Below are 56,116 nucleotides of genomic sequence, written 5' to 3'. Positions count from 1 at the left end.
GGTGGCGGAGACGACCGCGCCGGTCATCGCCGGCTCCCCGTCCATCAGCGCGAACAGCTCCGACAGGCCGGCGCCCTCGGCGACCGCGGCGACGATCCTGCGGTGGCGGCCGAGGGCGGCGCGCAGCTCCCCGTGCCGGGGGGCGACCGTCTCGGCGACCGTCCGGAAGGAGATCTCGACCGGCACCTCCAGCAGCGGCAGGTCATGCGCCCGGCACGCCTGGACGAGGTCGTCGGGGACCGTGCCGAACCAGGCGCTGCCGGCGCCGAGCGCGGCCACCCCGGCCTCGACCAGGCGGCCCACGAACCGTTCGGAGTCCCCGGGCCCGTTGCGCCACATGAGCCCGGACAGCACCAGCTCCCCGCCGGACAGGTAACGCCCGGGGTCGGGCAGGTCGGTGATCTGCACGCCGGTGAAGCCTCGGTCCAGATGCTCCTCGCCCACCAGCAGGGTGAGCCCGAGCTCCGCCATCCCGACCAGGTCACGTATCCGCATAGTTGGATAAAACTACAAGAGCCGTCCACGGCCCCGTCCCACGTTTCGTCGTGTCCCCCATGTTCACCTCTGACCTGGGCTGATGTACTGCTGTGGTGAGCGGCATCGAGACTCGGCAGAGCCAGGTCCGGGGCCGGGGCGTCGGCGAGAGCGCGCCACGCCCCGACGGGACGCTGAAGGTGACGGGCGAGTTCGCCTACTCCTCCGACCTGTACCTCGCGGACATGGTCTGGGGGGTCACCCTGCGCAGCCCGCACCCGTCCGCCTGGATCCGCTCCGTCGACATCGGCCCCGCTCTGGCCATGCCGGGCGTGCTGGCGGTGCTCACCCACGAGGACGTGCCGGGCGAGAAGTTCCACGGCCTGGAGCACAAGGACCAGCCGGTGCTGGCCGTCGACCAGGTCCGCTACCAGGGGGAGCCGGTCGCGCTGGTGGCCGCCGACCATCCCGAGCGAGCCAGGCGGGCGGCCGAGGCGATCGTCGTGGAGTACGAGGTCCGCGAGGCGGTCACCGACCCGCGCCGGGCCGCCTTCGACCCCTCCTGCCCGACGGTCCACGACCACGGCAACGTGCTGCGCCACCAGCCGGTCCGGGTCGGCTCCGACTTCGAGGCCCCCGTGGTGGTCACCGGGGAGTACGAGGTGGGCATGCAGGACCAGGCCTTCCTCGGCCCGGAGTCCGGCCTGGCCGTACCCGCCGAGGACGGCGGGGTGGACCTGTACGTCGCCACCCAGTGGCTGCACGTGGACCGCGACCAGATCGCGCCGTGCCTGGGGCTCCCCCCCGAGCGGGTACGGCTGTCGCTGGCCGGGGTGGGCGGCGCGTTCGGCGCCCGCGAGGATCTGTCCATGCAGGTCCACGCGTGCATGCTGGCGCTGCGCACGGGCCGCCCCGTGAAGATCGTCTACAACCGCGAGGAGTCGTTCTTCGGCCACGTGCACCGGCATCCGGCCCGGATGCGCTACGAGCACGGCGCGACCCCCGACGGCAGGCTGCTCTACGTCAAGGCGGAGATCCTGCTCGACGGCGGCGCCTACTGCTCCTCCTCCCCCGCCGTGGTCGGCAACGCCGCCTCGCTCGGGGTGGGCCCGTACGAGGTGGACAACGTCTGGATCGACGCCTACGGCGTCTACACCAACAACCCGCCCTGCGGGGCCATGCGCGGCTTCGGCGCCGTGCAGGCCTGCTACGCCTACGAGTCGCAGATGGACAGGCTGGCCGAGGCGTGCGGCGTCTCCCCGGTCGAGATCCGCATCCGCAACGCGGTCTCCCAGGGGTCCGCGCTGGCCACCGGGCAGGTGATCGACAGCCCCGCGCCGCTGGCCGACATGCTCCGCGAGCTCGCGGCGATGCCGCTGCCCGAGGCCGCCGGCGCGGACCTGCTGGACATGCCCGGCGGTGTGTCGCAGACCACCCGCGGCGAGGGGGTGCGGCGGGGCGTCGGGTACGGCGTGGGCATCAAGAACATCTGCTTCTCCGAGGGCTTCGACGACTACTCCACCGCCCGGGTCAGGGTCGAGCTGCTCGGCGGCGAGCCGCACGTCCTGGTGCACACCGCCGCGGCCGAGGTCGGCCAGGGCCTGGTGACGATCCAGGAGCAGATCGCCCGCACCGAGCTGGGCGTCGACAGGGTGACGGTGGCCCAGGCCGACACCTCGGTGGGCTCGGCCGGCTCCTCGTCGGCCTCCCGCCAGTCGTACGTCACCGGCGGCGCGGTCAAGACCGCCTGCGAGGCCGTGCGGGAGCGGCTGGACAAGCTCCGGGCCGACGGGTCGACGCTGGTGGAGGCGCTGGAGCGGGTCGGAGCGGTCGAGGAGACCCGGGAGTACCGGCACCGGCCGACCTTCCCGATGGACCCGGTCACCGGGCAGGGCGACTCCCACACCCAGCTCGCGCTGTGCGTGCACCGCGCCGTGGTCGACGTGGACGTGGAGCTCGGCCTGATCAAGGTCGTGGAGCTGGCGGCCGTACAGGACGTAGGGAAGATCATGAACCTGACGGCGCTGGAGGGCCAGATCCACGGCGGGTCGGCGCAGGGACTGGGGCTGGCGCTGATGGAGGAGATCCAGGTCACGGACGGGCGGGTGCTCAACCCCTCCTTCACCGACTACCTGATCCCCACCATCCTGGACATGCCGCCCATGAGAGTGTCGATCCTGGAGAACCCCGACCCGCACGCCCCCTACGGCCTGCGCGGCGCGGGCGAGCCCCCCACGCTGTCGTCCACCCCCGCCGTGGCCGCCGCCGTACGGGCCGCCACCGGCCTGCCCCTGTCCCGGGTGCCCATCCGTCCCCATGACATCGCGCTGAACGGGTAGGAGACGGTCATCCCCCTGTTCGAGGGGGGAGTCATGGATCGGTTCTTCGAGCTGTCGGCGCGCGAGACGACCATCGGCAGGGAGGTCAGGGGCGGCCTCACCACGTTCATGGCCATGGCCTACATCATCCTGCTCAATCCGATCATCCTGGGCGGGGCCGTCGACGTCACCGGGGTGAAACTGTCGATCTCGCAGCTCACCGCCTCGACCATCATCGCGGCGGCGGTGAGCACGGTCCTGATAGGGCTGGTGGGCAACGCGCCGTTCGGCGTCGCGGCGGGGCTGGGGCTGAACGCGGTGGTCGCCTACCAGGCCGCGCCGCACATGACCTGGGCGCAGGCGATGGGGCTGGTCGTGCTGGAGGGCCTGGTGATCGTGGTGCTGGCGGTCTCCGGACTGCGCCGGCTCATCATGAACTCCATCCCGCTGGCCCTCAAGCACGCGATCAGCGTGGGGATCGGGATGTTCATCACGCTGATCGGGCTGGTGGACGCCGGGTTCGTCGCGAAGGGCACGGGCACTCCGGTGCAGCTCGGCTCCACCGGGCACCTGACGGGCTGGCCGGTGGCGGTGTTCTGCTTCGGCCTGCTGCTGGTGATCGTGCTGTTCGTGCGCAAGGTCCCGGGGGCCATCCTGATCGGCATCGTGGTCACCGCCGTGCTGGCGATCACGATCAACTCGGTCGTGAGGATCGACCCGGCGAGCTGGGGCGTCGTGGTGCCCCGGCTGCCGCAGGCGGTGGTGGCGGTGCCCGACACCGGGCTGGTCGGCCAGGTGGACCTGTTCGGCGGGTTCGCCCGCGCCGGGGCGCTGACCGCGCTGATCGTGCTGTTCACGCTGGTGCTGTCCGGGTTCTTCGACGCGATGGGCACGATCATCGGGGTGAGCGACGAGGCGGGCCTGGTGGACTCCGAGGGCCGGGTGCCCCGGCTGGGGCCCATCCTGACCGTCGACGGCGTGGCCGGGGCGATCGGCGGGTACTGCAGCGCCTCGGCCAACACGGTCTTCGTGGAGTCGGCGGCCGGCGTCGGCGAGGGGGCCAGGACCGGCCTGGCCGCCCTGGTCACCGGCGGCATGTTCGTGCTGACCCTGTTCGTCACCCCGCTGGCGACGGTCGTCCCGGCCGCCGCGGCGGCCCCCGCGCTGGTGCTGGTGGGCGCGCTGATGATGACCCAGGCCAGGAACGTGCCCTGGGAGGACCTCACCCTCGCCATCCCGGCCTTCCTGACGATCGCCCTGATGCCGTTCACCTACAGCATCACCAACGGCGTCGGCGCGGGCGTGGTCACCTACACGGTCATCCAGGCGGCGACCGGCCGGGCCCGGCGGATCCCGTGGCTGCTGTGGGTCGTCACGCTGGTCTTCGCGGCCTACTTCGCCATCGAGGGCATCCAGGGGCTGTTCGTCTAGGCCATGTCGTCGAGGTCACAGGCGACGCCGTCCCTGTCCTTGTCGACGTACCACCTGTACTCCTTGTGGCGCTCCTGGTAGTAGGGCCCGTAGCCCTCCTTGTAGGCGGCCTTGCAGTTGGGGAACCTGGGGTCGAGGTCGCCTCGCCCGGCCGCCGGGGCGGCGTTCCTGCTCCCCGCCGTGGCGCTGCTGCGGCTCCCCGTGGGAACGGGGGTCGCGGCCGTGGCGGTGCCGGTGGGGGCCGTCGTGGCGCGGCCGGCCCCCGGTTGGGCCGTCCCCGTGGGAGCCGTGCCGGTCGGGGCGGTGCCCGTGGGAGCCGTGCCGGTGGGAGCCGTCCCCGTGGGAGCCGTGCCGGTGGGAGCCGTCCCCGTGGGAGCCGTGCCGGTGGGAGCCGTCCCCGTCGGAGCCGTGCCGGTGGGAGCCGTGCCCGTCGGAGCCGTCCCCGTCGGGGCGGCCGGCGACTGCGGGGTCACGGGCTGGTCCGAGGACGGCTGGGGCTGCCCCGTGGACGGCGCCGTGCCGCGCAGCCGGGCGACCATGGCGTCCGCCTGCTCCTTGGTGAAGGAGCCCGCGATGCTGAGGCTGTCCTCGGTGATCACCTGGGCGACGCGGGGGGCGGCCACCACCTTCTCCCCCACGACGATCGCGATCTGCTGCTTGACCGCCTCCTGGGTCAGGTCGTTGATCTGGTCGCGGAAGGCGGGCGCGAACGCGATCCTGACCGAGTAGGCGCCGTTCTTCTCCTGGACCGTCTCGATCTTGTGCACGGCGGTCACGCTGACTCCCCCGGCGAGCGTGTAGCAGGTCTGCCCGGCGTCGTCGGGCATGCCGTCGGGGCTGGTGCAGGCGCCGGGCTGCGAGCCGGTCACCGGCGCGAAGTGGATGGGGACCGGCAGTCGCGCGGGAGGCGCCGCGCCGAGCGGCACGTCGGGATTCCTGGTCATGAGCACCGCGAGGGTGCCGAGCACGCCGGTGATCATCACGACGACGACCAGTGCGACGATCAGGACGACGGTGGTGACCCGGCTCGCCCTGGGGTCAACCGGCGCGCCGCCGCCCGGTCCGGCCCCGGGCCCGCGCGGGCCCCGCGGGCCCACCGGAGCACCGGGCCGCGCGGGACCGGGCGGACCGGGCAACCTGTGAGAGGCGTCCCGGGGCCCGCCCGCGGCTCCGGGCGCCCCCTCGGGACCCCGGGGCCCGGCAGGACCGGCCGCCGCCGCGACGCCGTACGGCTCCGCCGGGAGACCGGGCGCCTCCGGGACAGTGTGCGGCTCCGTCAGGGAGCCAGGTGCCCCGGCGACGCCGTACGGCTCCGTCAGGGAGTCCGGCGTCTCCGCGGCGTGGGCCTCGGCCGGGGATCCGAGCGCTCCCGGAGGACGCGCGTGACGCCCGGTTGGAGGTCCCTGCGGCACGGGTGAGTCGCCCGGCCCCGCGTGCAGCTCCATCGTCACATCCCCGTATTCCTCGCATTTGCTCGCGGTGAGCCTACCGATCAGCGAAAGGAGGAGGTAACCCGACAGTCAAGTCCGCACCGGAAACATGACAGGCGCATCGGCCGACAGGCCGTCATCATCGATGGCCGATTCCTTCCATCTTGCACATGGTGGTCCTTTTCCAGGGAACGCAGAGTGAAGAAGACACAGGCGCGAATACTGGAGGAGCCGTGAAGATCGCAGTTCCCCGCGAGGTCAAGAACCACGAATATCGCGTGGCCCTCACTCCCGCTGGAGCCCATGAGTTCGTCCGCCACGGCCATCGGGTCTTCGTCGAACGGGACGCCGGTGCCGGATCCTCGATCCCCGACTCGGACTTCCAGAGCGTGGGCGCGACGATGGTGGACTCCGCGGACGACGTGTGGGCCGAGGGCGACCTGGTCCTGAAGGTGAAGGAACCGGTCGCCGAGGAGTATCACCGGATGCGCAAGGGGCAGGTGCTCTTCACCTACCTGCATCTGGCCGCGTCCGAGAGCTGTACCCGGGCCATGCTCGAATCCGGCGTCACCGGCGTCGCCTACGAGACCGTGCAGACCGCCAACGGCTCCCTGCCGCTGCTGGCCCCGATGTCGGAGGTGGCCGGGCGGCTCGCCCCGCAGGTCGGGGCCTACCACCTGATGCGGCCGGAAGGCGGGCGCGGCGTGCTCATGGGAGGGGTCTCGGGCGTGCACGCGGCCAACGTGGTCGTGATAGGCGCCGGGGTGTCCGGCATGAACGCCGCGGTCATCGCGCTCGGCATGCAGGCCGAGGTGGTGCTGCTGGACAAGAACATCGACCGGCTCCGCCAGGCGGACATCATCTACCAGGGCCACTGCCAGACGGTCGCCTCCAACAGCTACGAGGTCGAGCGCGCGGTCCTGGCCGCCGACCTGGTCATCGGCGCGGTGCTGGTACCCGGCGCGAAGGCGCCCAAGCTGGTCAGCAACGAGCTGGTCTCGCGGATGAGGCCGGGCTCGGTCCTGGTCGACATCTCCATCGACCAGGGCGGCTGCTTCGAGGACTCCCGGCCGACCACGCACGCCGAGCCGACCTACCGGGTCCACAACTCGATCTTCTACTGCGTGGCCAACATGCCGGGCGCGGTCCCGCACACCTCGACCTACGCGCTGACCAACGTGACCCTCCCCTACGCCCTGGCGATCGCCGACCTGGGCTGGCGCCAGGCGCTGCGGGAGGACCACGCGCTGGCGCTGGGCCTGAACACACACGAGGGGCACCTGACCAACCTGCCCGTGGCCGAGGCGCACGGACTGGAGGCGATGCCCCTGGAGCGGGTGCTGGCCTAGACCGTTCCGGCCGGTACGGCCCACGCCGGGCGCGGGCCGTACCGGTGAGGTCAGGAGCTCGGCGTGGCGCTGGGCGACGGGGTCGCGTCCGGGACCACGGACTGCTCGGCGCTGGCGCTCGGGGCCGGCGTCGGCGCGGCGGTCGGGATCGGCGCCTGGTCGGTGGTGGTGTTCACGCCTCCGGCGCAGTCGGCGCCGAACTCGGGGGTCTCGGCGCTGTTGTTGCGGTATTTGGCGATGTATTTGGCCAGGCGCGGGTCGTCGGCGCTGTCCAGCTTGAGCTGCTTGTTCCAGGAACTGGCCACGATCTTGGAGGGCAGCCCCGGGTAGGGACTCATGAGCATGTAGTCCTTGCCGGAGACCATCGCCTTCAGCTTCTCCACCTGGTCCTTGGGCAGGTCCGGCTGGTAGGTGATCCACACGGCGCCGTGCTCCATCGAGTGGACGGCGTTCTCGTTGTTGACCGGCTTGTCGTAGACGGAGCAGGTCTGCCAGGCCGGGTTGTGCTCGCCGCCCAGCGGCGGGTTCTCCTTGTAGCTGACCTGGGTCTGGACGTGCGCGCCGCCCGGGTATTTGGCGCTGGTGACGGCGTCGAGCGAGCTCGCCGCCCGCTCGTTCACCAGGTAGAAGCCGACCACCCCGGCGAGCAGGACGATGACGGCGCCGCCGACGCCCCACATCAGGAACGCGGTCCGACGCTCCTTGCTCTTCTGCGCCTGACGCATCCGGGCGATGTGTTCCCGTCTCGCCTGCGCCTTTTCCTTCGTCATCGACCCTCCAGCCGGCAACCAATTTCGGGTCACACTATGCCCTACCGGCGTGTGTGGAGGATAAGCCAATCACAGCGCATGATAGAGCGACGGTTCTCCACAGTGGGTAGTCTGGGCACGCGATGGAGACCCTTGTTCGAGAAATCCCGAAAACCCGGCGCCGTACGGCGCTCGTCGTGCTGCTCGGCTGCCTGGCCGCGGCGGCCGTTGTGCTGTTGGTCGTCGGCAGGGGCGCGGCCCCGACCGACGCCTCGGCCGAGGCGGGGTTCGCCCGTGACATGTCCGTCCACCACGCCCAGGCCGTCGAGATGTCCTTCATCGCGAGAGACGGCAGTGAGGACGAGTCGCTGCGGCGGCTCGCCTACGACATCATCGTCACGCAGACCGCCCAGCGCGGCATGTTCAGCGGCTGGCTGCAGCAGTGGGGGCTGGAGCAGTCCACCGAGCGGCCGGCGATGGCGTGGATGGCCGGCCACGGCCACGGCGGAACGCCCCAGACATCTGCCACGATGCCCGGCATGGCCAGTCAGGAGGAGCTCAAAAGGCTCCGCGCGGCCACCGGCAAGGATCAGGAGATCCTCTTCCTGCAGCTCATGATCCGCCATCACGAGGGCGGCGTGCAGATGAGTCAGGCGCTGTTGAAACTGTCCGACCGCGACGAGGTGGCCACCATGGCCCAGCACATCGTCAACGGTCAGGCGGGTGAGATCGATCTGATGACCGACATGCTGAGGCAGCGCGGCGCCCAACCGCTGCCTTCCATCCTTAAATAGCGTCGGCGCGTCCTTGCACGGCCGGTTTCCGGCCAGGGCAGCATGGGGCCAACCTGGCCGGAGGAGACGAACATCATGGTGAACGACGAGCCGGAGAACCGCCTGGAGGTGAGCATCTCCGCCGAGGTCGAAGCGGGCCAGTACGCCAACTTCGCCTCCGTCTGGCACACCCAGGACGGCTTCGTCCTGGACTTCGCGGTGATCACCAGACCACCCCAGCTCGCCAACGACCCCTCTTCGGGGCAGCACTTCGTCAGCGTGCCGACCCGGATCGTCAGCCGGATCCGCATCCCCCCGAGCCAGGTGTTCGAGCTGATGAAGGCCCTCGAACAGCAGCTCACCGCCTACGAGAACGAGACGGGCCACAAAAACTGATCCGCGGGGACCGGCCGCCCCGGATGCGGCGCTCCCCCGCGGATCACCGGGTGCTCTTCAGGGCAGGCCGATCGCGCCGCGCGCCGAGGCCATCAGCGCGGCGGTGCGCTCGGTGGCCTGCGCGGCTCCGGCGGCCAGCAGCCGCGACAGCTCGGCCGGGTCGGCCGACAGCTCGGCGTGGCGCTCCTGGATCGGCCGCAGCGTCTCGACCACGGCCTCGGCCGTGTCCCGCTTGAGCGCGCCGTAACCCTCGTAGGCCAGCGACTCGACCGGCCGCCCCGAACAGACCGCGAGCAGGGTGAGCAGGTTGGAGACGCCGGGCTTGTCCTGAGGGTCGTAGCGCACCTCGGTGCCGGTGTCGGTCACCGCGCGCATGATCTTGCGACGGATGTCGGCGGGCGGGTCGAGCAGGTAGATCGTCCCGGCGGCCGAGCCGTCGGACTTGCCCATCTTCGAGGTGGGCGTGGCCAGGTCCATGACCCTGGCGGCGATCTGGGGGTGCACGGCCTCGGGCACGGTGAAGGTCTCGCCGTAGAGGCGGTTGAAGCGCAGGGCCAGGTCACGGGTGAGCTCGACGTGCTGGCGCTGGTCCTCTCCCACCGGCACGAGGTCCACCCGGTGCAGCAGGATGTCGGCGGCCATCAGCGCGGGATAGGTGAGCAGCGACAGCCGCACCTCCTCCTGCTGGGCCGACTTCTCCTTGAACTGGATCATCCGCCGCATCTCACCGAAGTAGGCGGTGCTCTCCAGCAGGTAGGCCAGCTCGGTGTGGGCGGGCACCTGGGACTGGATGTAGACCAGTGACCGGTCCAGGCCGCAGGCGAGCAGCAGGGTGGCCGCCTCGCGGGTGCGCGCCCGCAGGGCCTGCGGGTCGTGCTTGATGGTCAGGGCGTGCAGGTCGGCGACCGCGTAGACGCAGTCCGCCTCGTCCTGGAGCCGTACGGCGGGCATGATCGCGCCGAGGAGGTTGCCGAGTGTGAGGTGGCCGGTGGGTTTGAACGCCGAGAAGACGCGCTTGGTCATGGTCTCTCCTTGCTGGGAAGGGACCGCCGCGCGCCTGGCCGTGCACAACGCGGAACGGCCGCCGGTTCGCGGCGGCCGTCTGATGTGCGCAGTCTGGACTGGCTAGCGGGTCCGCCGATGGGCGGCCCGCCACAGACCCAGACTGTGCGTGTTCATGCGGAGGAGTCTATCTCCTCGGCCACCGCGGCGGCAAAGGCGTCGACGTCGGCCTCGGTGGTGTCGAAGGCCGTCATCCAGCGGACCTCGCCGGTGGCCGCGTTCCAGACGTAGAAGCGGAAGCGCTTCTGCAGGCGCTCGGTCACGTCCGGCGGCAGGATGGCGAAGACCGCGTTGGCCTGCACCGGGCGCGGGACCTCCACCCCGGGGATCTCCCGGACCGCGGCGGCCAGCCGCTGGGCCATGGCGTTGGCGTTGCGGGCGTTGCGCAGCCACAGGTCCCCGGCGAGCAGCGCCTCGAACTGGACCGAGACGAACCTCATCTTGGAGGGGAGCTGCATGGAGGTCTTGCGCAGGTAGCGCAGGCCGCGGACGGCGTCGGGGTTGAGCACCACGACGGCCTCGCCGAACATCATCCCCGCCTTGGTGCCGCCGAAGGACAGCACGTCCACGCCCGCGTCGGTGGTGAACGCGCGCAGCGGCACCTCCAGCGCGGCGGCCGCGTTGGTGGCGCGGGCGCCGTCGAGGTGGACGAGCATGCCGAGCTGGTGGGCGTGGTCGCAGACCGCCTTGATCTCGGCCGGGGTGTAGAGGGTGCCCAGCTCGGTGGTCTGCGTGATCGAGACGACCTTGGGCTGGGCGCGGTGCTCGTCGCCGAAGCCCCACGCCTGCCTGTCGATCAGGTCGGGGGTGAGCTTGCCGTCCGGGGTGGGCACGGTGAACAGCTTGAGCCCCGCCGACCGCTCCGGCGCCCCGCCCTCGTCGGTGTGGATGTGCGCCGACTCCGCGCAGACCACCGCCTCCCACTGCGCGGTCATCGCACGGAGCGCGACCACGTTGGCGCCCGTGCCGTTGAACACCGGCCAGGCCTCGGCCGTCGGCCCGAAGTGTCCCTTGAAGATCTCCTGCAGCGCACCGGTGTACGTGTCGTCGCCGTAGGCGATCTGGTGGCCCTCGTTGGCCAGGGCGATCGCCTGGAGGATCTCCGGGTGCACCCCGGCGTAGTTGTCGCTGGCGAAGCCCTTCACCAGCGGGTCGTGCCTGCGAATCGCGTCCGTCACTTCTTCCCCTTGAGCGGGGCGGCCGGTGGTCGGGGACCGGCCGCCGTGGTGCGTGTCACGCTCACTCGCGTGTGAGGTCCACCCGGGTGCCGTTGGCATCGGTGTCCCAGAGGCCGTCGATCGCCTCGGCGAGGTCGTCGACGTCGGTGAAGCCCGGGAACTTCCGCTCCGGGCTCGCCTCGCGCATCGCCTTGTTCACGAGCGCCTTGACGACCAGGATATTGGCCGTCGCGTCCGTGCCCTCCAGGGCATCGGCGAAGGCCAGCGTCCAGGCCTCGGCGGCGGCCTTGGCGGTGCCGTAAGCCGCGTTGCCCTGGGTGGGGCGCTCGGCCGCCTTGGCGGAGACGACGGCGAAGCGGCCGCGCTCGCTGGCCTTCAGCAGCGGCTCGAAGGCGAGCGTGACGTGCTGGAGGGTGCGGATCAGCAGGTCGTGCAGAAGATCCCAGTCTTCCAGCTTGGTCTCGGCGAAGGTCTTGGAGCCGCGCCAGCCGCCGACCAGGTGGACGATGCCGTCCACCCTGCCGTGCTCGGCCTCGATGTCGCGGGCGAGCTTCTTGACGGCGTCGAAGTCGAGCAGGTCGACCGCGAGCGTGCCGCCGGCGCCGGACTTGTCCACGCCGATGACCGTGTGCCCCTTGTCGGTGAAGCGGCGGACGGCGGCCTGGCCCGCGGGACCCGCCGCGCCGGCAACAAGAATGATCATGCTCGGATCCCCTTCGTGGATTCGACGACGTCGCCGAGCTTACGACGCAGGGCCTCGTAGAACATGCTCAGGGGGAACTCGTCGGGCAGCACCGCGTCGACCACGGCCTTGGGGAACCCCTCGACCGGCAGCGCCTCCACGCCGCGGTTCCAGACCGAGGCGGGGTGCGGCTCCACGTAGGCGGCCACGAGCTGGTGGGCGGCCAGCCAGTGGGCGAGCTTGGAGCGGTCGATGCCGTCGCGGTAGAGCTTCTCCACCTCGCTGCGCAGGTCGGCGACGCCGTCGGCGAGCCGGGCCCAGTCGACGCTCAGCCGGTTGTCGGTCCACCGGACGATGTCGTTGCGGTGCAGGTAGGCGAACAGGAGCTGGCCGCCGAGGCCGTCGTAGTTGCGGACCCGGTCACCGGTGATCGGGAAGCGGAAGAGCCGGTCGAACAGGATCGCGAGCTGGACGTAGCGGGCGTGCGGCACGCCCTCCTGCTCCAGCTTCACGGCCTCGCCGAACGCCGTGAGGTCGCAGCGGAGCTCCTCCAGCGAGTACAGCCAGTACGGCATGCGCTGTTTGATCATGAACGGGTCGAACGGCAGGTCGCCGTGGCTGTGGGTGCGGTCGTGGACCAGGTCCCAGAGCACGAAGGTGTCCTGGGCGAGCTCCTGCGACTCGATCAGCCGGGCGGCGTCCGGCGGCAGCGCCAGCTTGAGCGTCTCCGCGGCGGCCTTGCTGACCGCGCGGAACCGGGCGGCCTCGCGGTCGCAGAAGATGCCGCCCCAGGTGAAGCGGGACGGGGTCTCCCGGACGGCGACGGTCTCGGGGAAGAGCACCGCGGAGTTGGTGTCGTAGCCGGAGGTGAAGTCCTCGAAGGCGATCGGCACGAACATCGGGTTGTCGTAGCGGGTGTTCTCCAGCTCGGCCAGCCACTCGGGCCAGACGGTGCGGATCCAGACGGCCTCGATGTAGCGGAAGGTGGTGCCGTTCTGGGTGTACATCGGGAAGACGACCAGGTGCTCCAGGCCGTCCACCCGCTGGGTGTCGGGGTGGAAGGCGTTGAGGGAGTCCAGGAAGTCGGGCACGCCCAGGCCCTGCTCGACCCACTTGCGGAAGTCGGCGACGACCGCGGTGAGGTAGGCCTCGTCGTGCGGGAAGCGCGGGGTGAGGCCGTCGACATGGTCGACGATCTCGGAGATCAGCGCCACCGCCCGGTCACGGTCGCCCTCGATCGAGCCGTCCTTGGCCTGCAGGGGCTTGAGCGCCTCCACGGCGTCCTTGAGTCCCTGGAAGGCGGAGCGGGCCTCCGACTCCTTCGCGGCCGCCGGGGCGGGGACGCGCGCGGCCCAGGTGACGAGGTTGCCCCAGAGCGCGGCGTGGTCGTAGTCGCCGATGGAGTCGTCGCCGAACAGGTCGGAGTCGGCGAGGACCACGACGCGGCCCTTGCCGTGCCGTACGGCCACCGCCAGGGGCAGGCCGGCGGGGTCGGCGGTGGACGACGTCCGGAACAGCACGGCCGCGTCCTCGGGGGCGACGAGCACGCCGGCGCGGTAGAAGCAGGCGCGACGGGCGCCGGCGAGGAGGTCCTCGCCGGCGCTGTCACCGGGGGAACCCAGGACCCAGGAGGCCACGCCGTTGTGGGCGTTCCTGGGGTCCTGGACGGTGGTGTGCTCGACGCCGACGCCGAAGCGGGCGAGCAGCTCGTCGAGGTTGCTGCCGTACTTCTCCTGCTCGCACTCGGCCAGGACGACCAGGCCGCCGCCTTCGGCGACGTAGGCCTCGACCGCGTCGAGCTCCTCCACGGGGAAGACCGGGCTGCCCAGGCCGGTGGTGCGCTCCCAGCGGTCGGCCGAGGGGTGCGCGATCACGAAGACGTCGTTCGAGCCCAGCAGGGCGGGAGTGATCGGCCCCTCGGTGTGCGCGGCCACGGTGTGGCCGAGCCGGCGCAGGAGCTCGGCGGCCCGCGCGTAGCTGTTGTCGTCGGGGTGTCCCGGATTCATCGTCTCGGCCACGTCCCGCCGGATGGTCCAGGACTCGTTGTGCGCCTCGTCGAACAGCACACGCGGGAAAGCTCTCACGATAAATCCTCCCTCAGATGAGACCCAATGACGAAAAATATACACACTATGTCCCGATATGGACACATCCCTTATTGCTTGATCCGAACAAGTTGGAGATCTTCCACCCCGCTCGCGGCGGTCGGGACGTCCGCCACCCGGCGCCGTGCGGGTTGACACCCCGGACCCGGCCACGCATTATGAACACTCGTTCATGAACGTGCATTCATAACGCGGACCACCGGCCGTATGGAGCCGTCCGGCCGCACCACCGAGGAGAGAGCCGATGAGTTCCATCGTCAACACCCACCAGGCCGACGCCTGGAACGGCTACGAGGGCAACCACTGGGCCGATCACCAGGACCGCTACGACGCGGTGAACAGCGGGTTCAACGAGCCCCTGCTCGCCGCCGCCGCCATCGGCGAGCGGGACCGGGTGCTCGACGTCGGGTGCGGCAACGGGCAGCTGACGCGGCTGGCCGCCCGGCGGGCGCGGCACGGGCACGCCGCCGGCGTCGACCTGTCGGCGCCGATGCTCCAGCGGGCGCGGGCCACCGCGGCCGACGAGGGTGTCGCCAACGTGACCTTCGAGCAGGGGGACGCCCAGATCCACCCCTTCCCCGACGCGGGCTTCGACGTGGCCGTCAGCCGGTTCGGGATCATGTTCTTCGCCGACCCCGTCGCCGCGTTCGCCAACATCGGCCGCGCGCTGCGGCCGGGAGGACGGCTGGCCTTCCTGGCCCTGCGGGAGATGAGCCGCAACGACCTGGGCGCCGTCTTCGCGGCGATGGCCGAGCACCTCCCGCCGGGGCCCGGTCCCACCGGGCCGGAGAGGTCCGGGCCGGAGTCACTGGCCGACCCGGACCGCGTCCGGGAGGTGCTCACCGGCGCCGGCTTCGAAGGGGTGACCTCGGTGCCCGTCGAGGCGCCCCAGGTGTGGGGCCGGGACGCCGAGGACGCGGGCCGCTTCCTCGGCGCCTGGGGCCCCGTCCGCTTCCTGCTCGGCCAGGCCGACCAGGCCGCCGCCGCCCGCGCCCGCGCCGCGCTCACGGCGGCGCTGCGGCGCCATGAGGAGCCCGACGCCGTACGGCTGCGCGGCGCCGCCTGGCTGGTCACCGCCACCCGTCCCTGACCGCTCGCCCGGCCCCGTCCCCGGGCCGGCCGTCGCCGTCCGGCCCCGGTCACCTGGCCGCCGGGCGGCGCCCTGTCCGCACGGCGGCGGCCGGGCCACGACGCTCGCCTCCGAAGGCTCACTACTATGCGATGTGATGTCACCGAGAAAAGCGGCCGCGCTCCGTGACGGCGACGGCGGCCAGAGCCTGCGCGAGCACCTGATCGCCGCCGCCGAACGCCTCATCTCCCGGCGCGGCACCGCCGGGCTCACCGTGCGCGACATCGCCCGCGAGGCCCAGGTCGCCGACGGCGTGCTCTACAACCACTTCGCGGGCAAGGAGGAGCTCCTCGCGCTCGCCCTGCACGCCCACGTCGAGAACGTCGAACGCGAGCTGGGCGAGCTGCCCTCCCGGGCGGGCGCCGGCACCGTCGAGGACAACCTGCGCGCCTACATCGCCCACGGCGTGGCGCTGCACGCCGCGATCATGCCCGCCTTCGCGGGCCTGATCGCCCGGCCCGAGGTGCTCTCCCTGTTCGCCGGCCTGCCCAATCCCGTCGGGACCGGACTGGGGCTGCGGGTGGCCCTGGCCGGATATCTCCGCGCCGAGCAGGACCTCGGCCGGCTCAGGCGGGAGGTGAACGTCGAGGCGGCCGCCACAATGATCGTCGGTGCCTGCCACGAGCTGGTCCTGCCCGGCCTGCTGTTCCACGGCTCCGCCGCGCCCCCCGTCCAGGTCCCGCCGGGCTTCGTCGACGACCTGGTCACCACCGTCCTGAACGGCATCGGCCCGGCACGGACCCGCTGAGGACCGGCCCGGACCCGCTGAAGCCCGGCGCGGACCCGCCGGCGATCCCCGCATGCTCCTGCGCCTGCTCCTGCGCGCCCAGCACGGGTGATCGGGACGAGACCCGCGCGCACCGGCGGGCCTCCTCCGTAACGCCTCCGGCTGAGACCCGCTTACCCCGCGAAGGGGACGGCGGATCCGCCCCGCGGCGGACGACCTGACGGGAGAGGGGGGCCTACCTTCCTTGCGACAGTCCCGTACAGGCAAGGAAGCCCCCCATGTTCAAAGACTCCGCCGACTTCCGGCGCGTGGCCGCAGGCACGCTGCTGATCGTCGCCCCCCTCCTGCAGGCCGTCGCCGTCGTCCTCGACCCGGGCACCTGGGGCGACGACCGCGAGGCCGTCAGCTACGGCGTCAACCCCGCCCTCGCCCAGATCGAGTCGGCCATGTACCACTGGGCCTACCTGCTGATGGCCCTGGCCGCCCTCGGTCTGCTGCACGTGACGCGCCGCCGCTCGGTGGTCTTCGGCCACATCGTGGGCCCGCTGACCGTTCTCGGCTACATCAACCTGTCGGGCCTGCTCCTCAGCGACCCGGTGGAGTGGTGGCTCGGCCGGCATTACAGCCCCGAGGAGGCCACCCGCATCATGGAGGAGATGCTGAACCTGCCCGGCTTCGTCTTCGGCTTCCAGATGCCGTGGATCTTCTTCGCGATCCTCGGCCTGCCGATCCTGCTGATCGGCGTCTGGCGCGCCGGGTTCGCGCACTGGTGGGTCCCGCTCGTCGTCGGCGTCGGCTACGGCACCTCGCTGCTGATCCCCTACGGCCCGGTGACCGTCGTGATGTGGGTCGCCCCGGCGGTCGCGCTGGGCTCGCTCGGCGTCAAGATGCTCCGGATGGGCCGCGAGGAGTGGGTCTCCTTCTACCCGACCGCCGCCCCGGGCCGGACGACCCCCGACTCGTACGCGAACACCACCGCCTGAGCCCGGTCGCGCAGATGGAGCTTCATCAGCACCCGCGCCACGTGGGTCTTGACCGTGGCCTCACCGACGAACAGCTCGCCCGCGATCTCGGCGTTGGTCAGGCCACGGGCCAGGAACCGCAGCACCTCCAGCTCGCGCGGGGTGAGATCGGCGAGCTGGGGCGGGGGCGCGGGGTCGTGACGGCCGGCGAAGGAGGCGATGACCCGGGTGGTGACGGCCGGGTCGAGCAGCGCGTCGCCGCCGACGACGACGCGGACGGCCTCCACGAGCTGCTCGGGCGGCGACACCTTGAGCAGGAACCCGCTGGTCCCGGCGCGGAGCGCGGCGTAGAGGTTCTCGTCGGTGTCGAAGGTGGTGAGCATGACGACCTTCGGCGGGTCCGGCCAGTCGAGCAGCTGCCTGGCCGCGGTGAGCCCGTCCATCCGCGGCATGGAGATGTCCATCAGCACGATGTCCGGCCGGGTGCGGCGGGCCACGGTGACGGCCTCGATCCCGTCGGCCGCCTCCCCCACCACCTCCATCCCCGGCTCGCTCTCCACGACGAGCTTCAGCCCGGCACGGACCATCGCCTGGTCGTCGGCGATCACGATACGGATGCTCACTTCTTCTCCTCGCCCAGCGGGTCGTCGGCCCCTTCAACGGGCCGCCATGTCGTCAGCTCATCTGGTCCGCCCATCGGCGAGCACCTCCTGGGAGGTCGGCAGGGACGCGTGGACGCGGAAACCGCCCTCGGGGCGGGGGCCCGCCTCGAACACGCCGCCGAACAGCGCGGCACGCTCACGCATGCCGATCAGACCGTTGCCCGTCGACAGCCCGGGGGCGGCCGTGCCGCCGCCGTCGAGGACCTCCAGCTCCACCGAGCTCGCGCGGTAGGCGATCGAGATGCGGATCTCGGACTCGCCCGCGTGCTTGACCGCGTTGGTCAGCGCCTCCTGCACGATGCGGTAGGCGGACAGGTCCAGCCCCGGCGCGAGCCGTACCGGCTCGCCGGTGACCTCCAGCGTGATCCGCAGCCCGGAGGAGACGAGGGTGCTCACCGTGCCGGGCAGCAGGTCCAGGCCGGGCTGCGGGATGGCCTCGTCGAGCGGCATGCGCAGCGCGCCGAGCATGACGCGCAGCTCCTCCACGGCCTCGCGGCCCATCCGCTCGATGCCGAGGAGCACCTCGCTGTCCCCGCCCTGCGTACGGCGGAGCACCCCGGCCTGCATGACCATCATGCTGACGCTGTGGGCGACCACGTCGTGCAGCTCCCGGGCGATGCGGGCCCGCTCCTCGGCGACGGCCTCGGCCGCCTGCCGCTCCCTGTCGCGTTCCACCTGCGCGGCGTGGTCGGCCAGGCGGCGGATCCGGCCGACGTGGGCGTGCACGACGAGGCCGGTGAGATAGGCGGCGCCGAAGATGACGGTCAGGAAGACGACCTCGCCGAAGGGGAGCCAGCGGTGGTCGACGGCGCCCGAGTCGAAGACCAGCACGCCGGTCACGGCCCAGGCCAGGCCGGGCCGGAAGGGGAGTTCGGCGCCGATCGTGTGGAAGACGAGGAGCAGGGAGGCCAGCTGCCAGACCTGGCAGTGCTCGTAGCCCTGCCGGTGCCAGGCGTACTGGGCGAGGATCATCAGGATGTAGACCGCGACCGGCGCCTTGCGGCGGAACCACACCAGCACGCCGGTGACGAGCGCCTGGCCGATCCACCACAGCTCGGGGGTCTCGGCCGCGCCGTACTCGGTGGCGACGGTGAAGGCCTCCAGCGTGCCGAGAGCGATGATCCCGCATCCGACGAGCAGATCGATCTTCGACACCGTGCGGAGGTGCCGGGTGAGCGACACCGTGCGGAGGTGCCGAACAGAGGGGAGGGGAACCGCCATGCGGGGAGACTAAGCCCTCGCGTCCTCATTTCATATAGGACAAAACGCCCAGACAAGCCGGTTGCAAGTGGGTCACAAGTCACGACACCTGGAAGGACACGCTCCGCACGAGCCGGTTGGCCAGCCCGTCGTCACACCTGCCGGGCGCACAGAAGTAGATCATAAGCGCGGGTTCGTCCGGCCGCTCCACGGCCCATCCCAAGAACTCCAGCTTGCCACCGCGCTGCGGATCGGTGATCGACCCCTCCAGCCGTACGGCGGGCCTGCCACCCACCAGCACCTGGACCACCTCGGCGTAGACGTTGACCGTGCCGGGCAGCGAGGACTGCAGGGTCTCCTGGAGCTGCTGCGCGCCGCCGCGGGGGTCGAGGGTGTCGAGGGTCTGCGCGTAGAGGCCGGTGGCCTCCTCCGGCGTGTTCTTGATGATCTCGTTGACGGCCGCCCAGTCGGCGGTGACCGGCGTGGCGAACAGCGCGTCGAACTCCCCCGCCTTCGGCGAGGCCACCATGAACACGTCGGCGTGCGGGCGCGGGGTCCAGCCGCCGGGGTGCTCGAAGGAGATCGGCACCGCGGCCGAGCCCGCGTAGGGCACCCAGTCCTCACCACCCCGCAGGAACGTCGCCAGGACCCCCACCAGCGCGATGATCGCCACGATCGCGGCGGCCGCGCCGATCAGGATGCCCCGGCCGCCGGGCCCGGGCCGCTTCTTCTCCTCCGTCCCCTCGCGGGTGCCGCGACCCTTCCCCTCGCGGGCGCCGCGGCCAGCCCCGGTGTCGCGGACGAGCTGGTAGGACTGGCCGCTGATCGCGTCACGGAGCTCGGTGACGAACTGCGTGCAGGTGTCGTAGCGCTGCTCGGGCGACTTGGCCAGCGCCCGCGCCATGACGCCGTCGACCTCCAGCGGGAGCTCGGGCCGGAGCGTGCTGAGCGGGGTGGGCGACTCGGCCAGGTGCGCCCAGAGCAGCGCGATCTCGTTGTCGCGCTGGAACGGCAGCCGTCCGGCCAGCGCCTCGTAGACCACGCAGGCCAGGCCGTACTGGTCGCAGCGGCCGTCGATGTGCTCCTTGTTGATCTGCTCGGGAGACATGTAGCGGGGGGTGCCGATGAACTGGTCGGTCTGGGTCAGCCCGGAGATCGAGGTGCGGTGCTTGGTGATGCCGAAGTCGGTGAGGTAGGCGTGGTCCCCCTCGGTGTGGCCGGCGATCAGGATGTTGGCGGGCTTGACGTCGCGGTGGATCAGGTCGTGCGCGTGGGCGGTGTCGAGCGCGGCGGCCACCTGGGCGAAGATCCGGTTGACCTGGCTGATCGGCATCGGCCCCCGGTCGTAGAACAGGCGGCGCAGGTCGGGGCCGTCGACGTAGCGCATCGCGATGTAGAGCGTGCCGTCCGCGGCGGAGTCGGCCTCGTAGATCGGGATGATGTTGGGATGGTCCATGCTCGCGACCGTCCGCGACTCCAGGACGAAGCGCTGGCGGAAGCGGTCGTCCTCGCCCAGCAGCGGGTTGAGGATCTTCAGGGCCACCCGGCGGTTGAGCCGGGAGTCCACCGCGAGGTAGACCACGGCCATGCCGCCCTTGCCGATGACGTCCTCGACGTAGTATCCGGCCACCTCCTGGCCGATCAGCGCTCGCTCGTTCACGGCCGTCACGTCTCGGAGGGGTGGCCGCAGTAACCGCAGAAGCGGTGCGCGGGGCCCAGCCGCATCCCGCAGGCGGTGCAGTATTTCTGGCCGGCCGGGTCGGCGGCCCTGACGTCGGGCTGCCCGTGGGCGGCCGGGTCGGCGGGTCTGGCGCCGGGATCTCGCGCGACCAGCACGGGCCGGCCGGGCGAGGTGCCGGAGGTCTTGGGCAGGGCGGGGAAGGAGCGGCTGACCACGACCGTGGGGTCGGCCGTCTCGCCGGGCGCCGGACGGCGGAGCGCGGGCGGCGGCGGGCCGGCCTCCCCGGGCCGGGTGTCCCCGCCCCGGCTCGCTCCGGAGCCGCCCTCCACCGGCTCCGGCGGGGACCTGCGCCTCCACAGCAGCAGCGCGCCGGCCACCACGGCCGCCACCAGCACGCCGCCGGCGGCCAGCAACGGCCACAGCGGCGGCCCGGCGCCCTCGTCCTCGGTGGCGGCCGCCGCTCTCCTGGTCCCCTCGTCCTCGGCGGTGCCCCGCTTGAGCTGGGACGTCTTCAGGTGCGCCGCCGCCACGGTGTGCCCGGGATACAGCTCCAGGACGCGCTGGAAGGCGGGCACGGCGTCGCCGTAGTATTTGGTGTGGAAGCGGGTCAGCGCCTGCTCGAAGGCGGCGTCGATCGGGCCGCGCCGGGGTGTGATCCTGGCCTCGGCCAGCGCCTTGGCGATCTCCCGGACGCCGATCATCCGGCCGTCCCGGCCGCCGCCGATCAGCAGCCCGACGACCTCGCCCTTCTTGTCCTCGATCACCGGCCCGCCGAGCAGCCCCCTGTCGACGAGGGCGCCCAGCTTCCGCGGCTCGTCGACCTTGTTCTCGGGGTCCTTGAACCGCCGGCCGCCCTCACCGGCGCCCCCGGCGCGCAGGTGCGCGATGTCGACGGTCTCCGGCAGGTCGGCCGCGGGCCGCCCGGTGAATCCGGCGACCGCCACCGGCGAGCCCTCCTTGTCGGGGACCGCCGCCGCGAGCGGCGCCGTGGGCAGGCCCGCGCCGCCGTCGGCACGCCCGACGGGCATCAGCACGGCGGGGCCGTCGGGCCTGGGGTCGGCATGGACGATCTCGGCCTTGAACCCCTCCTTGTCCGCCGGGGAGATGTTGGGGAAGACGCGGATCTCGGTGGTGACGTCGACGATGCAGGTCGCCGTGGGCTGCTTGGGCGGGTAGCACTCCTGCAGATGGCGGTTGAGCTGGTCGTCCTTGACCGTGTGCCGCTCGAAGTCCAGGGGGATCTTGACCTTGTGGTGCTCGGCGAAGATCTTGTTGGCGGCGTAGACCGCGACGTCCTTGCCGGTCTTGACCACCCGGGTGAGGGTGACGACGCCGCCTTCGGGGTTGACGACGGTCCCGGTGCCGCTGCCGATGGGCACCTTGTAGCTCCGCTCCACGTGGACCAGCTCGCCGATGTGGTCCAGCAGGGTGATGTCGACGTGCGCCTCCGCCTCGATCCGGACGACCGCGGGGGTCACCAGATCGGTGATCCCGCTGGGATGCTCGTGGGCCAGCGCAGGGGCGGTCGCGGCGACCGCCAGCACCAGGCCGCCGAGGAGCGTCAGAGCAGATCCGGACCGCCGCATCGCCACTCCCAAAGGGGGATAAGGACAGCGTGGCAACCGTAGTGCAGAAGTCAATAGGATGACGGATAGACAAGCGCTTGCTAGGGGAAATAATCTGCGCTCCGTGAGTGAGCGGAGCGGGCGGACGGACCGGCGGGCGGGCGAGCACGGCGGCGGAGGCGGGTCCCGCCCCCGGGGCGGGGATCCCATGGGCGGGCGGACGGGCGGGCCCGGCGGCCCGCCGGACGGGGAGGGCCGGTGAGCCACTCGATCGGGGTCGACGTCGGCGGGACGTTCACGGACGCGGTGCTCAGCGGGCCGGACGGCGAGATGACCGTCGCCAAGTGCCTGAGCACCCACGACGATCCCGCCGACGGGATCGTCGCCGCGGTCACCGCGGTGCTGGGCCGTACCGACCCGTCGGCGGTGACCAGGGTCGTGCACGCCACCACGCTGGCCACCAACGCGGTCTTGGAGCGGCGCGGCGTCCGGGTCGCCTACGTCACGACCCTGGGCTTCCGCTCGGCGATCCCCCTCGGCCGGTACGCCCGGGTGGAGGAGGACCGCTACGACCTCCGGTTCGACCCGCCCGCGCCGCCGGTCGCGGCCGAGGACTGCTTCGAGGTGCCCGAGCGGATCGGCAGCCGCGGCCAGGTGCTGCGGCCGCTGGACGAGGCGGCCGTGGCCCGGGTCGGCGCGGAGATCGCCCGGCGGGGCGTCACGGCGGTCGCCGTCTGCCTGCTGCACTCCTACGCCAACCCGGCCCACGAGCGACGGGTCGCGGAGATCCTCGGGGCCGTGGTCCCGACCGTGGTGATCTCCTCGGAGGTCTGGCCGGAGCTGCGCGAGTACGAGCGGGCGACCACGACCATCATGTCCGCCTACGTCGGGCCGGTGATGACGGGATACCTGCGGCGGCTGAGCGCGCGGCTGGCCGGACTCGGGATCACCGCCCCGGTGCACGTCATGGACTCCGGCGGCGGCGTGATGTCGGCCGAGCTGGCCGCGCGCCGGGCGGTGGCCACGATCGAGTCCGGGCCCGCGGCCGGGGTGCTGGCCGCCGCGGCGTCCGGGTACCCGGACGTGATCTCCTTCGACATGGGAGGGACGACGGCCAAGACCTGCGTGATCAGGGACGGCAGGCCGGAGATCACCCACGAGTTCCACGTCGGCGGGAAGGGCAGCTTCGGCGGCCGCCGGGCCGGGACCGGGGTGCCGATCAAGACCCCCGCCGTCGACCTGGCGGAGGTGGGCGCCGGAGGGGGCAGCGTCGCCTGGCTGGACCCGGCCGGCGCCCTGCGGGTCGGGCCGAGGTCGGCGGGCTCCGAGCCCGGTCCGGCCTGTTACGGCCTGGGCGGCGGGGAGCCGACGGTGACCGACGCCAACCTGGTGCTCGGCTACCTCGATCCCGCCTCCTTCGCCGGGGGGACGGTGCCGCTGTCCCCGGAGCTCGCCGGCAAGGCCGTCGACCAGCACCTGGCCGGACCGCTGGGGGTGTCCAGAGCCGAGGCCGCGCACGCGGTCCACGAGATCGCCAACGCCTCGATGGGGTCGGCCGTGCACGTGGTCACCGTGCAGCGCGGCATCAACCCGGCGGGGTCCGTCATGGTCGCCTTCGGCGGCGCGGGCCCCATGCACGCGGCCCGGGTCGCCGCCCGCTTCGGCATCTCCACCGTGCACGTCCCGGCCCGCTGCGGCGTCGGCTCGGCGGCCGGCCTGCTGACCGGCGACCTGTCCACCGACCGCGTCCTGTCGGCCCTGGACGCCGACCCCGCGCAGGTCTTCGCCGACCTCGCCGCGGCCGCCGCCCTCGATCTCGGCCTCTCCCCGGACTCCCCCGGCGTGTCCGTCACGCGCTCGGCCGACCTCCGCTTCGTCGGCCAGGCCCACGAGCTGACCGTCCCCTGGTCCGACTCGCCCGCCGAGCTGGCCGGCCGTTTCTCCGCCCGCTACCGGCAGGTGTACGGCATCGCCCAGGAGGGCCCGACGGAGATCGTCAGCTACCGCGTCCGCCTCACCCAGGCCGCCCGCCACACGTCCGGCCCGCCCGTCCCCGCCGGCCGCCACGCCCCCCGGGCGGCCGGCGGGCCGGCGGGCGCAGGCCGCCCCGGCACGGGTCCCGTGACGAGCCGGCCGGCCTACTTCCCCGAGACGGACGGATACGTGGAGGTGCCGGTGTTCACCCGGGCCCGCCTGGAGGAGGTCTCCGGACCGGCGATCGTCGAGGACGCCGAGTCGACGATCGTGATCCCGCCGGGGTGGACGGCCCGGCTCGCCGAGGCCATGGCCGTGATCCTCACCAGGACGGGCCGATGAGCGGCGCCCCGGACGCGCTCACCGCCGAGGTGCTGCGGAACGCGCTGGTGGTGGCCGCCGAGGAGGCCGGCATCGTGGTGGTGCGCTCGGCCTACTCCACGTTCATCGTGGAGGGGTCGGACGCGTCGGCGGCGATCCTCGACGCCGGCGGGCGCCTGGTCGCGCAGTCGATGGCCACCACGCTCATGAACAGCATGGCGTTGAAGGTCGCGCTGCCGGAGCTGCTGGCGGACATCCCCGCCGGGACCATGCGCCCCGGCGAGGTGTTCGTGCTCAACGACGCCTACCGGGGCGGCGTGCACACCAACGACCTGCTCGTCTACCGGCCGGTCTTCGTCGAGGGCGTCCCCGCCTACTTCACCGCCACGATGATCCACGTCTCGGATCTCGGCGGCCTGTCGGCGGGCGGCATGGCACCGCTGGCCACCGACGTCTTCCTGGAGGGCCTGCAGCTGCCCCCCGTCAGGCTGGCCACCGCGCGGGGCGTCGAGCCCACCGTCGAGGCGATCCTGCGGGCCAACAGCCGGACCCCGGACAAGGTCATGGGCGACGTGCGGGCCCTCATCGCGGGCACCGCGGTCGCCGCCGCCAGGATGGAGGCACTGGTCGCCGAGTACGGCCCGGCCGGGCTCGCACGGGGGATCGACGACTACCTGGACCACACCGAGGCGAGGACCCGCGCCGCCCTGGCCACGCTCCCCGCCGGCCGCTACGAGGCCGACTACCTGATCGACGACGACGGCATCGACACCGGTGTCCCGCACACCGTCCGGGTCGCGGTCACCCTGGAGCCCGGCGCGGGGGCCGTGCTGGACTTCGCGGGCACCGGCCCGCAGGTCCCCGCGGCGATCAACTCCTCGGCCTCGCAGTCGCTGGCCGCGGCGGTGTTCGCGGTGCGGTGCTTCCTGGACCCGGCCATCGCGATGAACGACGGCTGCCTGCGGGCGATCGAGGTGCGGCTGCCGCCGGGCTCGCTGCTGAACGCCTGCTCCCCCTACCCCTGCGGCGGCCGGTTCGTGCCCATCTACGCGGCGATGGAGGCGATCTTCCAGGCGCTGTCGGAGGCGGTGCCGGAGCGGGCGATCGCGGCGAGCGGGATCCTGCAGCCCTTCTCCATCGCGGCCGTGCGGGCGCCGTACTGGATCCATCTGTCCTACGACTTCGGCGGGGTGGGCGCCCGTCAGGGCAAGGACGGCCCGGACGCGACGGGCGTCCACTTCGGCATCGGCCGCAACTCGGTCCCCCAGGCCGAGCCGGTCGAGACCCGCTGCCCGCTGGTCGTGGAGTCGGTGGAGACCGTCCCCGACTCGGGCGGGCCCGGCCGCCACCGCGGCGGGCTGGGCTCCCGGACGGTGATCCGTTTCCTGGCCGACGCCCACGTCACCACCCGGGGCGACCGGCTGCGCAACCCCCCGCCCGGCCGTTCGGGCGGCCTGCCGGGGCGGGTCGGCGGCTTCTACCGGCGGCGCCCGGACGGCTCGCTCGAACGCCTCGGCTCCAAGGTGAACAACGCCCTGTTCACCGCCGGGGAGGCGTTCGTGATCGAGACGACGGGAGGCGGGGGCATCGGCTCGCCGTACGACCGCCCGCTCGGCGAGATCGAGGCCGACCTCAGGGCGGGCCGGATCACCGCGCTGGGCGCGCTCACCGACTACGGCGTCACGGTCGCGGAGGACGGCTCGCTCCGGCGGACGCGGTGACGGCCCCGGTCAGCCGCGCGGGCGCAGGAGCGCGGCGGGGTCGAGGCTCGCCCCGAAGGGACCGGTGACGGTGGCGACCCGCCCCGCGCCGCACTTCTGGACGAGCCGGTAGCCGTCTCCGTCGAGCTCGTGGATGTAGATCGTCGGCCCTTCGGAGGGCTCCACCCGCCAGTAGAACGGGATGCGGGCGTCGGCGTAGGCGCTGGGCTTCATGGCCCGGTCGCGCCTGCGCGTGTGCGGGCTCACCACCTCGACGGCGAGCAGCACGTCCTGCGGGGAGAAGGCCGCCTCGGTGTCGTCGACCAGCCCGCTCGGCACGACGGCGACATCCGGGATGAGGAGGTCGCCCTTGTCGACACGCAGGTTGATCCGGGAGAGCGGCTGGAGCTCCGGCGGCGCCGCGTCCTCCAGGACGCAGAGCAGGCGCATGGTCACGAGCTGGTGGACGGGGGTGGGGGGCGGGCTCACGAGAAGGCAGCCGTCGAAGAGTTCGTACCGGTTGCCGTCATCGGGGAACCCGAGGAGATCGGCGACGGTGAACGGCGGCCTGCCCGGCAGAACCGTCTGCGCGGCAGATCGGTCGAGCTTCTTGGCGATCACCGCCCCAGTATCGGGACTCTCCGCCCCTCTCAGATGCCACTTTCCATAATTTCCTCACTCCATGTAGTTGAACTATCACGATTCGTCCAGTCATGTGCGCCCCGCCGTACCGCGTCATGGACCGCGCGGGCGACGCGGGCACCCCAGACGGACCGGGGCCCGCCGAACAGCTCCTCGGGGCCGTCGGCGCGCACGGCCACGCAGACCGCGTCGGAGGCGGTGCCCGTGCCGGGGAAGCCGGTCTCCAGCAGCGCCTGGGACTTGGCCTCGGTCACCGTCATGACCGTGTTGACCAGGGCGGCGTCGCTCATCGCGACCGGCACGGCGACGACGATGTTGACGGTGCCCGGCAGATACATCGGCGCCAGCTCGGGGTCCGCGGCGCCCTCGGGGGCGGCGGCCCAGGTGGGGACGCGCAGGCCGACGGTCGCCGCCGCCTCCACTCCCCCGTCGGCCGAGCGGGTGAACCGGTCGACCGCGGCCGCGGTCAGCATGCCGACGCCGGGCCCCGGCGGGGCCATCTCAAGGATGTGCTCCACCGGGTCCATCCGCGAGTAGCCGCCGACCACCTGGGCGTTGAGCACCCACTCCAGCGGGCCGATGCCGCCGCCGACCATCGCCGAGGAGATCGCCCGCCAGCCGGGGCCGAACTCCCACAGCAGCGAGGCCAGCCGGGCCCCGTCCTCCTCGCGATGGCTCAGCTTCACGGGCGCTCCAGGTGGACCTCGGGTCTGCCGCCGGCGCCGGTCCCGACGCGGACGCGGGCGTCGAAGTGCTCGCCGATCAGTCTCTCCGTCAGCACCTCGGCCGGGGCGCCGGAGGCCGCCACCCGGCCGCCGGCGATCAGCATCATCGAGTCGGCGTACTGGCCGGCGAGGCTCAGGTCGTGCAGGGTCGTGACCACCGTCAGCCCGTCGGCCAGGCGGAGGCGGTCGAGCAGCTCCAGGACCTGCTGCTGGTGTCCCAGGTCCAGCGCGGTGGTGGGCTCGTCGAGCAGGAGCACGGGGGCCTGCTGGGCCAGCGCCCTGGCCAGCACGACGCGCTGGCGCTCGCCGCCGGACAGGCGCCCGAGCGTGCGCGAGGCGAACGGCGACAGGTCGAGCCGCTCCAGCACCGACGCCGTCACCTCACGGTCGCGGCGGCTCTCCCGGCCCAGATAGGGGATGTACGGCGTGCGCCCCAGTAGGGCGTAGTCGAAGACGGTCATGTCGACCGGGAGCGCCGGGGCCTGGGGGGCGTAGGCGAGCAGCCGGGCCCGGTCCCTGGGGCCGAGCCGGCGGACGGGCCCGCCGTCGACGAGCACCTCCCCGGAGCACGGCAGCACCCCGGCGAGCGCCTTGAGCAGCGTGGACTTGCCGGCGCCGTTGGCCCCGATGACGGCCAGCCAGTCGCCGCCGCGCACCTCGAAGTCGACGCCGGACAGCACGCTGCGCCGGTCCAGGACGACGGTGAGGTCCCTCACCCTGACGTGGCTCATGTCTCCACCCGCCTGGTCATCCGCAGCACGGCGACGAAGAACGGCGCGCCGACGAAGGCGGTGACCACACCGATGGGCAGCTCGGCCGGGGCCAGCACGGTCCGGGCGATCAGGTCGGCGAGGACGAGGAAGGCGGCGCCGCCGATCAGCGAGAGCGGGAGCACGCTCCGGTAGGAGCCCCCGGCCAGCCGCCGGACCACGTGCGGGACCACGATGCCGACGAAACCGATCAGCCCGCTGACCGCGACGGCCGAGGCGGTGGCCAGGGAGGCGGCCAGCAGCACGACGAGCCGGACGCGGGCGACGTTGAGGCCGAGGCTGCCGGCCTCGTCGTCGCCGACCGAGAGCACGTCGAGCAGCCTGCCGTGGAGCAGCATGACCACCACCGAGGCGGCGGCGTACGGGGCGGCCAGCCCGATCTGGCTCCAGCCGCCGCCGACGTCGCCGAGGATCCAGGCGTAGATGCGCTGGAGCTCCTCCACCCTGAGCTGCTGCAGGAAGGTCTGGACGGCGGTGAGGAAGGAGGTGACGGCCACGCCGGCCAGGACCAGCGTGGCGGTGCCGCCGCCCCGGCCCGCGACGTTGCCCAGCGCGTAGGCGAGCAGGACACCGCCGACGGCCCCCGCGAACGCGGCGGCCGGGATGACGAGGGCCTGGTCGTCGCCTTTCATGAACACGATCGCCGCCGTGGTGGTGAGACCGGCTCCCGCGGCGGCCCCCAGCAGGTAGGGGTCGGCCAGCGGGTTGCGGAAGACGCCCTGGTAGGCGGCGCCCGCGACGGCCAGCAGCCCGCCGACGATCGCGGCCAGCAGGACCCTGGGCAGCCGGAGCTCCCACAGCAGGCCCTGCTCGACCGGCGCCAGCCCCGAGTCGGCCGAGACGATCGGCAGCCAGTCGAGCAGTTGCAGCGCCACCCTCTCCGGCGCGATGTCCGCCGCGCCGATCAGCAGGGCGGCGAGCATGCTCGCCAGCAGGAGGGCCGAGGCCGCCAGCGCCGCCGCCGGGCGGACCCCGGCGGCCCGCCGTACCGGGCGGCCGGCCCGCGCGCCGCGCCCCGCCGCACCGGTGTCCGGGAGAGCACCGGCGTCCGGGAGCGGGGTCCCCACCGGCGCGGCGTCCGCCCCCGCCGGGGGACCGTCCGCCGGGCCGGAACCGCCGGAACCGCCGAAACCGCCGGAGCCGCCGGAGGCCGAGGCCCCGGCCGGGGGACCGTCCGCCCGGCCGGGGCCGCCGGAGCGAGAGAGACCGGTCACTTATTCGGTCGCGGCCTTCTGCACGGCCTCGCCGACCTGCTTGGCCAGGTCCACCACACGCGGGCCCCAGCGGGAGGCGATGTCATCGTCGAGGGCGACGACCCGGTCGTTCTTGAGGGCCGACAGCTTGGACCAGCCGGGGCGCTTGGCGAGGGTGTCCTTGGACTGGGCGCAGCACTTGGTGTCGGCCAGGAAGATGAGGTCCGGGTCGGCCTGGGCGACGAACTCGGCGGAGAGCTTGGGATAGCCGCCGGCCGGGTCGGGGGCCTTGTCGGCGATGTTGGCCAGGCCGAACATGCCGTAGATCTGGCCGATGAAGGTGGTGGAGGTGACCGAGTAGGGCGTGGAGTCCAGCTCGTGGTAGAAGGTGAGCTTCTTGTCCGTGGGCACGGTCGCCATGAGCCGGCCCATCTCCTGCTTCATCCCGGCCACGACCTCCTCGGCCTTGGCCTTGTTGCCGGTGGCCGTGCCGAGGTCGGCGATCTGGTCGTAGGTCTCGTCGAGCTTGGCGGCCGAGGGCTCCAGCAGCACCGGGACGTTGACCTTGGTCAGCTTGGCCACGATGCCGTCGCTGTCGTTGGCGAGCACCACCAGGTCGGGCTTCTGGGCGATGATCGCCTCCGCGTTCGGCTTGAAGCCCGACAGGTCGGTCTTCGGCGCCTCGGCGGGGTGGTTCGACTGGTCGTCGACCGCGACGACCTGGGGTCCGGCCCCGACGGCGAACAGGGTCTCGGTGGCGGTGGGCGACAGCGAGACGATCCGCTCGGGCCGCTTGGCGATGGCGACCGGGCCGTTGCCCGCCTCCACCGTGACGGGGAAGTCAGCGGCGCCCGAGGACGCCGGGGACGCGCCGGGGGCGGACGCGTCCGAGGGGGCGGGGGCGGGGCTCTGACCGCATCCGGCCAGGGCCAGCACACCGAGCAGCGCGCCGGCGAAGGCGGTACGTACGGGCCTCAAAGCGAGGTCCTTTCAGTTACCGGAACCGAGAGACCCGAGACAAGGACGGATCACCCTTTTCCACGAGGGTTGACGGCGTCGGCGCAGCGGAAGGCGACCTGGCTCGGCCCGTGGGGACCATGACAGTTGCGGGACAGCGCCGGACTCACACCGGACTTCGCTACGCGCTGCGCGTCGGACAAACGTTATCAATCCTCCTGAACACTCCGGCGTCAAGGGTTCGCGCCGGCTGTGCTCGACCGCTGTGGCCGCTGTGGCCGGTGCGGCCGGCCGAGCTAGCCGAGCTGCTTCTCCGCGGCGGCGATGATCTCCTGGAGGCGCAGGCCGTGCGCGGCGTCGAGGGGGTGGCCCCCACCTCCGCGCACGGTCTCGGCGAACTCCGCGAGCATGACGGCGAAGACGTCCGGGCCGAGCTGGTCGCCGGTGATGGACTCCCGGCCCAGCCGGCCGTAGACGTCCACGGTGGAGGGCGGCGTCTGACCCGGCACGCTCATGCACAGCGAGGCCTCGCTCACCGCGCCCGTCTCGTGCTCCAGCAGCAGGCCGACCCAGCCCAGCGGGTTGCCGTGGGCGCGCACCCCGGTGACACGGCCGAGCGCGGCGTCCAGCATGTCGATCATGTGCGGGCCGACGTCGAGGATCGCGCCGCGCTCCAGCCGCCACGGGGTGGCGAAGTCGCCGCCGAGCAGCGCCCCGGAGATGTTGGCGGCGTGCCCGCCGAACGGCTCGATGGCCGAGACCCGCGCCAGGAAGGACCGGGTGGCGGCGGAGTAACGCCAGGTGAGGACCATCTGCGAGGCCACTCCCGCCTCGCCGACCGCCTCGGCCAGCCGCCGTGCCCCGTCGAGGTCGGCCGCGAGCGGCTTCTCCAGCAGCAGCGCCTTGCCCGCCTTGGCGGCGAGCACGCCCAGCTCGGCCTGTACGGCGGGCGGCACCGAGAAGGCGACCGCCTCGCAGTTGTCGAACAGCTCCTCGACGCGTTCGAAGACCGGGACGCCGAACCTCGCGGCCGCCTGGGGACGCCGCGCCCACACGCCCGCCAGGCGCGTGTCCGGTCCGGCCGCCAGCATCGGCGCGTGCACCATCTCCGCCCAGGGCCCCGCGCCCACCAACCCCACAGATATCGTCACAGGCCCAGCTTCTCACGCTCCCGTTCCTCGATCGCGTGCCCGGCGGGCCGCTCCGGGCGCGCCGCGCCGCCCCGGCGGCGGGACTTCCCCGGTGACCGGCGGGACCCTGCCGCCGGAGCGCGTCACCACTCCACGTGCAGCGCGCTCAGGCCCCGGCCGACGATCGAGGCGCGGTAGGCGATCGGCCCGCCCGGCGCCAGGCGCAGCCCCGGCAGGCGGCGGCCGAGCACCTCCAGGGCGGTGCGGAGCTGGAGGCGGGCGAGCGCGGCGCCGACACAGAAGTGGATGCCGTACCCCAGCGTCATGTGCGCGTCGGCGTTGCGGCGGTCGATCCGGAACCGCTCGGGCTCGGTGAAAACGGTCTCGTCGTGCGCCGCGGAGTCGGTGGACAGCAGGCAGAGCGAGCCGGCGGGGATGGTGACGCCGTGCATCTCGACGTCCGTCGTGGTGTGGCGGAAGGAGCCGAGGCTGGCCCCGTCGATGCGCATGCACTCCTCGACCGCGCTCTGGACCATGGCGGGCGGGACGGGCCAGGCCCCCTCGCGCAGCAGCCGCAGCACGCTGTTGCCGAGCTGGTTGGGCACGGTGTCGTTGCCGCCGAGCAGGATCGTGGAGATCAGCTCGACGACCTCGCGGTGCGACAGCTCGGTGCCGATCAGCGAGGCCATCAGCGACACGAAGTCGTCCCGCGGCTCGGCGGCGCGGGCGGCGACCAGCTTGTCGACGTAGTCCAGGTAGGTCAGGAAGCCCTCCGCCAGCACGGGCTGGCGCTCGGCCGGCTGCGGCGACAGGAAGAGCTGGAACCAGTCCTTCACCCGCTCCTGGACGAACGCCTCGTCCGCCTCGGGGACGCCGATGAAGCGGGCGGTGAGCTTGACCGACGGCGGGTGGGCGAGCTCGGCGACGAAGTCGCCCCCGCCCCGGGGGAGGGCCCGCTCCAGCAGCTCCTCGTTCAGGTCGCTGAAGCGCCGGCGCATCGCGGCGACCGCGCGGGGGGTGAAGGCCCGCGACACCGACCGGCGCAGCCGGGTGTGCGCGGGAGGGTCGATGTTGGCGACGAAGCTGGACAGGAACGAGCCGTGCTCGCCCAGCGTCCGCCTGGTCTCCTCGGAGAGGGTGCGGGAGATCGTCAACGATCCCTCGGAGGAGAATCGCCGCGGATCGCCGTAGGCGGCGCGCACGTCCTCGTACCGGGTGATGACGTAGGCGCCCAGATGCTCGCTGCGGAAGACCGGCCGCTCCCGGCGGAGCACGCGCAGGAAGTCGTACGGCGCGGCGACGTGCCAGGCCGCGCTGACGTCGAAGTCGTTAGCGGTGATCATGACATGCCTCACATGCCTCTCGGTGCGGCCGGCGCGGCGCTGCCGGCACGGTCAGTACGGCTCGCGCCGGGCGAAGATGTCGCGGGGGTTGCCGACGAGCATCTGGCGGATCTGCTCCTCGGTGACGCCCCGCCTGCGGAGCTCGGGCAGCACGTCCCGGGAGATGTGGAGCAGGTGGTAGTTGGGGTGGCGCCGCCGTACCACGTCGTGGTCGAAGCGGTCGTTGAAGCAGTAGGAGTCGTGCGACAGGACCATGCGGCCGGCGTGACCGCGCGCGGCGAGCTCGGCGACGACGGCCACCCGGTCCTCGAACGAGCTGATCGTCTCGATGCCGAAGCGGTCCATGCCCAGGTAGGAGCCGCCCGCGATGAGCTCCTCCAGGTAGGCGAGGTCGGTGGAGTCCCCGGCGTGCCCGATGATCACCCGGGTCAGGTCCACGCCCTCCTCCGCCAGCAGCCGCTGCTGCCGCAGGCCGCCGCCGGAGGCGCTGTGGGAGTGGGTGGAGATCGGCACCCCGGTCGCCCGGTGGGCCGCGGCGACCGCGCGGAAGACCCGCGCGCAGCCTTCCGTCATGCCCTGGTGGTCGGAGGCGCACTTGAGGATGCCCGCCTTCACGCCGGTGCGGCCGATGCCCTCGGTGATGTCCCTGACGAAGAACTCGGCCAGCCGGTCGGGCCCGCCGAACAGCGAGCCCGGCCCCCGGTTGCCGAAGTAGGGCGGGAGCGCGTCGTAGGTGTACAGGCCCGTGGCGACCACGATGTTGACCTCGGTCAGCTCCGCCACCCTCTGCACGGCGGGCACGTAGCGGCCGAGCCCGATCACCGTGAGGTCCACGATCGAGTCGATGCCGTGGCGCTTGAGCTCGGTCAGCTTCCCCGCCGCCTCACGGGCGCGCCGTTCGAGGTCCCAGCCCTCGGGGATGTCGGGCCAGTTCCACAGGATCTCCGGGCTGAGCCCGAAGACGTGCTCGTGCATGAGCGTCGCCCCGAGGTCGGCGACCGGGCCGTTGACCGTCTCGGTGCCCGCCACCGGCTCAGCGCCCATGGGGGACGACCGGGAACTTCGGGTGCTCGAAGGGCCGGTTGACGGTCAGGCCCAGACCGTCCGTCTGCTGGTACGGCATGCCGGTGTAGAGGGCGTCGGCGTCGAAGTAGGTGACGGTGAACGACAGCCGGGCGGTGTCGCGGCGGTTGGCGGCGGCGCCGTGGACGGTCAGCGCGTGGTGCGCGGTGGCGTCCCCTGCGGCCAGGTCCAGCGGGGGCGACAGTTCGAGCCCCCGCAGCCAGGAGTGCTGGCTGAGCTGGTCGTCGCCGTCGCGGGTGAAGGACCTGCCGAGCAGGCCGTGGCGGTGGGAACCGCCGTAGAACCGCAGCGAGCCCATGTCGGCGGGGACGTCCACCAGTGCCAGCCAGACGGTGAGCATGGCCGAGCGGTCCATCGGCATCCAGGGGAAGTCCTGGTGGAACTCGGTGGCCCCGTGCCCGGCCCGGTGCCCGCGGCCGTGCTCGCCGGGGCCGCCCCGCTCCGGCTCCTTGATCAGCAGGTTCGTCACCTGGACCCGGACCCCGGCGACCCCGTGGAGCAGCCGGGTGGCGCCGCGGCCGAGGGCCGGGGCGAGGGCCACCTCCCTGAAGTGCCGGTCGGTCTCCGCGATGTCCCTGGACTGGCCGAACGCCCGGTCCACCTTGGAGGTGACGGCCTGTGAGCGCTCCCGCAGGCGGCCCAGCGCCCGGTCGCGGAGGAGGGCCACGTGACCGGGGTCGACCAGGCGCGGCAGCCGTACCCAGCCGTTGTCCCTGAAGAAGGCGGCCTCGTCGTCGGTCACGTCACGGACCGGGGTGTCGTCAGCCATGGGCTCAGTGTCGGACCTCGCACCGCCATAAAGCAAGCGCTTGGTATGCATGGACCGACCCGGACGCGGCGCCCCGCCCGTGGGCGCCGGCCTCGCCGGGCGGTCGCGACCGCCCGGCGAGGCCGGCCCCCGCTCCCGGGTTCCCCCGGCCGCCCGGCGCACCTAAACTTAGCAAGCGCTTGTTGAGCTTAGGCAGAGGGGGTTCCGATGGACCGCCCGTTCCGGTTCGCCGCCGTGGTCCGGGAGGCCGGGTCGGCCAGGGCCTGGGCCGACAAGGCGCGCCGCCTGGAAGGCTCGGGGTTCGACGTGCTGCTCGTCCCTGACCACCTTGTCGGCCCCCGTTTCGCGCCGGTCGCGGCGATGACCGCGGCCGCCTGCGCGACCAACCGCCTGCGGGTCGGCACCCTGGTCTTCGCCAACGACTTCCGGCATCCGGCCGTGCTCGCCAAGGAGGCGGCGACCGTCGACCTGCTGTCGGAGGGCCGCCTGGAGCTGGGGCTGGGCACCGGCTGGATGGCCGCCGACTACACCTGCGCCGGGCTGCCGCTGGAGCCGCCCGGGGTCCGGGTGGACCGGCTGGCCGAGGCGGTCACCGTGCTCAAGGGGCTCTGGGCGGACGGCCCGTTCACCTTCCACGGCGAGCACTACCGGATCACCGATCTGGACCAGCACCCCAAGCCCGTCCGCCGGCCCCACCCCCGGCTGCTGCTCGGCGGCGGCGGCCCCCGCATGCTCGGGCTGGCCGCCCGCGAGGCCGACGTGATCAACCTCGGCATGCGGGTGCGGCCCGACGGCACCGGCCCCGACAGCATGGACGGCGGCCTGGAGGCGTTCCTCGCCAAGGTCGACGTGGTACGGCGGGCCGCCGCCGACCGCTACGACCGGATCGAGCTCGGCACGAGCATCCAGCAGCTCGGCGTCCGCCGGCCGGACGAGCCGTGGAGCGCCGCCGACTCCTCCCGGCAGGACGAGACCCCCCAGGTGCTGCTCGGCACCCGCCAGGACATCGTGGACAAGCTCCGCTACTGGCGCGACACCCATGACCTCTCCTACTTCGTGCTCCACCACGAGCGCGATCTGGACGCCTTCACCCCGGTCGCCGAGGAGCTCGCGGGGCGCTGACCGGTCACCGCATGCCGTACCGGCATGATGGGGTCATCATGAACGAGATGCTTCTGCTGCGGCACGGCGAGACCGAGTGGAGCCGGGACGGGCGCCACACCGGACGGACCGACCTGCCACTGACCGACAAGGGCGACAACCAGGCGCGGGCCCTCGCCCCGCTGGTCAAGGGCCGGACGTTCGACCTCGCCCTGGTCAGCCCCGCACTGCGGGCCCGCCGGACGGCCGAGCTGGCCGGCCTGACGGAATACGACACCGACCCCGACCTGTGGGAGTGGGACTACGGCGGCTACGAGGGCATCACCACCCCCGACATCCGCAAGACCCGCCCCGGCTGGTTCCTGTGGCGCGACGGGATCGTCCCCGGCGACGCCGAGCACCCCGGCGAGAGCGCGCAGGAGGTCGCCGCCCGCGCCGACCGGGTGATCGCCCGGGCCCGCGCGGTCGACGGCGAGGTGGCGCTGGTCGCCCACGGGCACTTCCTGCGGGTGCTGTGCGCCCGCTGGCTCGGCCTGCCGCCCGAGGACGGCCGCCTCTTCCGCCTGGACACCGGCACCTACTCCCGGCTCGGCCACGAGCGCGAGGAGCCGGTCATCCTCACCTGGAACGCTCCCGTCTGACCCGGTCGCGCGGCCCGGCCCCTCCCCGCCCCGAGGCGGCGGGACCCGGGCCGCGCGGGTCCGGGCCACGCGGGTCCGGGCCACGCGGGTCCGGGCCACGCGGGTCCGGAGACGGCGCGTGAGCCTAGACCGGTGAGAGCCGCGAGCCGGGGAACGGCGCGAGCAGGGTCTCCCGCCACGGACCGGCCAGGAATTCGCGGGAGCGTCTGCGCCAGTCGAGCAGCCGCGGGTCCGGCTCCACCTCGTCGTCCAGGCCGAGCGCGGCGTCCCTGGCCCGCTGCAACGCCAGATGGTCCTCCAGCGACGTGCCCCAGACGGTGACGACCTCGCTGTCGCAGAACAGCACCTCGTACAGGCCGATCGGCCGGTGGCCGTGGTCGGCCAGGACGGGCGCGCGCTCGCGCCGGACCGCGTCCAGGTAGTCCAGCGCCGCGCCGGGCCGCACCTGGGCGCTCTCGAACAGGTAGAACGGCGCCGCGTAACCCTCGGCGGTGATGTCGGCCAGTGCCGGGCTGCCGGCCACCGCGCCGAGCGGCCGGGAGAAGGCGGAGAAACGCAGGTCGTCGATGTCGGACAGGAAGAGCCTGTCGTCCACGCCGTCATAGATGTTCATCATCTGCCGCCAGCCGCCGTCCCAGCCGCCGTGGCAGTCCCAGAGGGTGACGGCCCTGAACTGCGGATGGCCGGTGATGCCGACGGCGTAGAAGGCGCCCACCAGGTCGATCTCACGCGACCTGATCGACAGTCCCCTGGTCAGCTCGGGGGCGCCGAGGGCCTCGTCCTCTTTCTTGTAGCGCGTGAGCCAGGTCAGGTACTCCAGCGGCTTACGGGAGTTCATCGGCCGGAAGTCGACCTCTTCGATCAGGTAGATGCCTCGCCGCACGGAAAGCGCCTCCTCGGCCCAAGCGAATGCTTGGTTGGCAATCTAGCCGAGGAGCCGCACGCCGTACAGGCCGGAGCGCGTGGCGCGGGCGGTGCCACGCGCGGGAAGGCCCGTGCCGCACCGGCACGGGAGGGCGCACGCGGCGCCCGGCCCCCGGCGCCGTCACCACGCGGAAGGCCGGGTACGGTCACCGACCGTACCCGGCACCGGTGCCGGCCACACGGCCTCAGCCGCCGCCGTCACCCTGACAGTCGGTCCCCAGGCCGACGGCTACCACGTCCCTCCATACCGTCAAGCGGCCGCGGCGCACGGCCGCGGCCCCCGCCCGGTGAGCCATTCCAGAACCTTGCGATGGCCGTGACAGGCGTCTTCGAAATGCCCCCAACGCCAGTAACGGGGCTGGTCACGGACCCCCGTGACCCATGTCCGGTAGGAAACCGCGGCGACCTCCCCCTCACCCACGGCCGCGGAGGCGACGCCGTAGGTGCGGATCACGACACGCCCCCCGGGCGCGAACAGCACATCATCGGCCACGGGATACAAGGTCATCTGGTCAAGCATGGTCTGAGCCCCCAATTCCTCTGCCCCGCTGTCACTCCGGGGACTCAGAATCTGCCCGATCCGTACGCTCCTTGCGTTACATCATCGGCGCACCGACGTTAAGAGGTGAGCCGGATGTAAAAACAGTGTTACACCATCAGGCTGTCAAACTCCCCATCCTTCACCCCGAGCACCAGCGCGCGGATCTCGTCGCGGGTGTAGATCAGGGCTGGACCATCGGGAAAACGGGAGTTCCGAACCGCGATGCTGCCATCCGACAGCTCAGCGAGCTCCACGCAATTACCCTGTGAATTGCTGTGACGGCTCTTGCGCCAGCTGGCCCCGGCCAGTTCCGTGGCGGGCATGCCGTTGTAGGTCTGCTCCATTTAGATCTCTCTGAGAAGGTCGCCGAGGATCTCGGCGGTGCCCCCGGGCGTGGTGCTTTCCACGCACAGCTGCTCCATGGCCGTGAGGTACGGATCTATGTCCTCACGCTTGTCCAGGTAGAGGGCACCCCAGAGCTGCTCGACATAAACGACGTCCGACAGGTCGGACTCGGGAAACCGCAAGATGCTGAACGCACCACCCTCGGCCGCGTGCATGCCGAACCGGAAGGGCATCACCTGGATGGTGATGTTGGGCAGCGTGGCCACCTCCAGCAGGTGCTGGATCTGCTCACGCATGATCTCCTTGCCTCCGATGGGCCGCTTCAGGGCCGCCTCGTCGATGACCGCCCACAGGCGCGGGCCGTTCTTCTTCGTGAAGCGTTCCTGCCGCTGCATACGCATATGCACACGACGCTCGATCTCCGCCTCCGGCACGTCCGGGTAGCCCAACCGGATCACTGTGCGCGCGTAGGCGGACGTCTGCAGCAGGCCGGGAACGAACTGCACCTCATAGGTGCGGATCACGTTCGCCGCCTCCTCCAGCCCCACGTAGGTGGTGAACCAGTTCGGCAGCAGGTCGCCGAACTTGTGCCACCAGCCGGGGGTGTTCGCCTCGCGGACCATCTCCAGCAGGCCGCGCCGTTCCGCGTCGTCGAGCACGCCGTACAGGGTGAGCAGGTCTTCCACGTCCCGTGTCTTGAAACCGACGCGGCCGAGCTCCATCCGGCTGATCTTGGACTCGGAGGCCCGGATGTGGAATCCGGCCACCTCACGGGCGAGCCCCTTCTCCTCACGCAGGCGGCGCAGGCTTGCGCCGAGCATGATGCGCCGAACAGTGGAACCGGTACCGGGCGGGTCCATGGACACGTGTGCGCTCCTCGCTCGCTTTCCTGATCGACAGTCTGTCACTTTGCGGCATGGGATTCCCAAGCCGCGGACAAGATCCCCTTTCCATCCGGATTGCCGAATCATGGGTAACCGTAGCGGTTGCACACCCCTTATGCACGTGCATTCGCTCTTGCACCTGCACATGAGTTTGCACCATGATGATCGCTGTGCAGTCCGCTCAAACCGCGCCCCCCCGAACGTCATGGACAGCGCTCGACTGGTGGCCCCCAGTCGGCTGGTGGCCCGACGCGGCGCGTGATCTCCTCTCCGGGACACCGGCCATGGCCAGTGCCACTTTCGTGCTCCCGCCGCAGGCCGAGGCGGTCCATTCCGCCCGCAGCTTCACCACGGGCACCCTCACCGGCTGGAAGCTCGCCGAGCTGAGCGAGAACATGGAGCTGGTCGTCTCGGAGCTGGCCACCAACGCGTTCAGACACGGCCTGCGGCTGGCAGAGTCCCGCGCCAAGGAGCCGATCAGGCTCTCCCTGCTGCGCCGGGACGGCCTCGTCGCCTGCGCGCTCAACGACCCGGGATCGGGCTTCCCCGCGCTCCGCGACCCCTCACCGCTGGACATCGGCGGCCTCGGCCTGCACATCGTCGAGTCGCTCAGCCTCCGCTGGGGCTGGGCTCCGCTGGCTCCCTACGGCAAGATCGTCTGGGCCGTCCTCCGGTAGCGCCCGGGGCGCCCTCAGCAGACCATCCCGGAAAGGCGCCGCCTCTTCCCCTCATCAGGCGCCGACCGATCCCGGGGCCGCCACGCCTCCCCGCCGGCGGCCCCGGGATCGGTCAAGAATGCGGGCGGACACCTCCGGAACGCGTTGGATTCTGCGCGGTGCACGCCACCGGGGATGCCCTCTGCATTACCGTGGATTCCTATGGCTCACGGAGAGTCCCCGCGCGAGATTCCTGAGAGAGCTCCGAGATGGACGATCACCTGCTCGGCTGGTTGAAAACCCTCGACGAAGAACGGCTCACCCGGGTGCTGGCCAACCGGCCGGACGCCATCGCCCCGCCGTGGCCGCGCCGCCTGGACACCCTGGCGCAGCGGCTGGGCAACGGCTTCGCGGTGATGGCCGTCGTCCGGGGGCTTCCGCTGCCGTGCCTGGAGGTCGCGCAGGCGTCCCTGGCCCTCGGCGACCACGTCGACCTGGAACGGCTGTCCCGGTTCATGGGCGTGCCGGAGGCCGAGGTGGCCCCCTGGGTCGACCGGCTGTTCGACCACGCCCTGGCCTGGCCGGACGGCGAGGGGCGGATCCGGATCTCCGGCGGGCTCGCCCGGTGGTGGACGGCCCCGTGTGGGCTCGGCGAGCCGCTCTCCCACTACCTCAACTCCTGGACGGTCAGCGCCGACGCCCTCCGCGCGCTCGCCAGGGCGCTCGGCCTGCCCCACGGCCCCAAGCGCCGCACGGTCACCAGGATCACCGAGGTGCTCTCCGACCCCGCGCGGGTGGCGGCCATGGTCGCGCGGGCGCCGGCGGGCACCGAGCGGCTGCTGGAGGAGTTCGCCTGGGACGGCCCGATCCGCGACGTGGAGGGCGGCCGGTTCGTCGCGCCGGGCGCCCCGGAGAAGTGGGCCGCCGACCACGGGCTGCTCTTCCGGCCGAGCTGGAACGTGGCCGAGATGCCCCGGGAGGTGGCGCTCGCGCTGCGCGGCCCCGACTACCGCCCGTCCTTCACCCCCTGGCCGCCCGACCTCGCGACCGTCCCGGTGGACCCCGAGGCCGTCGACCACCTGATGACGCTGGCCGCCCCGCACGTGGTCGAGCGCTGCGCCGCGATGCTGGAGAACACCGCCAAGCTCCCGCTGCCGCTGCTGAAGGCGGGCGGGGTCGGCGTGCGCGAGGTGCGGCGGCTGGCCAAGGACACCGGCTGCGACGAGGACGAGACCCGGCTCCTGCTGGAGATCTGCGCGGTGGCCCGGCTGCTGGCCTGGGACGAGCCGGCCGGCGGGCTGGTGCCCACCGAGAAGTTCGACCGCTGGCGGCTGGACGACGCGGCGGCCCGGCTGCGGGTGCTGCTGGCGGCGTGGTGGCGGATGGAGCGCTCGTCGCTCCGCCGGACCGACGGCAAATACGGCACGGTGCTCGGCGACGACCCCGCCGGAGCCGCGGTCGGCCGGGCCCGGCGGGCAGTGCTCGGCGTGCTGGCCCGGCTGCCCGCCAGTACGGCGTGCGCCGACCGGGCCGGGCTGGTCGGGGCGGCGCACTGGTACGCCCCGCTGCTCGACCGGTCGCTCCTGGCCGAGTGCGCCCCCGCGGTGCTGGAGGAGGCCGGGATGCTCGGGCTGATCGCCTACGACACGATCACCGATCTGGGCCGCGCGCTGGCCGCCCTGGACGCCTGCGCCGGGGACGAGAACGACGACTCCGTCCCGCTCGTGGAGCACGACCCGGCGCTGGTGGAGTGCTCGACCCGGGCGCTGGCCAGCGTACGGCGGAGCGCGCTGTTCGGCGCCGACCTCACCGCCGTGGTGACCGGACCGCCCTCCACCGAGCTCGCCGAACTGCTGGACCGGACCGCCGAGCGCGAGTCGCGCGGCGCGGCCTCGGTCTGGCGGTTCACCCCGGCCAGCGTGCGCCGGGCGATGGACTCCGGCTACGGCGCCGACGCCCTCCTGGCCGACCTCGCCGAGGTGGGCGCGGTGCCGCAGCCCCTCGACTACCTGGTGCGCGATGTGGCCAGGCGGCACGGCGAGGTCACCGTGACCACGGTCGCCTGCATCGTGCAGGCCTCCGACCCGGCGCTGCTGGCCGAGATCGCCGGGCACCGGCGGCTGGGCAGGCTGGGCCTGCGGCTGCTCGCGCCGACCGTGCTGGCCAGCGCGGTGCCCGCCGGCAAGACCCTCGCCGCGCTCCGGGAGAACGGCTACGCCCCGGTGCCGATCGAGGACACCGGCGAGATCACCGTCCGCCGCGCCCGTATCGAGGAGCCGCGGAACGGGCGGCTGATCCTGCTGCCCGGCGGCCAGGTGGCCGAGCTGGAACAGCCGCCGCACCCGCTGGTCGAGCCGGCCCCCGACCCGCACGAGCACGCCCGGCGGCTGCTGTCGGCCGAAAGCGGCGCCGCCCAGCAGCAGGGCAGGACCTGGGCGGTCATCGGCCGCGTGGCCTCCCGGCTGCCGACCGCCCAGCAGTCGCTGCTCGGCTTCGTGGTGGACCGCGGGGTGCGGGCGGCGATCACGCTGGCCGACGGCCTGACCGCCACCATCAGCCACGGCGAGCTGCGCAGCGGCGTCCTCGACGCGTGGTGCGAGGAGGCCGGCGACTACCTGGAGTTCCCGCTGGCCGACATCGTGGAGGTCCGCGGCACCTACGCCTGACCCCTCACCCGCTGACCCCTCACCCGCCGGGAACAGCGCAAGCCGGTCAGCGCAGGCCGGTCGGCGGGCGTCGCGCCTCCCGCCGGCCGGGGTCCGGCCCCGGGCGGCCCGCAGGGCCGGCTCAGAGGCGCAGGAGCGCCCGGACCGCCTCCCCGGCCCGCGCCTGGCCGTACTCACCGGCCAGGGCCGTCATGTGCTCGGCGGCCAGCGGGGCGAGCAGGGCGTGGGCCAGCGGGCCGGCGTCGCAGCCCGGCCGGGCCTCGGCGAGCAGGATCTCCGTGTGGCGGTGCCAGAACCGGTAGGCGCCGATCCGGTAGCGGGCGCCGGGGCTGGCGGTCTCGGACATCCGGATCAGGTCGAGGTGGCCGAGCAGGTAGTCGAGGTAGGCGTCCACGAAGGCGGCCAGCCGGTCGGCCGCGGGGGCGCCGGGGCCGAGGGGCGCCGGGCCGGTCAGGATCGCCTCCTGGAGCTCGCGCTCCCGCTCGTCCAGGAGCGCGGCGGCCAGCCCCGACTTGTCGCCGAACCTCCGGAACAGCGTGCCCTTGCCCACGCCCGCCTCGGTCGCGATCGCGTCCATCGAGACGCCGTCCACACCCTTGTCCCGGAACAGCCTCGCCGCCGCGGCCAGCACCTTCAGCCGGTTGCGCGCGGCGTCGGCCCGCTCCCTGGGCGGCTCGCCCAGGAGCGTCCGCAGCGGCTCACTTGACGAACCGGACCGTGGTCCGTTAAATTCCAGATCACTCACACAAACGGACTATAGTCCATTTAGGTCCATGGAGGCCGAAAATGACCGTACTGATCACCCGTGACGAGCTGAAGACCGCGATCGAGGCGGGCACCGTCGTCGTCGTGGACACCCTCGGCGGCGACTACTACGCCCAGCAGCACCTGCCCGGCGCCATCGCCCTGGTCGAGAGCGAGGTCGCCACCCGGGCCGCCGACCTGCTCCCCGACAAGGACGCCGCGATCGTCACCTACTGCTCCAACATCTCCTGCGGCAACAGCGAGGCGGTGGCCCGGCGGCTGACCTCCCTGGGCTACACCGCCGTCCGCAAGTATCGCGAGGGCATCCAGGACTGGGCCGAGGCGGGGCTGCCCATCGAGTCCGGCGCCGCCGCGCGCTGACGGCCGCCGCACGCGCGGGGGGCCGGCGCCGGCGGAACCGGCCGCACCGGCCACCGGCGCCGAGACGCGTTCCGCCGGGTCCGGAGCCCGCGGTCATGGAGTGACCGGCGACCGCCAGGTCGGCCGCGCCGTCGACGAGCGCCTGTTCCCGCCCGCGGCGGGCGCTCAGCCCCTGACCCCGCAGCTCAGCCCCTGACCCGCGCTCAGCCCCTGACCCCGCAGCGGCGCAGGACCAGCAGGGCGAGCGCCCGGGTGACGTCGCGGAGCTCGCGCAGGTCGACCTGCTCGCGCGGGGCGTGGGCCAGACGCACGTCACCCGGCCCGTAGTGCAGGGTCGGGATGCCGCCCGCGGCGTACAGGCGCAGGTCGCTCCCGTACGGCGCGGCCGTCTCGGCGGGGCGGGTCCCGGTCACGTCGGCCACCGCGCCGGCGACCTGCTCCAGCAGCTCGTGCCCGGCGGGCAGCCGGCCGCTGGCGAACTGGCCGCCGGGCCAGGTGATCACCGGGGGGTGCTCACGCAGCCACGGGTGGCCGATCTCGGCGAGCGCGGTCTCCAGGGCGAGGCGGGCCTCGGCGGGGTCCTCGTCCAGGCGGACGCCGAGCCGGCCCTCGGCGACCAGCAGGTCCGGCACGCTGCTGGCCCAGTCGCCCGCGCGGACCGTCCCGATCTCGATCGGATAGGGCAGCGGGTTTCCGTCGAAGACCGGGTCCGGATCGCGGTTGCGGTCGGCCTCCAGCCGCCTGACCGCCTCGAAGACCGGCCAGAAGACCTCCAGGGCGTTGACGCCCTCGTAGCGGGTGGCGCCGTGGGCCGCCCGCCCGGCGACCTCGATCCGGAACGTCAGCGCGCCCGCCGCCGCGGCGATGATCGCCCCGCTGGTCGGCTCGGCGATCACCGCGGCCTCGCCCCGGTGCCCGCGGGCCAGGGTGGCGAACGCGCCCAGACCGCCGTCCTCCTCCCCCACCACGCAGTGCACGGCCAGCGGCCGGGCCAGCCGTACGCCCGAGCGGCGGAGGGCGGCGACGACGGCGAGGTTCGCCGCCAGCCCCGCCTTCATGTCGCAGGCGCCCCTGCCGTGCAGGACGTCCCCGCTGATCCGGGCGCCGAACGGGTCGCCCCCCTGCCACTTGGCCAGGTCGCCGGTCGGCACCACGTCCACGTGCCCCTGCAGGATGAGCGCGGGGTCGCCCTCGCCCTCGGTGACGCCGGCCACACCGTAGCCCTCGATGCGCGGCGCCTCCGTGCCGGGGAACCCGGGTGCCGCCCGGAGCGCTTCGAGGTCGAGCTTCCAGACGTCGACGTCGAGCCCCGCCTCGGTGAGCAGCCGCCCGCAGCGGTGCTGCAGGTCCGACTCGGCGTCGGTGCCGGTGACGCTCGGCACCCGCACGAGCTCGGCCAGGAGCCGGACCGTCTCCGCCTCGTCCAGCGCCTCCAGCACCTTCGCCTCGTCGTCGAGCATGCCGCTAGCCTTCCAGAGCCACCCGGCGGGCCAGCCCCAGGGGGAGGCCGCCGGAGCCGGCGAGGGCGTCGTGGAAGGCGCGCAGGTCGCCGCGGCCCGCGGCCAGATAGTCGTCGCGGATGCGGTCGATCTCCAGGGCGCCGGTCAGGTAGGAGGGCGCCTGGGTGGGCCAGGCGCAGTAGCGGTCGACCTCGCCCTTGGCCGTGCCGGGGGTGAGCGACGACCTGGTGGTCATGAACTCCTCGGCCTCCTCCACGGTCATGTCGCCGCAGTGCAGCGAGGTGTCCACGATGATGCGGGCCGCCCGGAAGAGCCGGAAGTCGAGGTGGGCGAGCTCCTGGGCGGGGGTGGTGAAGTAGCCGTGCTCCTGCATGACCTTCTCGACGTAGAGGGCCCAGCCCTCGGTGAAGTAGGGCGTGCGGAACAGCTTGCGGGCCCGGCGCGGGCTGCCCGCCATCCAGGACAGGTGCCAGTGGTGGCCGGGGTAGGCCTCGTGGACGGCGATGGAGGGCATCTGGGCCCTGGCGTTGGTGCGCAGCCGCTGGCGCACCTGCTCCTCGGTGAAGGAGTCAGGGGTGAAGGGCACGAAGAAGTGCCCGATCCGGGAGGTCGACAGGGGCGGCGGCTGCAGGTAGGAGGCGACCGCGAGGATGGGACGCTGGAACTCCGGCGACGGCACCACCCGGCACTCCTCGCCGTCGGCGAACGTCACCAGGCCGTGCTCGCGCACGAACCTCCGGGCCCGCTCGGTCTCGAATTCGTATTCGGCCCGCATGTCCTCCAGGGTCGGCGCGTGGTCGTCCTGGAGGGCGGTGACGGCCGCGTGCCAGCCCTCGGAGCCGCCGGGCAGCAGCCCGGCCACCTCGCGCATCCGGGCGTCGAGCTCGTCGTAGGCGGCCTGGCCGCGCTTGAGCAGCTCGTCGGCCCCGTAGCCGAGCATCTCCCGCTCGCGCAGCAGCGTGGAGTAGAGCTCCTCCCCCATCCGCCAGGTGCCGGCGGCCCGGAAACCGGTGAGGAAGTCCACGAGCCCGTCGAAGGCCGCCGCCGCGGGCTCGGCCGCCGCGGCCAGCCGGGCGCGCAGGGTCTCGTCCGCCACCTGGCCGGGGACCGTCTCGGTGAGGAAGCGCCGGGCCGTCCGCGCCTGGCCCAGCCCCCGCTCGATCAGCAGCGGGGCCGCCAGCGCCGGGTCCAGGTTGGCGCGGCAGGCCGCGATGACGTCCGGCACCTCGGCCAGCCGCGCGACGGCCGCCTCGACCAGCTCGCCCTCGGGCGACAGCCGGTGCAGGAACGGGCTGAACATCGAGGCGAAGATCGTATTCAGGTAGACGGACGGGTCGCGCCGCCACTCCGGCCAGTCCGCCTGGGCGAGCGCGCCGCGCAACCTGGACATGATCAGCTCGCGGTCGACCATGTCCTCGAAGTCGCCCGGGTCGCCGGCCTCCTGGAAGCGCTCCAGCCAGCGCCGCGACTCCCGGTCCCGGGCGAGGAAGCCCGCCTCGGTGAAGTCGCCGAGGGTCCTGTCGTAGCCCTCGGCACCCGCCAGGGCGGCCTGGACGGGATTGGCGGAGAGGTGCCAGTCGAGGTAGTCGCCGACCGGATCAGGGGAGAGGTCCGTCATGACCGGTGAGCCTACTCCGCGCCCCCGTCATCCGGGATCCCGCCCGCCGCGGTGACCTCGGGCCCCCGGGCGCCGCGACGGGTCTTCTCCGGCGGCTCGCCAGGCGGTAGCGTCCAGCGGGATGACCACCGAAACGATCTCCGGTACGGCCTCCGCGACCGGGCGCCCGCGCCGGCGGCGCTGGATCACCACGCTGATCTGGATCCTGGTGACGCCGCCCGCGGCCTGGGCGGCCCTCCGGACGGCCGGATGGGACGCCGGATTCCGGTGGATCCAGCTCGTGGCGTTCACCCCCTACGTGGCGGGGGCCTCGGTCGCCGTCGCGCTGCTCGCCCTGACCCTGCGCCGCTGGGCGGCGGGGGTGGCGGGCCTGGTCGTCGTGGGGGTGTTCGCCGGGGCGGTGCTCCCCCGGGCCTTCGCCGACGCCCCCGCTCCCCCCGGCGGGACCCCGCTGCGCGTGCTGGCCGCCAACCTCGCGCGCGGCGAGGCCGACACCAAGGCGGTCATGAACCTCGTCGTACGGCTCAAGCCCGACATCCTGGCCCTCCAGGAGCTCACCCCCGAGGCGGCCGAGCGCCTGGAGGCGGCCGGCATCCGCAAGGCCCTGCCCCACATGATCGGCGAGCCCACCCCGGGTGTATGGGGCTCCGGGATCTACGCCCGCTCCCCCCTCCGCGCCGATCAGGCCGCGCTCAGCTACGGCAACTTCCGCCAGTCCCTGGCGGTCGTGCCGGAGCTGAACCTGGAGATCGCCTCGGTCCACCCCTGCGCGCCCCGGTTCGACTACAAGGCCGCCTGCTGGGCCCAGGGGCTGCGGGCGCTGCCCAAGGCCGGGGCCGGGCCGTACCGGATCCTGGCGGGGGACTTCAACGCCACCCTCGACCACGCGATCATGCGGGAGCTGCTCGCCACCGGCTACCGCGACGCCGCCGACGCCACCGGGCAGGGGCTCACGCCGACCTGGCCCCAGCAGGGCTGGGAGCCGGTCCCCGGGGTGACCCTCGACCACGTGTTCGCCGACTCCCGGATCGCGGTCCGGTCCTTCGGCGCCCACCGCGTCCCCGGCACCGACCACAGGGCCGTCTTCGCCGAGCTGGCGCTGCCCGGGACCGCGCGCTAGGCGGGCCGTCCCGGACGGCCGGACTGCCGGGATCAGCCGGCGCGGCCCCTCCGGTCCCATAAGCTTTCTGCTGTGGGTGACCCGAAGTTCGAGATTCAGATGCTCCACGACCGCGTCATGGTCAAGGTCGAGCAGGAGTCAGAGGAGCGGCGCAGCACGGCGGGCATCGTCATCCCGGCGACGGTGAAGATGGCCAACCGGCTCGTCTGGGGCGAGGTCTGCGGTGCGGGCGCGAACGCCCGGACGGTGAAGGTGGGCGACAAGGTCCTGTTCAACCCCGAGGACCAGTACGAGGTGGAGGTCCACGGCCAGATCTACCTCGTCATGCGCGAACGCGACCTGCACGCCATCGCCACCCCGCAGACCGACAACGGCACCGGCCTCTACCTGTGAGAGCCCTGCTCCGCTCGCCTGTGAGGGTCCTGCTCCGCTGACGGCGGAGCGGGCCCCGCGCGCCGCGACCGGCGCCGCCCCACCCAGGCCGGCGGGGCGGCGGCCCGGTCCGGTCCGGGTGCGGCGGGCGCCGCCGGATCCGGACCGGGGCCGTCACCGGCGGGTGTAGCTGAGATAGACCTTGTTGGCCCAGTCCTCGGCGGAGATGTCGGCCAGCACCCGCACGGCCCTGCCCCTGAGATCGGCCAGGACGGCCCGGTAGGCGCCGGAGCTGGGGACCACCGCGATGAAGTGCTTGTCGTCCCACCAGCCCAGCAGGGCCTTGGGCTGGATGTTCGCCTTGGCCGCGAGCCGGCCCGAGGTGCGGTCCCAGAAGCAGACGTGCTCGGTGTAGGTCGCCGGGCACCAGGTCATGAGGGCCCGCCCGGAGGGCGAGAAGACGTCCTCGCCGCCGGCGGGGATCCCCGTCTTGACCAGGGTGCGCCGGATCCGGCCGTCCTGTCCGTAGAAGCGGGTGCCGCCCTGGTGTCCGGCGACCACTTCGGCGCCGTCGGGGCTCCAGCGGAATCTCGCGGTCCGGTCCACTCCCGTCACGGCCACCGCCCGGGCGGTCTTCGCCGTCGCGTCGACGATCACGAAGCCGGTGGTGTCCCAGGCCGCGCCGTTCTTGCGCTGGACGGTCAGGACCGCCTTGGTGCCGTTGCGGGACCAGTGGGCGAACTTGGCGACCAGCGGCTTGTCGACGGTCTGGACCTTGGCGCCGTTGTTGGCCGCCAGGTCGGCCAGGAGCACCCAGTCGTGTCCGGCGTTGTAGGCGGTGGGGACCGCGAGCGCCTTGGCCCCCCTGGGCCCGACCGTGATCTCCTGATAGCCGGTCTGCTTGGCGAACCCGGCGCTCCTGCGCAGGTATGCCACGTTGCCGAGGGTGTAGGAGGTGACCTTGAGCGGGTCGGCGGGTTCTTCCCGCACGGTCACCCGGGTGCCGGGCAGCACGAGGTCCGCGGACCCGGCGGCGGGCGCGGCCGCCACGGCGGGCGCGGACCCGGCGGCGTGCGCGGTGAGCGAGGTCGGCGCGGCCACCGAGATCACGATGACGGCGCATCCGAGCAGTCGGTAAATCCCAGGAGTCACAGACACGGCGGCATTTTAGGCAGAAAACAGCTCATGATCGCGACCTATACCGGATTGGTTTAGGCGGCATATTCATACGAGATGTGATTTCTTCCATAAATGGCGCCGCCCGGATATTTAAGTCAGCCCTTTCGGCCTCTCCGGAGCAGGACCGATACGGCGCCGCCGCGGCGGGCACCGGCCCGGCAGGAGGTCAGTCCGGTACGGCCGGCAGCCCGGCGGCCCGGGCCCGCAGGACGACCTCCAGCTCGAAGCGGTCGCCGGGGGTGCTGAGCTGGTCGGCGAAGAGCTCGGTGGCCTGGCGCAGCCGGTAGCGGACGGTCTGCGGGTGGATGTGCAGCCGGGCCGCCACCTCGGTGGCGTTGCCGCTCTGCAGCCAGGCCAGGAGCGTCTCGGCCAGCCGGTCGCGCTGGGCGGGCCGCAGGTCGCGCAGGGGCGCCAGCCGCGCCCGTCCCATGATGCGGATCAGCGCCTCGTCCTGGAAGATCATCAGGGTGGCCAGGTGCTGCGCCGCCCTGATGCTCCGGCGGCCGTCCAGCACGCCGCGCCGGGTCAGGGCCAAGGCGTCCCGGGCGAGTCTGAGCGACAGGGCCGCCTCGCCCAGGCCGACCGCGGGGCCGATCACCACGGTCCAGTCGGCGCTCAGCGCGTCGAGCAGGCCGTGCCGCCCCGGGCCGTCGGGGTCGGGGACGACCAGGCAGGGGTCCGACCGGTCGAGGTCGGCGAGGACGTCAGGCGGCAGGCCCGGCCTGGGCAGCTCGCCCTGGACACGTGCGGCGAGCGCGACACAGGCCACGGTGCGCGGCGTGGTCCAGCACACCGACCTGGCGAGATCGGCCACGGCCCGGGGGTCGGCCGGCGGGTCGGCGACGAGCAGGTCGAGCAGCCGCCGGCGGCGCAGTTCGAGCTCGCCCGCCGCCCTCACCTGCGCCTCGGCGTAGCCGTCGGCCGCCGCGGCGGCGATCTCGTCGAGGTAGACCAGGATTGCCTCCCCGATGTCGCACATCCGCTGCCGGGACAGGTCGAGCCGCTCGGACTCCTCGGCCAGCTTGCGCCACGCCACCCTCGCGCAGATCCGCAGCGCGGACTGGAGCGAGTCCAGGGGCCGCCCCTCGGCGGCCTCACCGCCGCCCACCGCGCGGTAGACCTCCAGCAGCCGGGACCGGCTGGCCCCCCTGTCGCCGACCCGGTTCACGAAGCCCGCGAGAGCCTCCTCCACGGCGTGCCTGACGTTGCGGGCGTAGGCGCCGCTCTGCCGGGAGTATTCGGGCACGCTCGCCTGGATCTCGCCGGCCATCTCCTCGGTCAGGTCACGCAGGTAGGGGCGGAGGGCGTCGGCGAACTCCCGGGGGATGTCGGCCAGCGGCTGTTCGGCGGCGCGGGCAATGCTCACGTGGGCTCCTCCTGCCCCGGACGGTACTCCGATCTCCTCGTCGCTTCTTCTGTCGGGAACGCACATTTTCCGCTGTGACCTCGCTCACACCGGTGACAACGGAGCGGTGCGGTACGGCGGACGATGTCCGGGGCCGTCCGGGCCGCTCGCCGTACCGGGTCCGGCCGGGACCCCGACGACGGCCGGGGTGGCGGACGACCCGGTCAGACGGCCCGGTCAGAAGTAACCGGCGCCCGTGACGGTGGCCGGGGAGGTGCCGAGGTTCTTCATCCGGAAACGGATGCAGGAGGGGACCGTGTCGAGATCGGCGGCGACGTAGGGGGCGTGGTCGTCGGCGGCGATCGTCACCGCGCCGAGATACCTGCCCCGGCAGTTGCCGATCTTGATCTCCACCGGCACGGTGTTGTTCTCCAGCTTGACCAGCACCTTGCCCTTGTAGGGGGCGGTGGGGACCAGCCCCTCGGTGAGGAACACCTCGCCGCCGGCCTGGACCGTCGCGCCCAGGTTGACGGCGTCGGCGTGGGCGGCGGGGCCCGTCACGGCGACGATTGCGGCCGCCGCCAGGGCGAGCGTCGAAGACAGGGCGCGCATCGGTTGCCACTCTCCTTGTGTCTCGGGACGTCTGTGATGATCAGACGGAGAGACTACGGAGAGCGGCACATCGAGACGATCACGCGCCCGGCAGCTCCGGGTAAAGCCTCCCCCGGAGCCTCGGAGGCCCGGGGCGCGACCGTCCGGAGCGATGGCCGCCCGGAGCGGTGGAGCGGCGTCAGCGGTTGATGAGCTTCTGGGCCTCGACGGCCAGGTCCAGGCCGAAGCTCAGCTTGAGGCCGTAGTAGACGATGGCCCCGGCGGCCACGGCGGCGACGAGGACGACCAGGATCTTGACGGGCCAGCCCTGGCGGCCGAGCCAGGCCGTCCAGGCCGACAGGGTCCGCTTGCCGAACTCCAGCAGCCGGTGGGCCCAGTGGAACTCGGTGGCCAGGACGGCGAGGCCGGCGAAGACCACCAGCCAGCCGGGGCCGGGGAAGGGGACCATGATGAGGCCGGCGATGACCAGCACGGCGCCGATGACGCCGATGACGATTTTGAGGGTGAGGCGTCCGGTGCGGGTGGACCGGACGCCGTCGAGCCAGCCGTGAATTCCGGACCGCCGCGCCGCCTCGTCCTTCAACACGTCGGCGTCACCGGTCTCGGACGGCCTTTCGGCGCTGTCCTGGGTGCTCCGCACCCCGTCTGAGATAGCCACGCGTTCCCCCGGGCGGTCGTTTCACTCCAGAATAGGCCAGCACCTCTCATCCCTAATCATTCTGGCGGATGAGTCACCCCTGTTCCGGAGGATGACCCGCGATCGGCTGCGGGGCGGACAGCGGAGGGACGAGGCGGACCGCGGGAGCCGGGGCGGTCCCGTCCTCGATGGCCGTGCCGGCCGCCGCGCACGTCACCGCCACGGCGGCGAGCACGCTGAACAGCCTTCTTCGCATGTACGGCTTCCCTCGCAGAGCAACGGACAAGCCGCCATGCACGATCAGGTGGCGGGACCCTGATCTTCGACCGCCCATGATGCGCGTGCATGAACGCCCAGAGGTTCACATGCCGGGCTACGGGCCATCAATAGTTTGAAGGCACAACTAACAACTGCAAGGTAAAACCCTGCGGACTCCCGCGATATTTACACCAAATATGGGCTAATGTCCGTTCATGCCTGAGGCTCCTCTCGTCACACACGAGGCCCCTGTCGTCAGGACCGTCAGCGGTTCCTGCGCCCCGTCCGCCGTCGCCGGAGCGATCCTCCCCCGCGAGCACCTGCGCAGCGACATGCGCTGGGCGGCCGGCGCCCCCTCCGACCCGCACCGCTGGCTCGACGAGGAGCAGGAGGTCACCCGGGAGCTGTGCGGGCTGCGCCAGTCCGACATGCTCAGCCTGGTCGTCGAGCTGAGCTGCATCGGCACGGGCCGGGACGCCGCGTCGCTGGCCCGCGTCACGGCCGGCAGCCGGGTGGCCGTGGTGGCCGGGACCGGCTTCTTCGCCGGACCGTTCACCCCCGCCTGGGCGCTCGACGCCGACGTGGACGCCCTCACCCGGCACCTGCTGACCGAGATCGAGGACGGCCTGGACGGCACCAGCGTCCGTCCCGGCGTGATCGGCGAGATCGGCGTGTGGGGCCAGGAGCCGACCCCCGCCGAGGAGCGCTGCGCGGCCGCGGCCGCCAGGGCCTCCCTGGCCTCGGGCCTGCCCGTCGCCGTCCACCACCGCGGCGCCCTGCCCCTGCTGGAGATCCTCCTCGGCCAGGGCCTGCCCGCCCACCGGATCAGCGTCGCCGACGCGGGGACCGACCCGGCGATCCCCCGTAAGATCGTCGGTACGGGCGGCTACGTCTGCCTCACCTCGTTGGGGGCCGACCGGCTCCGGCAGGCGCTGGACCTCATCGAGGCCGGATACGCGCACCGGCTGCTGCTCAGCAGCGGCCTGTCCAAGGTCTCCGAGATCGAGCGGTACGGCGGGGCCGGCTACAGCCACCTGTTCCGCACCTTCCTGCCCCGGCTGCGCGAGGCCGGGATCAGCGAGGAGACCATCCGGCTGATCACCCACGACAATCCTCTCCGCTGGCTGACCTGTAGGGAGTGACCCATGGCGGTCAAGGTCGCGAACGCCCCCGTCAACTTCGGGATCTACCGGGCGGACGGCGCCCCGCTGGACCCCGACGCGCTGCTCGGCGCGCTCGCCGAGGCGGGCTACGACGGGATCGACTCCGGCCCGATCGGCTATCTCGGCACCGGCCCCGAGCTGCGGGAGCGGCTGGCCCGGACCGGGATGGGACTGGCGGGCGGCTGGGTCGACCTGCGCTACGAGGACGCCGACGGGTTCACGGCCGACCTGGCCGGGCTGGACGCGGCGCTGGCGGTGTTCACGAGCGCGCCGGCCGTCGACGGGCGGTTCGCGCCCCGGCCCACCCTCGCCTGCCCGGCCCACCCGGAGCGGTCCGCCCGGGGCGCCGCCCCCGGGCTGCCGGATGCGGCGTGGGCGGGGTTCGCCTCCCGGGTCCAGCGGGCGGCCGACCGCTGCCGCGACCGCGGTCTGGAACCCGTCTTCCACCACCACCTGGGGACGTTGGTGGAGACCTCGGAGGAGGTGGAGCGGCTGCTGGAGCTCACTGACGTGTCGCTCTGCCTGGACACCGGGCACCTGTGGCTGGCGGGCGGCGATCCGGTGGCGGCGCTGCGGGAGTGGGGCGGCCGGATCAGGCAGCTCCACCTCAAGGACGCGAGCCGGCGGGCGCACGACCGGGTGCGGGCCGCCGGCGGCGACCTGACGGCGGTCGTCGCGGGGGGCGCCTTCCCGCCGCTCGGCGCGGGGGAGGTCGATCTTCCCGGCGTCCTGGACGGGCTCGGCGGCTACGAGGGCTGGCTGGTCGTCGAGCAGGACGTGCCGGGCTCCGGCCAGGATCTCGGCCGGGCCCTGGAGGACCAGCGCGCCAACCGCGCCTGGCTGCGCGCCCACGGCTGCTGAGCTCCGCCACCGCCACCGCCGACCACAGCCCCGGACCGGAACACCGCCACCGACCACGGCCCCGGACCCGAGCGTCGCCACCGGCCACGGCCTCGGAAACCGGGGCCGCCGGGATCGGCGGCCCGCGAGCGCGGGACGGCCCCGGGCCGTCAGGCGCCCACGGCCTCCGGGCCCTCGCACGGCGGGGGGCAGTCGCGGCGCGGGAGGACCAGCAGGCGCGAGCCCGGGCCCCTGGCCGCCGCCACGTCGTCGGGGTTGGCCAGCGCGCAGCGGTCCAGGGAGAGGCAGCCGCAGCCGATGCACTCCGTCAGACCGTCGCGGAGCCGCTGGAGCTGCCGGATCCGGTCGTCCAGCTCGCCCCGCCACACCGAGGAGAGCCTCTCCCAGTCCTCCCGGGTGGGAGTGCGCTCGTCGGGCAGCGCGGACAGCGCGTCCTGGATCGTCCTGAGCGGGATCCCCACCCGTTGCGAGACCCGGATGAAGGCGATCCTGCGTAGCGTGTCACGCGTGAAGCGGCGCTGGTTGCCCGCCGTACGGCGGCTGCGGATCAGCCCCTTCGACTCGTAGAAGTGCAGGGCCGAGACGGCGACCCCGCTGCGGGAGGCGAGCTGGCCGACGGTCATCTCCAGGTTCTTGGGCACGCCCCACTTTAGCTTGACCTCAAGCAAAGTTAAGGTTGCAGGCTGCAATCATGGCGTTCACACAGGAAGAACTCGACTATCTCGCGAGCCGGCGGCTGGGCCGCCTGGCCACCATCGACCCCGGCGGCGTGCTGCAGAACAGCCCCACCGCTTTCTCCTACAACCCCGAGACCGGCACCATCGACATCCACGGCCGCGCGATGGGCACGACCAAGAAGTTCCGCAACGTCCGGGCGGGCGGTCAGGTGGCCTTCGTCGTGGACGACGTCAGCTCCTTCACCCCCTGGAGGGTCAGGGGCGTGGAGATCCGCGGCGTGGCCGAGGCGCTGGAGGATCAGGAGCCGCCCTCGCCGTACATGAGCCGGGAGGTCATCCGCATCCATCCGAAACGGATCATCTCCTGGGGCGTCGACCCCGGCCAGGAGGGCATGAGCGGCCGCGACGTCTGACCCCGGCCACCCTGTCCCCCGGCCGCCGTCCCCCGCCCGCGTCCGCCCCGGCGGCCGGCGCCCTCATCGCCCGAGGGTGCTCTCCCTCGCCATGAGCCGGTAGCCGGCCCGGACCTCCTGCGGGGGCCGGTCGGCCCGGCCGTCGATCCGCCGGCGGAGCAGATCGACGGCGATCCGGGCCAGCTCCGCCTTGTCGGGGGCCACCGTGGTCAGGGTCGGCGTGCTGTAGCGGCCGTCCTCGATGTCGTCCAGCCCGGCCAGCGCGATGTCCTCCGGCACCCGCAGGCCCGCGGCGAGGATCGTCCGCAGCGCGCCCAGAGCCAGCAGGTCGTTGAAGCAGAAGACCGCGTCAGGCCGGTGCTCCAGCAGCGCGGCCATCGCCGCCGCGCCCTCGGCCCGGCGGTAGCGCTCGACCTTGCCCACCGTCTCGGGCAGGCCGTGCGCGGCCAGCGCCTGCCGGTATCCGGCCAGGCGGAGCGGGGCCGTGCCGCTGGCGGAGTTGTCCTGGGCGCCCAGCGCGGCGATGCGGGTGCGGCCCAGCCCGATCAGGTGCTCGGTGACGTCACGGGCCGCCCGCACGTTGTCGATCGCCACGTGGTCGGCCGGGCCGTCGTGGATCCGCTCGCCCAGCAGGACGAGCGCGGTGTCGTCGGTGCGGGCCGCGAGCTCGTCGGCGCCGATCGCGATGGGGCTGAGGATGAGCCCGTCCACCCGGTGGTCGCGGACCCCGTCGAGGATCTGCCGCTCCCGCTCCAGGCTCCCGTCGGTCTGCTCGATGACCACCAGCAGCCTCAGCTCGGCCGCGGCGTCGATGACGAACCGGGACAGCTCCGCGAAGTAGGGCGCCTCCAGCTCGGGCAGGGCCAGGGCGATCACGCCGGTGCGCCCCTGCCGCAGGTTCCTCGCCGACAGGTTGGGCCGGTAGTCGAGCTGGGAGAGCGCCAGCTCCACCTTCGCCCGGGTCGCCGGCGAGACGTGGGCGTATCCGTTGACGACGTTGGAGACGGTCTTCACCGACACCCCCGCCAGACGCGCGAT

At 72.8% G+C, this 56,116-nt stretch carries 54 protein-coding genes (2 of these 54 only partly in view); 20 read left to right on the top strand and 34 right to left on the bottom strand.

Going from position 1 to position 56,116, the window contains the following annotated elements:
* Positions 1-495: the 5' portion of a PucR family transcriptional regulator gene (locus tag J2S55_RS04280; protein ID WP_306857441.1), read on the bottom strand. It extends 1,011 nt beyond the left edge of the window; only the first 495 of its 1,506 coding nucleotides appear in the window; it begins with the start codon at positions 493-495; its stop codon lies beyond the left edge, outside the window.
* Positions 496-590: 95 nt separating this feature from the next.
* Between J2S55_RS04280 and J2S55_RS04275 the strand changes: the two genes are divergently transcribed.
* Together J2S55_RS04275 and J2S55_RS04270 are read left to right on the top strand one after the other, a co-directional pair.
* Positions 591-2,813 (top strand): xanthine dehydrogenase family protein molybdopterin-binding subunit, encoded by a 2,223-nt coding sequence (locus J2S55_RS04275; protein ID WP_370879589.1) that lies wholly within the window; start codon positions 591-593, stop codon positions 2,811-2,813.
* 33 nt (positions 2,814-2,846) lie between these two features.
* Complete coding sequence (locus J2S55_RS04270; protein WP_306857439.1) at positions 2,847-4,223, top strand: NCS2 family permease; 1,377 nt, start codon at positions 2,847-2,849, stop codon at positions 4,221-4,223.
* On the opposite strand, the gene J2S55_RS04265 is transcribed toward J2S55_RS04270, so the two are convergent.
* On the bottom strand, positions 4,220-5,320 hold the full coding sequence (locus tag J2S55_RS04265; RefSeq protein ID WP_306857437.1) for an excalibur calcium-binding domain-containing protein: 1,101 nt from the start codon (positions 5,318-5,320) through the stop codon (positions 4,220-4,222). The genes J2S55_RS04270 and J2S55_RS04265 overlap by 4 nt on opposite strands.
* 566 nt (positions 5,321-5,886) lie before the next feature.
* On the opposite strand from J2S55_RS04265, the gene ald reads away from it, so the two are divergent.
* The gene (gene ald, locus J2S55_RS04260; protein ID WP_306857435.1) at positions 5,887-7,002 is read left to right on the top strand and encodes an alanine dehydrogenase; all 1,116 of its coding nucleotides are present in this window, start codon (positions 5,887-5,889) and stop codon (positions 7,000-7,002) included.
* 50 nt (positions 7,003-7,052) lie between these two features.
* Here ald and J2S55_RS04255 read toward each other — a convergent pair whose 3' ends face one another.
* Entirely contained in the window at positions 7,053-7,772 is a 720-nt protein-coding gene (locus J2S55_RS04255; RefSeq protein WP_306857433.1) for a DUF3105 domain-containing protein, read from the bottom strand.
* A gap of 122 nt (positions 7,773-7,894) precedes the next feature.
* Between J2S55_RS04255 and J2S55_RS04250 the strand changes: the two genes are divergently transcribed.
* Positions 7,895-8,545, top strand: a complete 651-nt coding sequence (locus J2S55_RS04250; protein ID WP_306857432.1) for a DUF305 domain-containing protein — start codon at positions 7,895-7,897, stop codon at positions 8,543-8,545.
* A gap of 75 nt (positions 8,546-8,620) precedes the next feature.
* Positions 8,621-8,920 (top strand): DUF3467 domain-containing protein, encoded by a 300-nt coding sequence (locus J2S55_RS04245; protein ID WP_306857431.1) that lies wholly within the window; start codon positions 8,621-8,623, stop codon positions 8,918-8,920.
* A gap of 57 nt (positions 8,921-8,977) precedes the next feature.
* Here J2S55_RS04245 and trpS read toward each other — a convergent pair whose 3' ends face one another.
* The 4 genes from trpS to J2S55_RS04225 all read right to left on the bottom strand — a co-directional run bounded on the left by trpS (position 8,978) and on the right by J2S55_RS04225 (position 13,926).
* On the bottom strand, positions 8,978-9,943 hold the full coding sequence (gene trpS, locus J2S55_RS04240; RefSeq protein WP_306857430.1) for a tryptophan--tRNA ligase: 966 nt from the start codon (positions 9,941-9,943) through the stop codon (positions 8,978-8,980).
* 152 nt (positions 9,944-10,095) lie between these two features.
* On the bottom strand, positions 10,096-11,160 hold the full coding sequence (locus J2S55_RS04235; RefSeq protein ID WP_306857429.1) for a threonine aldolase family protein: 1,065 nt from the start codon (positions 11,158-11,160) through the stop codon (positions 10,096-10,098).
* Between the two features lie 61 nt (positions 11,161-11,221).
* Positions 11,222-11,863 carry an SDR family NAD(P)-dependent oxidoreductase gene (locus J2S55_RS04230; protein WP_306857427.1) on the bottom strand — a complete coding sequence of 214 codons (642 nt, stop codon included), beginning with the start codon at positions 11,861-11,863 and terminating at the stop codon, positions 11,222-11,224.
* The gene (locus J2S55_RS04225) at positions 11,860-13,926 is read right to left on the bottom strand and encodes a DUF6421 family protein (protein ID WP_306857425.1); all 2,067 of its coding nucleotides are present in this window, start codon (positions 13,924-13,926) and stop codon (positions 11,860-11,862) included. The genes J2S55_RS04230 and J2S55_RS04225 overlap by 4 nt, the downstream gene beginning before the upstream one ends.
* A 265-nt stretch (positions 13,927-14,191) precedes the next feature.
* On the opposite strand from J2S55_RS04225, the gene J2S55_RS04220 reads away from it, so the two are divergent.
* The 3 genes from J2S55_RS04220 to J2S55_RS04210 all read left to right on the top strand — a co-directional run bounded on the left by J2S55_RS04220 (position 14,192) and on the right by J2S55_RS04210 (position 16,786).
* On the top strand, positions 14,192-15,037 hold the full coding sequence (locus tag J2S55_RS04220) for a class I SAM-dependent methyltransferase (RefSeq protein ID WP_306857424.1): 846 nt from the start codon (positions 14,192-14,194) through the stop codon (positions 15,035-15,037).
* Positions 15,038-15,173: 136 nt separating this feature from the next.
* Positions 15,174-15,824 carry a TetR/AcrR family transcriptional regulator gene (locus tag J2S55_RS04215; RefSeq protein ID WP_306857423.1) on the top strand — a complete coding sequence of 217 codons (651 nt, stop codon included), beginning with the start codon at positions 15,174-15,176 and terminating at the stop codon, positions 15,822-15,824.
* A 257-nt stretch (positions 15,825-16,081) separates the two neighbouring features.
* The gene (locus J2S55_RS04210; RefSeq protein WP_306857421.1) at positions 16,082-16,786 is read left to right on the top strand and encodes a hypothetical protein; all 705 of its coding nucleotides are present in this window, start codon (positions 16,082-16,084) and stop codon (positions 16,784-16,786) included.
* Here J2S55_RS04210 and J2S55_RS04205 read toward each other — a convergent pair.
* From J2S55_RS04205 to J2S55_RS04190, 4 genes are all read right to left on the bottom strand, one after another.
* Complete coding sequence (locus J2S55_RS04205) at positions 16,726-17,388, bottom strand: response regulator (protein WP_306857420.1); 663 nt, start codon at positions 17,386-17,388, stop codon at positions 16,726-16,728. The genes J2S55_RS04210 and J2S55_RS04205 overlap by 61 nt on opposite strands.
* A 57-nt stretch (positions 17,389-17,445) precedes the next feature.
* The gene (locus J2S55_RS04200; protein WP_306857419.1) at positions 17,446-18,648 is read right to left on the bottom strand and encodes a sensor histidine kinase; all 1,203 of its coding nucleotides are present in this window, start codon (positions 18,646-18,648) and stop codon (positions 17,446-17,448) included.
* A gap of 79 nt (positions 18,649-18,727) precedes the next feature.
* Positions 18,728-20,287 (bottom strand): serine/threonine-protein kinase, encoded by a 1,560-nt coding sequence (locus J2S55_RS04195; RefSeq protein WP_306857417.1) that lies wholly within the window; start codon positions 20,285-20,287, stop codon positions 18,728-18,730.
* A 5-nt stretch (positions 20,288-20,292) separates the two neighbouring features.
* Positions 20,293-21,894: a zinc ribbon domain-containing protein gene (locus tag J2S55_RS04190; RefSeq protein ID WP_306857415.1), complete on the bottom strand. Its 1,602-nt coding sequence runs from the start codon at positions 21,892-21,894 to the stop codon at positions 20,293-20,295.
* A 237-nt stretch (positions 21,895-22,131) separates the two neighbouring features.
* Between J2S55_RS04190 and J2S55_RS04185 the strand changes: the two genes are divergently transcribed.
* Together J2S55_RS04185 and J2S55_RS04180 are read left to right on the top strand one after the other, a co-directional pair.
* Positions 22,132-24,189: a hydantoinase/oxoprolinase family protein gene (locus tag J2S55_RS04185; RefSeq protein ID WP_306857413.1), complete on the top strand. Its 2,058-nt coding sequence runs from the start codon at positions 22,132-22,134 to the stop codon at positions 24,187-24,189.
* On the top strand, positions 24,186-25,889 hold the full coding sequence (locus tag J2S55_RS04180) for a hydantoinase B/oxoprolinase family protein (protein ID WP_306857412.1): 1,704 nt from the start codon (positions 24,186-24,188) through the stop codon (positions 25,887-25,889). Before J2S55_RS04185 ends, J2S55_RS04180 begins: the two co-directional genes overlap by 4 nt.
* Positions 25,890-25,898: 9 nt before the next feature.
* On the opposite strand, the gene J2S55_RS04175 is transcribed toward J2S55_RS04180, so the two are convergent.
* The 9 genes from J2S55_RS04175 to J2S55_RS04135 all read right to left on the bottom strand — a co-directional run bounded on the left by J2S55_RS04175 (position 25,899) and on the right by J2S55_RS04135 (position 34,480).
* A complete protein-coding gene (locus J2S55_RS04175) occupies positions 25,899-26,489 on the bottom strand; it encodes a Uma2 family endonuclease (protein WP_306857410.1) in 591 nt (196 codons plus the stop codon).
* 29 nt (positions 26,490-26,518) lie between these two features.
* Positions 26,519-27,196, bottom strand: a complete 678-nt coding sequence (locus J2S55_RS04170) for an adenosylcobinamide amidohydrolase (RefSeq protein WP_306857408.1) — start codon at positions 27,194-27,196, stop codon at positions 26,519-26,521.
* Entirely contained in the window at positions 27,193-27,966 is a 774-nt protein-coding gene (locus J2S55_RS04165; RefSeq protein ID WP_306857407.1) for an ABC transporter ATP-binding protein, read from the bottom strand. The genes J2S55_RS04170 and J2S55_RS04165 overlap by 4 nt, the downstream gene beginning before the upstream one ends.
* The gene (locus J2S55_RS04160) at positions 27,963-28,928 is read right to left on the bottom strand and encodes a FecCD family ABC transporter permease (RefSeq protein ID WP_306858556.1); all 966 of its coding nucleotides are present in this window, start codon (positions 28,926-28,928) and stop codon (positions 27,963-27,965) included. The genes J2S55_RS04165 and J2S55_RS04160 overlap by 4 nt, the downstream gene beginning before the upstream one ends.
* 291 nt (positions 28,929-29,219) lie before the next feature.
* Positions 29,220-30,176: an ABC transporter substrate-binding protein gene (locus J2S55_RS04155; RefSeq protein ID WP_306857406.1), complete on the bottom strand. Its 957-nt coding sequence runs from the start codon at positions 30,174-30,176 to the stop codon at positions 29,220-29,222.
* Between the two features lie 275 nt (positions 30,177-30,451).
* Entirely contained in the window at positions 30,452-31,306 is an 855-nt protein-coding gene (locus J2S55_RS04150) for a Gfo/Idh/MocA family protein (RefSeq protein ID WP_306857405.1), read from the bottom strand.
* 122 nt (positions 31,307-31,428) lie between these two features.
* A complete protein-coding gene (locus J2S55_RS04145) occupies positions 31,429-32,628 on the bottom strand; it encodes a cytochrome P450 (RefSeq protein ID WP_306857404.1) in 1,200 nt (399 codons plus the stop codon).
* Between the two features lie 51 nt (positions 32,629-32,679).
* Positions 32,680-33,672 (bottom strand): phosphotriesterase family protein, encoded by a 993-nt coding sequence (locus tag J2S55_RS04140; RefSeq protein WP_306857403.1) that lies wholly within the window; start codon positions 33,670-33,672, stop codon positions 32,680-32,682.
* Positions 33,662-34,480 carry a phytanoyl-CoA dioxygenase family protein gene (locus J2S55_RS04135; RefSeq protein ID WP_306857402.1) on the bottom strand — a complete coding sequence of 273 codons (819 nt, stop codon included), beginning with the start codon at positions 34,478-34,480 and terminating at the stop codon, positions 33,662-33,664. The genes J2S55_RS04140 and J2S55_RS04135 overlap by 11 nt, the downstream gene beginning before the upstream one ends.
* Positions 34,481-34,687: 207 nt before the next feature.
* Here J2S55_RS04135 and J2S55_RS04130 point away from each other — a divergent pair, with 207 nt between their 5' ends.
* Together J2S55_RS04130 and J2S55_RS04125 are read left to right on the top strand one after the other, a co-directional pair.
* A complete protein-coding gene (locus J2S55_RS04130; protein ID WP_306857400.1) occupies positions 34,688-35,602 on the top strand; it encodes a TIGR03621 family F420-dependent LLM class oxidoreductase in 915 nt (304 codons plus the stop codon).
* A 38-nt stretch (positions 35,603-35,640) separates the two neighbouring features.
* Positions 35,641-36,222, top strand: a complete 582-nt coding sequence (locus J2S55_RS04125; protein ID WP_306857399.1) for a histidine phosphatase family protein — start codon at positions 35,641-35,643, stop codon at positions 36,220-36,222.
* A 124-nt stretch (positions 36,223-36,346) separates the two neighbouring features.
* On the opposite strand, the gene J2S55_RS04120 is transcribed toward J2S55_RS04125, so the two are convergent.
* From J2S55_RS04120 to J2S55_RS04105, 4 genes are all read right to left on the bottom strand, one after another.
* Positions 36,347-37,105 carry an NIPSNAP family protein gene (locus J2S55_RS04120; RefSeq protein WP_306857398.1) on the bottom strand — a complete coding sequence of 253 codons (759 nt, stop codon included), beginning with the start codon at positions 37,103-37,105 and terminating at the stop codon, positions 36,347-36,349.
* A gap of 291 nt (positions 37,106-37,396) precedes the next feature.
* Positions 37,397-37,666 carry a hypothetical protein gene (locus tag J2S55_RS04115; RefSeq protein WP_306857396.1) on the bottom strand — a complete coding sequence of 90 codons (270 nt, stop codon included), beginning with the start codon at positions 37,664-37,666 and terminating at the stop codon, positions 37,397-37,399.
* A gap of 128 nt (positions 37,667-37,794) precedes the next feature.
* A complete protein-coding gene (locus tag J2S55_RS04110) occupies positions 37,795-38,031 on the bottom strand; it encodes a DUF397 domain-containing protein (RefSeq protein ID WP_306857394.1) in 237 nt (78 codons plus the stop codon).
* Positions 38,032-38,892, bottom strand: coding sequence for a Sco1979 family transcriptional regulator (locus tag J2S55_RS04105; protein ID WP_470095875.1), 861 nt, complete (start codon positions 38,890-38,892; stop codon positions 38,032-38,034).
* A gap of 308 nt (positions 38,893-39,200) precedes the next feature.
* Here J2S55_RS04105 and J2S55_RS04100 point away from each other — a divergent pair, with 308 nt between their 5' ends.
* Positions 39,201-39,593: an ATP-binding protein gene (locus J2S55_RS04100; RefSeq protein ID WP_306857391.1), complete on the top strand. Its 393-nt coding sequence runs from the start codon at positions 39,201-39,203 to the stop codon at positions 39,591-39,593.
* Positions 39,594-39,841: 248 nt separating this feature from the next.
* Positions 39,842-42,238 carry a helicase-associated domain-containing protein gene (locus tag J2S55_RS04095; protein ID WP_306857389.1) on the top strand — a complete coding sequence of 799 codons (2,397 nt, stop codon included), beginning with the start codon at positions 39,842-39,844 and terminating at the stop codon, positions 42,236-42,238.
* Positions 42,239-42,359: 121 nt separating this feature from the next.
* On the opposite strand, the gene J2S55_RS04090 is transcribed toward J2S55_RS04095, so the two are convergent.
* Complete coding sequence (locus J2S55_RS04090) at positions 42,360-42,983, bottom strand: TetR/AcrR family transcriptional regulator (RefSeq protein WP_306857388.1); 624 nt, start codon at positions 42,981-42,983, stop codon at positions 42,360-42,362.
* A 41-nt stretch (positions 42,984-43,024) separates the two neighbouring features.
* Here J2S55_RS04090 and J2S55_RS04085 point away from each other — a divergent pair, with 41 nt between their 5' ends.
* A complete protein-coding gene (locus tag J2S55_RS04085; protein ID WP_306857387.1) occupies positions 43,025-43,363 on the top strand; it encodes a rhodanese-like domain-containing protein in 339 nt (112 codons plus the stop codon).
* A gap of 203 nt (positions 43,364-43,566) precedes the next feature.
* Here the strand turns inward: J2S55_RS04085 and J2S55_RS04080 are convergent, their stop codons facing one another.
* Entirely contained in the window at positions 43,567-44,823 is a 1,257-nt protein-coding gene (locus tag J2S55_RS04080; RefSeq protein ID WP_306857386.1) for an ArgE/DapE family deacylase, read from the bottom strand.
* A 4-nt stretch (positions 44,824-44,827) separates the two neighbouring features.
* Positions 44,828-46,441, bottom strand: coding sequence for a DUF885 domain-containing protein (locus J2S55_RS04075; RefSeq protein WP_306857385.1), 1,614 nt, complete (start codon positions 46,439-46,441; stop codon positions 44,828-44,830).
* 121 nt (positions 46,442-46,562) lie between these two features.
* Between J2S55_RS04075 and J2S55_RS04070 the strand changes: the two genes are divergently transcribed.
* Positions 46,563-47,561 carry an endonuclease/exonuclease/phosphatase family protein gene (locus J2S55_RS04070; RefSeq protein ID WP_306857383.1) on the top strand — a complete coding sequence of 333 codons (999 nt, stop codon included), beginning with the start codon at positions 46,563-46,565 and terminating at the stop codon, positions 47,559-47,561.
* Between the two features lie 72 nt (positions 47,562-47,633).
* Entirely contained in the window at positions 47,634-47,954 is a 321-nt protein-coding gene (locus J2S55_RS04065; protein ID WP_306857381.1) for a GroES family chaperonin, read from the top strand.
* A gap of 153 nt (positions 47,955-48,107) precedes the next feature.
* On the opposite strand, the gene J2S55_RS04060 is transcribed toward J2S55_RS04065, so the two are convergent.
* From J2S55_RS04060 to J2S55_RS04040, 5 genes are all read right to left on the bottom strand, one after another.
* The gene (locus tag J2S55_RS04060) at positions 48,108-49,091 is read right to left on the bottom strand and encodes a hypothetical protein (RefSeq protein WP_306857379.1); all 984 of its coding nucleotides are present in this window, start codon (positions 49,089-49,091) and stop codon (positions 48,108-48,110) included.
* Between the two features lie 187 nt (positions 49,092-49,278).
* Positions 49,279-50,478, bottom strand: a complete 1,200-nt coding sequence (locus J2S55_RS04055; RefSeq protein ID WP_306857377.1) for a PucR family transcriptional regulator — start codon at positions 50,476-50,478, stop codon at positions 49,279-49,281.
* A gap of 216 nt (positions 50,479-50,694) precedes the next feature.
* Complete coding sequence (locus J2S55_RS04050) at positions 50,695-51,069, bottom strand: hypothetical protein (RefSeq protein ID WP_306857375.1); 375 nt, start codon at positions 51,067-51,069, stop codon at positions 50,695-50,697.
* Between the two features lie 178 nt (positions 51,070-51,247).
* Positions 51,248-51,709 carry a TIGR02611 family protein gene (locus J2S55_RS04045; protein ID WP_306857373.1) on the bottom strand — a complete coding sequence of 154 codons (462 nt, stop codon included), beginning with the start codon at positions 51,707-51,709 and terminating at the stop codon, positions 51,248-51,250.
* Between the two features lie 91 nt (positions 51,710-51,800).
* Positions 51,801-51,962 (bottom strand): hypothetical protein, encoded by a 162-nt coding sequence (locus J2S55_RS04040; protein ID WP_306857371.1) that lies wholly within the window; start codon positions 51,960-51,962, stop codon positions 51,801-51,803.
* Positions 51,963-52,179: 217 nt separating this feature from the next.
* Between J2S55_RS04040 and J2S55_RS04035 the strand changes: the two genes are divergently transcribed.
* A complete protein-coding gene (locus J2S55_RS04035; protein WP_306857369.1) occupies positions 52,180-53,106 on the top strand; it encodes a phosphotriesterase family protein in 927 nt (308 codons plus the stop codon).
* A gap of 3 nt (positions 53,107-53,109) precedes the next feature.
* Entirely contained in the window at positions 53,110-53,988 is an 879-nt protein-coding gene (locus J2S55_RS04030; RefSeq protein WP_306857367.1) for a sugar phosphate isomerase/epimerase family protein, read from the top strand.
* 149 nt (positions 53,989-54,137) lie between these two features.
* On the opposite strand, the gene soxR is transcribed toward J2S55_RS04030, so the two are convergent.
* Complete coding sequence (gene soxR / locus J2S55_RS04025) at positions 54,138-54,611, bottom strand: redox-sensitive transcriptional activator SoxR (protein WP_306858555.1); 474 nt, start codon at positions 54,609-54,611, stop codon at positions 54,138-54,140.
* A 68-nt stretch (positions 54,612-54,679) separates the two neighbouring features.
* On the opposite strand from soxR, the gene J2S55_RS04020 reads away from it, so the two are divergent.
* Positions 54,680-55,078 (top strand): PPOX class F420-dependent oxidoreductase, encoded by a 399-nt coding sequence (locus J2S55_RS04020; protein WP_306857365.1) that lies wholly within the window; start codon positions 54,680-54,682, stop codon positions 55,076-55,078.
* 63 nt (positions 55,079-55,141) lie between these two features.
* On the opposite strand, the gene J2S55_RS04015 is transcribed toward J2S55_RS04020, so the two are convergent.
* Positions 55,142-56,116, bottom strand: the 3' portion of a protein-coding gene (locus tag J2S55_RS04015; protein ID WP_306857363.1) for a LacI family DNA-binding transcriptional regulator. The gene runs 21 nt beyond the window's last position; the window shows 975 of its 996 coding nt (coding positions 22-996); the start codon falls outside the window, past its right edge; the stop codon is at positions 55,142-55,144.

The organism is Streptosporangium brasiliense (assembly GCF_030811595.1).
Taxonomy (GTDB): domain Bacteria; phylum Actinomycetota; class Actinomycetes; order Streptosporangiales; family Streptosporangiaceae; genus Streptosporangium; species Streptosporangium brasiliense.
The sequence above is the reverse complement of the archived record's forward strand: the minus strand, read 5'-3'. Positions and strand labels throughout refer to the sequence as shown.

Bases quoted from the DNA above. Each gene is read 5' to 3' on its own strand.
- J2S55_RS04140 (WP_306857403.1), bottom strand. From the start codon at position 33,672: ATGGGCGCTGAGCCGGTGGCGGGCACCGAGACGGTCAACGGCCCGGTC.
- J2S55_RS04035 (WP_306857369.1), top strand. From the start codon at position 52,180: ATGCCTGAGGCTCCTCTCGTCACACACGAGGCCCCTGTCGTCAGGACC.
- J2S55_RS04200 (WP_306857419.1), bottom strand. From the start codon at position 18,648: ATGGCGGTTCCCCTCCCCTCTGTTCGGCACCTCCGCACGGTGTCGCTC.
- J2S55_RS04105 (WP_470095875.1), bottom strand. From the start codon at position 38,892: ATGGACCCGCCCGGTACCGGTTCCACTGTTCGGCGCATCATGCTCGGC.
- J2S55_RS04270 (WP_306857439.1), top strand. From the start codon at position 2,847: ATGGATCGGTTCTTCGAGCTGTCGGCGCGCGAGACGACCATCGGCAGG.
- J2S55_RS04215 (WP_306857423.1), top strand. From the start codon at position 15,174: ATGTCACCGAGAAAAGCGGCCGCGCTCCGTGACGGCGACGGCGGCCAG.
- J2S55_RS04020 (WP_306857365.1), top strand. From the start codon at position 54,680: ATGGCGTTCACACAGGAAGAACTCGACTATCTCGCGAGCCGGCGGCTG.
- J2S55_RS04160 (WP_306858556.1), bottom strand. From the start codon at position 28,928: ATGCTCGCCGCCCTGCTGATCGGCGCGGCGGACATCGCGCCGGAGAGG.
- J2S55_RS04255 (WP_306857433.1), bottom strand. From the start codon at position 7,772: ATGACGAAGGAAAAGGCGCAGGCGAGACGGGAACACATCGCCCGGATG.
- J2S55_RS04115 (WP_306857396.1), bottom strand. From the start codon at position 37,666: ATGCTTGACCAGATGACCTTGTATCCCGTGGCCGATGATGTGCTGTTC.
- J2S55_RS04095 (WP_306857389.1), top strand. From the start codon at position 39,842: ATGGACGATCACCTGCTCGGCTGGTTGAAAACCCTCGACGAAGAACGG.
- J2S55_RS04125 (WP_306857399.1), top strand. From the start codon at position 35,641: ATGAACGAGATGCTTCTGCTGCGGCACGGCGAGACCGAGTGGAGCCGG.
- J2S55_RS04080 (WP_306857386.1), bottom strand. From the start codon at position 44,823: ATGCTCGACGACGAGGCGAAGGTGCTGGAGGCGCTGGACGAGGCGGAG.
- J2S55_RS04100 (WP_306857391.1), top strand. From the start codon at position 39,201: ATGGCCAGTGCCACTTTCGTGCTCCCGCCGCAGGCCGAGGCGGTCCAT.
- J2S55_RS04190 (WP_306857415.1), bottom strand. From the start codon at position 21,894: ATGCGGCGGTCCGGATCTGCTCTGACGCTCCTCGGCGGCCTGGTGCTG.
- J2S55_RS04245 (WP_306857431.1), top strand. From the start codon at position 8,621: ATGGTGAACGACGAGCCGGAGAACCGCCTGGAGGTGAGCATCTCCGCC.
- J2S55_RS04135 (WP_306857402.1), bottom strand. From the start codon at position 34,480: ATGGCTGACGACACCCCGGTCCGTGACGTGACCGACGACGAGGCCGCC.
- J2S55_RS04210 (WP_306857421.1), top strand. From the start codon at position 16,082: ATGTTCAAAGACTCCGCCGACTTCCGGCGCGTGGCCGCAGGCACGCTG.
- J2S55_RS04130 (WP_306857400.1), top strand. From the start codon at position 34,688: ATGGACCGCCCGTTCCGGTTCGCCGCCGTGGTCCGGGAGGCCGGGTCG.
- J2S55_RS04050 (WP_306857375.1), bottom strand. From the start codon at position 51,069: ATGCGCGCCCTGTCTTCGACGCTCGCCCTGGCGGCGGCCGCAATCGTC.
- J2S55_RS04040 (WP_306857371.1), bottom strand. From the start codon at position 51,962: ATGCGAAGAAGGCTGTTCAGCGTGCTCGCCGCCGTGGCGGTGACGTGC.
- J2S55_RS04070 (WP_306857383.1), top strand. From the start codon at position 46,563: ATGACCACCGAAACGATCTCCGGTACGGCCTCCGCGACCGGGCGCCCG.
- J2S55_RS04085 (WP_306857387.1), top strand. From the start codon at position 43,025: ATGACCGTACTGATCACCCGTGACGAGCTGAAGACCGCGATCGAGGCG.
- J2S55_RS04230 (WP_306857427.1), bottom strand. From the start codon at position 11,863: ATGATCATTCTTGTTGCCGGCGCGGCGGGTCCCGCGGGCCAGGCCGCC.
- trpS (WP_306857430.1), bottom strand. From the start codon at position 9,943: ATGACCAAGCGCGTCTTCTCGGCGTTCAAACCCACCGGCCACCTCACA.
- J2S55_RS04145 (WP_306857404.1), bottom strand. From the start codon at position 32,628: ATGATCACCGCTAACGACTTCGACGTCAGCGCGGCCTGGCACGTCGCC.
- soxR (WP_306858555.1), bottom strand. From the start codon at position 54,611: ATGACCGTCGGCCAGCTCGCCTCCCGCAGCGGGGTCGCCGTCTCGGCC.
- J2S55_RS04030 (WP_306857367.1), top strand. From the start codon at position 53,110: ATGGCGGTCAAGGTCGCGAACGCCCCCGTCAACTTCGGGATCTACCGG.
- J2S55_RS04250 (WP_306857432.1), top strand. From the start codon at position 7,895: ATGGAGACCCTTGTTCGAGAAATCCCGAAAACCCGGCGCCGTACGGCG.
- J2S55_RS04075 (WP_306857385.1), bottom strand. From the start codon at position 46,441: ATGACGGACCTCTCCCCTGATCCGGTCGGCGACTACCTCGACTGGCAC.
- J2S55_RS04165 (WP_306857407.1), bottom strand. From the start codon at position 27,966: ATGAGCCACGTCAGGGTGAGGGACCTCACCGTCGTCCTGGACCGGCGC.
- J2S55_RS04220 (WP_306857424.1), top strand. From the start codon at position 14,192: ATGAGTTCCATCGTCAACACCCACCAGGCCGACGCCTGGAACGGCTAC.
- J2S55_RS04180 (WP_306857412.1), top strand. From the start codon at position 24,186: ATGAGCGGCGCCCCGGACGCGCTCACCGCCGAGGTGCTGCGGAACGCG.
- J2S55_RS04110 (WP_306857394.1), bottom strand. From the start codon at position 38,031: ATGGAGCAGACCTACAACGGCATGCCCGCCACGGAACTGGCCGGGGCC.